Origin of the sequence: Serratia sp. PL17 (genome assembly GCF_017832355.1) — a bacterium.
GTDB lineage: Bacteria > Pseudomonadota > Gammaproteobacteria > Enterobacterales > Enterobacteriaceae > Serratia.
Genome location: NZ_JAFIBY010000006.1, coordinates 1 through 57,671 on the forward strand (window position 1 = coordinate 1; position 57,671 = coordinate 57,671).

General features: G+C 54.3%; 55 protein-coding genes (1 of these 55 running past the window's edge). 13 read left to right on the forward strand and 42 right to left on the reverse strand.

Annotation, left to right across the window (positions count from 1 at the left end; translation table 11 throughout):
- The 5 genes from hemG to JOE25_RS18425 form a co-directional block, all read right to left on the reverse strand.
- Positions 1–526 (reverse strand): menaquinone-dependent protoporphyrinogen IX dehydrogenase (gene hemG, locus JOE25_RS18405; RefSeq protein ID WP_209637657.1); only part of this gene is annotated, 526 nt, incomplete at its 3' end.
- 22 nt (positions 527–548) lie between these two features.
- Entirely contained in the window at positions 549–2,000 is a 1,452-nt protein-coding gene (gene trkH, locus JOE25_RS18410; protein WP_012004734.1) for a Trk system potassium transporter TrkH, read from the reverse strand.
- Between the two features lie 34 nt (positions 2,001–2,034).
- Positions 2,035–2,649 (reverse strand): IMPACT family protein, encoded by a 615-nt coding sequence (locus JOE25_RS18415; RefSeq protein ID WP_209637660.1) that lies wholly within the window; start codon positions 2,647–2,649, stop codon positions 2,035–2,037.
- Complete coding sequence (pepQ, locus tag JOE25_RS18420) at positions 2,649–3,980, reverse strand: Xaa-Pro dipeptidase (RefSeq protein ID WP_209637662.1); 1,332 nt, start codon at positions 3,978–3,980, stop codon at positions 2,649–2,651. The genes JOE25_RS18415 and pepQ overlap by 1 nt, the downstream gene beginning before the upstream one ends.
- Before the next feature lie 117 nt (positions 3,981–4,097).
- Positions 4,098–5,294 carry an MFS transporter gene (locus JOE25_RS18425; protein ID WP_209637664.1) on the reverse strand — a complete coding sequence of 399 codons (1,197 nt, stop codon included), beginning with the start codon at positions 5,292–5,294 and terminating at the stop codon, positions 4,098–4,100.
- A 233-nt stretch (positions 5,295–5,527) separates the two neighbouring features.
- Here JOE25_RS18425 and fadB point away from each other — a divergent pair, with 233 nt between their 5' ends.
- Both fadB and fadA read left to right on the forward strand, forming a co-directional pair.
- A complete protein-coding gene (gene fadB, locus JOE25_RS18430; RefSeq protein ID WP_209637666.1) occupies positions 5,528–7,717 on the forward strand; it encodes a fatty acid oxidation complex subunit alpha FadB in 2,190 nt (729 codons plus the stop codon).
- 10 nt (positions 7,718–7,727) lie between these two features.
- A complete protein-coding gene (gene fadA, locus JOE25_RS18435) occupies positions 7,728–8,891 on the forward strand; it encodes an acetyl-CoA C-acyltransferase FadA (protein ID WP_209637668.1) in 1,164 nt (387 codons plus the stop codon).
- A 171-nt stretch (positions 8,892–9,062) separates the two neighbouring features.
- Here fadA and fre read toward each other — a convergent pair whose 3' ends face one another.
- From fre to pepE, 3 genes are all read right to left on the reverse strand, one after another.
- On the reverse strand, positions 9,063–9,764 hold the full coding sequence (gene fre, locus JOE25_RS18440) for an NAD(P)H-flavin reductase (protein WP_209637670.1): 702 nt from the start codon (positions 9,762–9,764) through the stop codon (positions 9,063–9,065).
- Between the two features lie 50 nt (positions 9,765–9,814).
- Positions 9,815–11,335, reverse strand: coding sequence for a 4-hydroxy-3-polyprenylbenzoate decarboxylase (gene ubiD, locus JOE25_RS18445; RefSeq protein WP_209637672.1), 1,521 nt, complete (start codon positions 11,333–11,335; stop codon positions 9,815–9,817).
- A gap of 64 nt (positions 11,336–11,399) precedes the next feature.
- On the reverse strand, positions 11,400–12,125 hold the full coding sequence (pepE, locus tag JOE25_RS18450; protein ID WP_209637674.1) for a dipeptidase PepE: 726 nt from the start codon (positions 12,123–12,125) through the stop codon (positions 11,400–11,402).
- A 244-nt stretch (positions 12,126–12,369) separates the two neighbouring features.
- Between pepE and rfaH the strand changes: the two genes are divergently transcribed.
- Complete coding sequence (rfaH, locus tag JOE25_RS18455) at positions 12,370–12,858, forward strand: transcription/translation regulatory transformer protein RfaH (protein WP_209637676.1); 489 nt, start codon at positions 12,370–12,372, stop codon at positions 12,856–12,858.
- Between the two features lie 46 nt (positions 12,859–12,904).
- Here rfaH and hemB read toward each other — a convergent pair whose 3' ends face one another.
- From hemB to udp, 12 genes are all read right to left on the reverse strand, one after another.
- Positions 12,905–13,927, reverse strand: coding sequence for a porphobilinogen synthase (gene hemB, locus JOE25_RS18460; protein ID WP_209637678.1), 1,023 nt, complete (start codon positions 13,925–13,927; stop codon positions 12,905–12,907).
- A gap of 14 nt (positions 13,928–13,941) precedes the next feature.
- Positions 13,942–14,724, reverse strand: coding sequence for a 3'-5' ssDNA/RNA exonuclease TatD (tatD, locus tag JOE25_RS18465; protein ID WP_209637680.1), 783 nt, complete (start codon positions 14,722–14,724; stop codon positions 13,942–13,944).
- Positions 14,725–14,775: 51 nt separating this feature from the next.
- Complete coding sequence (gene tatC, locus JOE25_RS18470; protein ID WP_209637682.1) at positions 14,776–15,546, reverse strand: Sec-independent protein translocase subunit TatC; 771 nt, start codon at positions 15,544–15,546, stop codon at positions 14,776–14,778.
- Between the two features lie 3 nt (positions 15,547–15,549).
- Positions 15,550–16,110: a Sec-independent protein translocase protein TatB gene (tatB, locus tag JOE25_RS18475; RefSeq protein WP_209637684.1), complete on the reverse strand. Its 561-nt coding sequence runs from the start codon at positions 16,108–16,110 to the stop codon at positions 15,550–15,552.
- Positions 16,111–16,113: 3 nt separating this feature from the next.
- Positions 16,114–16,377 carry a Sec-independent protein translocase subunit TatA gene (tatA, locus tag JOE25_RS18480; protein WP_020824842.1) on the reverse strand — a complete coding sequence of 88 codons (264 nt, stop codon included), beginning with the start codon at positions 16,375–16,377 and terminating at the stop codon, positions 16,114–16,116.
- 80 nt (positions 16,378–16,457) lie between these two features.
- On the reverse strand, positions 16,458–18,089 hold the full coding sequence (gene ubiB, locus JOE25_RS18485) for a ubiquinone biosynthesis regulatory protein kinase UbiB (protein ID WP_037423531.1): 1,632 nt from the start codon (positions 18,087–18,089) through the stop codon (positions 16,458–16,460).
- Entirely contained in the window at positions 18,086–18,694 is a 609-nt protein-coding gene (locus tag JOE25_RS18490; protein ID WP_209638124.1) for an SCP2 domain-containing protein, read from the reverse strand. The genes ubiB and JOE25_RS18490 overlap by 4 nt, the downstream gene beginning before the upstream one ends.
- 13 nt (positions 18,695–18,707) lie before the next feature.
- Positions 18,708–19,463 (reverse strand): bifunctional demethylmenaquinone methyltransferase/2-methoxy-6-polyprenyl-1,4-benzoquinol methylase UbiE, encoded by a 756-nt coding sequence (ubiE, locus tag JOE25_RS18495; protein WP_209637686.1) that lies wholly within the window; start codon positions 19,461–19,463, stop codon positions 18,708–18,710.
- Positions 19,464–19,542: 79 nt separating this feature from the next.
- Positions 19,543–21,090: a DNA recombination protein RmuC gene (gene rmuC / locus JOE25_RS18500; RefSeq protein WP_209637688.1), complete on the reverse strand. Its 1,548-nt coding sequence runs from the start codon at positions 21,088–21,090 to the stop codon at positions 19,543–19,545.
- A 140-nt stretch (positions 21,091–21,230) separates the two neighbouring features.
- A complete protein-coding gene (locus JOE25_RS18505) occupies positions 21,231–21,761 on the reverse strand; it encodes a DedA family protein (RefSeq protein ID WP_209637691.1) in 531 nt (176 codons plus the stop codon).
- Positions 21,762–21,847: 86 nt separating this feature from the next.
- Positions 21,848–22,630 carry a tyrosine-protein phosphatase gene (locus tag JOE25_RS18510; protein ID WP_209637693.1) on the reverse strand — a complete coding sequence of 261 codons (783 nt, stop codon included), beginning with the start codon at positions 22,628–22,630 and terminating at the stop codon, positions 21,848–21,850.
- Positions 22,631–22,948: 318 nt separating this feature from the next.
- Positions 22,949–23,710, reverse strand: a complete 762-nt coding sequence (udp, locus tag JOE25_RS18515) for a uridine phosphorylase (protein WP_209637694.1) — start codon at positions 23,708–23,710, stop codon at positions 22,949–22,951.
- Positions 23,711–24,218: 508 nt separating this feature from the next.
- On the opposite strand from udp, the gene JOE25_RS18520 reads away from it, so the two are divergent.
- On the forward strand, positions 24,219–25,055 hold the full coding sequence (locus tag JOE25_RS18520) for a dienelactone hydrolase family protein (protein ID WP_209637696.1): 837 nt from the start codon (positions 24,219–24,221) through the stop codon (positions 25,053–25,055).
- Between the two features lie 94 nt (positions 25,056–25,149).
- Here JOE25_RS18520 and metE read toward each other — a convergent pair whose 3' ends face one another.
- Positions 25,150–27,441, reverse strand: a complete 2,292-nt coding sequence (metE, locus tag JOE25_RS18525) for a 5-methyltetrahydropteroyltriglutamate--homocysteine S-methyltransferase (RefSeq protein ID WP_209637698.1) — start codon at positions 27,439–27,441, stop codon at positions 25,150–25,152.
- A gap of 90 nt (positions 27,442–27,531) precedes the next feature.
- On the opposite strand from metE, the gene metR reads away from it, so the two are divergent.
- A complete protein-coding gene (gene metR / locus JOE25_RS18530; RefSeq protein WP_209637700.1) occupies positions 27,532–28,482 on the forward strand; it encodes an HTH-type transcriptional regulator MetR in 951 nt (316 codons plus the stop codon).
- Positions 28,483–28,515: 33 nt separating this feature from the next.
- On the opposite strand, the gene JOE25_RS18535 is transcribed toward metR, so the two are convergent.
- Complete coding sequence (locus JOE25_RS18535; RefSeq protein ID WP_209637702.1) at positions 28,516–29,379, reverse strand: carboxylate/amino acid/amine transporter; 864 nt, start codon at positions 29,377–29,379, stop codon at positions 28,516–28,518.
- 155 nt (positions 29,380–29,534) lie between these two features.
- On the opposite strand from JOE25_RS18535, the gene JOE25_RS18540 reads away from it, so the two are divergent.
- Positions 29,535–29,864: a hypothetical protein gene (locus tag JOE25_RS18540; RefSeq protein ID WP_209637703.1), complete on the forward strand. Its 330-nt coding sequence runs from the start codon at positions 29,535–29,537 to the stop codon at positions 29,862–29,864.
- Here the strand turns inward: JOE25_RS18540 and ugpQ are convergent.
- The 11 genes from ugpQ to JOE25_RS18595 all read right to left on the reverse strand — a co-directional run bounded on the left by ugpQ (position 29,861) and on the right by JOE25_RS18595 (position 41,613).
- A complete protein-coding gene (gene ugpQ, locus JOE25_RS18545) occupies positions 29,861–30,607 on the reverse strand; it encodes a glycerophosphodiester phosphodiesterase (RefSeq protein WP_209637705.1) in 747 nt (248 codons plus the stop codon). The genes JOE25_RS18540 and ugpQ overlap by 4 nt on opposite strands.
- Positions 30,604–31,680, reverse strand: coding sequence for a sn-glycerol-3-phosphate import ATP-binding protein UgpC (locus tag JOE25_RS18550; protein ID WP_209637707.1), 1,077 nt, complete (start codon positions 31,678–31,680; stop codon positions 30,604–30,606). Before JOE25_RS18550 ends, ugpQ begins: the two co-directional genes overlap by 4 nt.
- Before the next feature lie 16 nt (positions 31,681–31,696).
- The gene (gene ugpE / locus JOE25_RS18555) at positions 31,697–32,542 is read right to left on the reverse strand and encodes a sn-glycerol-3-phosphate ABC transporter permease UgpE (protein WP_209637709.1); all 846 of its coding nucleotides are present in this window, start codon (positions 32,540–32,542) and stop codon (positions 31,697–31,699) included.
- Positions 32,539–33,426, reverse strand: a complete 888-nt coding sequence (gene ugpA, locus JOE25_RS18560) for a sn-glycerol-3-phosphate ABC transporter permease UgpA (protein ID WP_209637710.1) — start codon at positions 33,424–33,426, stop codon at positions 32,539–32,541. Before ugpA ends, ugpE begins: the two co-directional genes overlap by 4 nt.
- A 162-nt stretch (positions 33,427–33,588) precedes the next feature.
- A complete protein-coding gene (gene ugpB, locus JOE25_RS18565; protein WP_209637712.1) occupies positions 33,589–34,908 on the reverse strand; it encodes a sn-glycerol-3-phosphate ABC transporter substrate-binding protein UgpB in 1,320 nt (439 codons plus the stop codon).
- A gap of 315 nt (positions 34,909–35,223) precedes the next feature.
- Complete coding sequence (locus JOE25_RS18570; RefSeq protein ID WP_209637714.1) at positions 35,224–36,411, reverse strand: PLP-dependent aminotransferase family protein; 1,188 nt, start codon at positions 36,409–36,411, stop codon at positions 35,224–35,226.
- Between the two features lie 102 nt (positions 36,412–36,513).
- Complete coding sequence (gene livF, locus JOE25_RS18575) at positions 36,514–37,215, reverse strand: high-affinity branched-chain amino acid ABC transporter ATP-binding protein LivF (RefSeq protein WP_209637716.1); 702 nt, start codon at positions 37,213–37,215, stop codon at positions 36,514–36,516.
- The gene (gene livG / locus JOE25_RS18580) at positions 37,215–37,985 is read right to left on the reverse strand and encodes a high-affinity branched-chain amino acid ABC transporter ATP-binding protein LivG (RefSeq protein WP_209637718.1); all 771 of its coding nucleotides are present in this window, start codon (positions 37,983–37,985) and stop codon (positions 37,215–37,217) included. The genes livF and livG overlap by 1 nt, the downstream gene beginning before the upstream one ends.
- Positions 37,982–39,265 (reverse strand): high-affinity branched-chain amino acid ABC transporter permease LivM, encoded by a 1,284-nt coding sequence (locus tag JOE25_RS18585; protein WP_209637720.1) that lies wholly within the window; start codon positions 39,263–39,265, stop codon positions 37,982–37,984. Before JOE25_RS18585 ends, livG begins: the two co-directional genes overlap by 4 nt.
- Positions 39,262–40,188: a high-affinity branched-chain amino acid ABC transporter permease LivH gene (livH, locus tag JOE25_RS18590; protein ID WP_209637722.1), complete on the reverse strand. Its 927-nt coding sequence runs from the start codon at positions 40,186–40,188 to the stop codon at positions 39,262–39,264. Before livH ends, JOE25_RS18585 begins: the two co-directional genes overlap by 4 nt.
- Before the next feature lie 309 nt (positions 40,189–40,497).
- Positions 40,498–41,613, reverse strand: coding sequence for a branched-chain amino acid ABC transporter substrate-binding protein (locus JOE25_RS18595; RefSeq protein WP_209637724.1), 1,116 nt, complete (start codon positions 41,611–41,613; stop codon positions 40,498–40,500).
- Positions 41,614–42,019: 406 nt separating this feature from the next.
- Between JOE25_RS18595 and panM the strand changes: the two genes are divergently transcribed.
- From panM to JOE25_RS18610, 3 genes are read left to right on the forward strand one after another with little or no spacing between them, the layout of a single operon-like run.
- Positions 42,020–42,412, forward strand: a complete 393-nt coding sequence (gene panM / locus JOE25_RS18600; protein ID WP_209637732.1) for an aspartate 1-decarboxylase autocleavage activator PanM — start codon at positions 42,020–42,022, stop codon at positions 42,410–42,412.
- On the forward strand, positions 42,409–43,626 hold the full coding sequence (locus JOE25_RS18605; RefSeq protein ID WP_209637734.1) for a DUF3142 domain-containing protein: 1,218 nt from the start codon (positions 42,409–42,411) through the stop codon (positions 43,624–43,626). Before panM ends, JOE25_RS18605 begins: the two co-directional genes overlap by 4 nt.
- Positions 43,613–45,694: a hypothetical protein gene (locus JOE25_RS18610; RefSeq protein WP_209637736.1), complete on the forward strand. Its 2,082-nt coding sequence runs from the start codon at positions 43,613–43,615 to the stop codon at positions 45,692–45,694. Before JOE25_RS18605 ends, JOE25_RS18610 begins: the two co-directional genes overlap by 14 nt.
- 59 nt (positions 45,695–45,753) lie before the next feature.
- Here the strand turns inward: JOE25_RS18610 and rpoH are convergent, their stop codons facing one another.
- The 4 genes from rpoH to ftsY form a co-directional block, all read right to left on the reverse strand.
- On the reverse strand, positions 45,754–46,611 hold the full coding sequence (gene rpoH, locus JOE25_RS18615; protein ID WP_020824815.1) for an RNA polymerase sigma factor RpoH: 858 nt from the start codon (positions 46,609–46,611) through the stop codon (positions 45,754–45,756).
- Positions 46,612–46,926: 315 nt separating this feature from the next.
- Positions 46,927–47,880, reverse strand: a complete 954-nt coding sequence (ftsX, locus tag JOE25_RS18620) for a permease-like cell division protein FtsX (RefSeq protein ID WP_209637738.1) — start codon at positions 47,878–47,880, stop codon at positions 46,927–46,929.
- Positions 47,870–48,541, reverse strand: a complete 672-nt coding sequence (ftsE, locus tag JOE25_RS18625; protein WP_020824813.1) for a cell division ATP-binding protein FtsE — start codon at positions 48,539–48,541, stop codon at positions 47,870–47,872. Before ftsE ends, ftsX begins: the two co-directional genes overlap by 11 nt.
- A gap of 5 nt (positions 48,542–48,546) precedes the next feature.
- Positions 48,547–50,202: a signal recognition particle-docking protein FtsY gene (gene ftsY, locus JOE25_RS18630; RefSeq protein WP_209637740.1), complete on the reverse strand. Its 1,656-nt coding sequence runs from the start codon at positions 50,200–50,202 to the stop codon at positions 48,547–48,549.
- A 222-nt stretch (positions 50,203–50,424) separates the two neighbouring features.
- On the opposite strand from ftsY, the gene rsmD reads away from it, so the two are divergent.
- Both rsmD and JOE25_RS18640 read left to right on the forward strand, forming a co-directional pair.
- Positions 50,425–51,045, forward strand: coding sequence for a 16S rRNA (guanine(966)-N(2))-methyltransferase (gene rsmD, locus JOE25_RS18635; RefSeq protein ID WP_209637743.1), 621 nt, complete (start codon positions 50,425–50,427; stop codon positions 51,043–51,045).
- Positions 51,035–51,307 carry a DUF1145 family protein gene (locus JOE25_RS18640; protein WP_006317223.1) on the forward strand — a complete coding sequence of 91 codons (273 nt, stop codon included), beginning with the start codon at positions 51,035–51,037 and terminating at the stop codon, positions 51,305–51,307. The genes rsmD and JOE25_RS18640 overlap by 11 nt, the downstream gene beginning before the upstream one ends.
- Here JOE25_RS18640 and JOE25_RS18645 read toward each other — a convergent pair whose 3' ends face one another.
- The 3 genes from JOE25_RS18645 to JOE25_RS18655 all read right to left on the reverse strand — a co-directional run bounded on the left by JOE25_RS18645 (position 51,308) and on the right by JOE25_RS18655 (position 53,674).
- A complete protein-coding gene (locus tag JOE25_RS18645) occupies positions 51,308–51,673 on the reverse strand; it encodes a DUF2500 domain-containing protein (protein WP_209637745.1) in 366 nt (121 codons plus the stop codon). It lies immediately after the preceding gene.
- A 98-nt stretch (positions 51,674–51,771) separates the two neighbouring features.
- Positions 51,772–53,037: an MFS transporter gene (locus JOE25_RS18650; protein ID WP_209637747.1), complete on the reverse strand. Its 1,266-nt coding sequence runs from the start codon at positions 53,035–53,037 to the stop codon at positions 51,772–51,774.
- Positions 53,027–53,674: a hypothetical protein gene (locus tag JOE25_RS18655; protein ID WP_209637749.1), complete on the reverse strand. Its 648-nt coding sequence runs from the start codon at positions 53,672–53,674 to the stop codon at positions 53,027–53,029. Before JOE25_RS18655 ends, JOE25_RS18650 begins: the two co-directional genes overlap by 11 nt.
- 472 nt (positions 53,675–54,146) lie before the next feature.
- Between JOE25_RS18655 and JOE25_RS18660 the strand changes: the two genes are divergently transcribed.
- Positions 54,147–54,773: a lysoplasmalogenase gene (locus JOE25_RS18660; protein WP_209637751.1), complete on the forward strand. Its 627-nt coding sequence runs from the start codon at positions 54,147–54,149 to the stop codon at positions 54,771–54,773.
- A gap of 35 nt (positions 54,774–54,808) precedes the next feature.
- Here JOE25_RS18660 and JOE25_RS18665 read toward each other — a convergent pair whose 3' ends face one another.
- Together JOE25_RS18665 and JOE25_RS18670 are read right to left on the reverse strand one after the other, a co-directional pair.
- Positions 54,809–55,186, reverse strand: a complete 378-nt coding sequence (locus JOE25_RS18665) for an AprI/Inh family metalloprotease inhibitor (protein WP_209637753.1) — start codon at positions 55,184–55,186, stop codon at positions 54,809–54,811.
- A 55-nt stretch (positions 55,187–55,241) separates the two neighbouring features.
- Positions 55,242–56,705 (reverse strand): serralysin family metalloprotease, encoded by a 1,464-nt coding sequence (locus JOE25_RS18670; protein WP_209637755.1) that lies wholly within the window; start codon positions 56,703–56,705, stop codon positions 55,242–55,244.
- Positions 56,706–57,375: 670 nt separating this feature from the next.
- Here JOE25_RS18670 and JOE25_RS18675 point away from each other — a divergent pair.
- A protein-coding gene (locus tag JOE25_RS18675; RefSeq protein WP_209637757.1) for a zinc/cadmium/mercury/lead-transporting ATPase crosses the window boundary here: on the forward strand, positions 57,376–57,671 show its start. Its footprint extends 2,020 nt past the window's final position; only the first 296 of its 2,316 coding nucleotides appear in the window; its start codon is at positions 57,376–57,378; the stop codon falls past the right edge of the window.

The following is a 57,671-nucleotide window of genomic DNA, read 5'->3' on the forward strand; positions in this document are numbered from 1 at the left end:
CATACTGAATTTGCCCAAACTCCTGAGCAAAACGGTCCACCATTTGCCAATCGGTATACTCAACTTCTTTACTGGTATCTGTTTCGCCGCCTGTCATACGCATAATAAGTTGGATCATGACGCGATCGAACCAGCGATAACGCGGATAGCGTAGTGCACCGGCAAACACGACACACTGTTTTGGCTGCCAGGGTGAGGACAACAGAAACTTGCGGGTATAAGCATTGGTCTGAGGCGAACGCTTGTCCGCCTTGCGCGCTGTCAGGTTGACACTAAAGAATGCACTTGGCATCTGGTTCAGCTGCTCGGCATGTTGCTTAACAAACTTAGCCAACGTCGGATGGAAATGGCCATAGCGTATTGAGGCACCAATCAACACCTGCTGATACTGGTTAAGGTCAACATCATCCGCTTGTTGCAAGTCAATCACGTCGCAGCGCAAGGTGTCCTGCAATTTGTTTGCTATATAAGAAGCGATAGAGCGTGTTTGCCCATCGCGGCTGGAATAAAGAATCAGTGCCTTCACGGCGTTACTCCTTCTATCAGGATCATTCGCGCCAGAACGTCGGCGTAAACAGAACCAGTAGTGTAAAGACTTCAAGGCGCCCGAACAGCATTGTCAGAACCAGGATCCACTTCGCCGGCGCAGGCATAGTCGTAAAGTTATCCGCCACCACCCCCAACCCCGGCCCCAGATTGTTCAACGTCGCGGTTACTGCAGCAAAAGCAGAGAAATCATCAACGCCGGTAGCAATGATGGCCAGCATGCTGACGATAAAGACCAACGCATAAGCCGAGAAGAAACCCCATACCGCTTCAAGGATACGTTCCGGCAACGCCCGGTTACCCAACTTGATGGTGTAAACAGCATTGGGATGCACCAACCTTTTGAGCTCACGTGAACCTTGTAGATACAGTAACAAAATACGGATCACTTTCAGCCCGCCACCTGTTGAACCGGCACAGCCACCAATAAATGCAGAGCACAGCAACAACATCGGCAGGAATAACGGCCATTTGGCAATGCTGTCCGTGGTGAAACCCGCCGTTGTCGCCATCGACACGACCTGGAAGAACGCCTGGTTGACCGTTTCCATACCGGTTTTGTATACACCATGCCCCCATAGCACCGCGGTACACACCACCACCAGCGTCAGTTGCACAGCAATAAACATACGGAACTCAGGATCGCGCCAATAGACTTTCAGGCTGCGACCACTCAGTAAGGCAAAGTGCAAACCGTAGTTACAACCAGAGATAAGCAGGAAAATAGCAATAATGGTGTTAATGGTAGGACTGGCGTAATAACCGATACTGGCATCATGGGTAGAAAACCCCCCAATGGCGATAGTAGAGAAGCTGTGGCCGATGGCGTCGAATACCGACATGCCCGCCCCCCACAACGCCAATGCGCAGGCGATAGTCAGTAACACGTAGATCAGCCACAGAGTTTTAGCTGTTTCTGCAATACGCGGACGCATCTTGTTGTCTTTCAGCGGGCCGGGCATTTCTGCACGGTATAACTGCATGCCGCCGACGCCAAGGATTGGCAGTATCGCGACTGCCAACACGATGATCCCCATCCCACCCATCCACTGCAGCATCTGGCGGTAGAACAAAATGGCTTTTGGCAGTGAGTCCAGCCCCACCAGCGTGGTGGCACCTGTCGTTGTTAAGCCGGAGAAGGATTCAAAGAAAGCATCGGTCAACGACAGGTTAGGCCGTTCCGAGAATAAAAATGGTAATGCCCCCACGCTGCCCAGCACGGTCCAGAATAGCACCACGATCAAAAAGCCTTCGCGTGGCTTCAACTCATGCTTTTGTTTGCGATTGGGCCACCACAGCATCAACCCAATGGTCACCGCCACAAAGAAGGTCTGGCTGAATGCCCGCCCTGCCCCATCGCGGTAAATCAATGCCACCAGACCAGGAATAAACATCGTCCCGGAAAACAGGATGACCAACAGACCAACGATACGGGTTATAGCGCGAAAATGCATTTCAGCACGATCCTTAGCAATTCAGTTGGGGGAATTATTGCGAAATGGGGGTTAATTGCAAATTACCGCGACTGAGATCACGTAATTTATTCCCAAACGCTTCAACCACGGTTACCGGTAAGGTCAAATGCAGCAGGACGGAAGCACCATACTCCCCCTGCACAATCCGCCCTTCTAATTGCTGCAACAAATTCTCTACCAATGCCAACTGCGCATAGTCGCATTGCAAAGTATATTCGGCCTGCGGGATCTTGTAACTGACGGCTAACTGCTTTAATGCTTGCTGCACACCACTGCCGTAGGCGCGTACCAATCCCCCCGTACCTAACTTAATACCGCCATAGTAACGTACTACCACTGCGGTGATTTCCCCTATACCACTGCCCATCAACTGCGCAAGAATCGGTTTACCCGCAGTACCGGAAGGTTCCCCGTCGTCGGAAAACCCTAACTGTTGTGAGTCAGTCGGAGGCCCGGCGACAAATGCCCAACAATGATGACGGGCTGTCGGATGTTCATCACGAACCTGCTGGATAAACGCCTTGGCCTCATCAACCCCGCCAGTCGGTGCCAGCAGGGTGATAAAACGACTCTTCTTTATTTCTTCGCTGACGCTAACGGGGCCTGCAGGGATCGGATAAGGCTGCATCAGGCCAGGTTCAGATCACGTGTCATGTTCTCGATACGCTTTTCGTGGATCACGATATTGTCTTCAATACGGATACCACCATAAGGTTTCAGAGCATCGATGCGATCCCAGGCAAAGTGCTGGCTGAATTCGCCGCTACGCCATGGCGCTAACAGTGACTCAATAAAATACATGCCCGGTTCAATGGTCAATACCATGCCCGGTTGCAATACACGGGTGCAACGCAGGTACGGATATTTGGATGGTGCAGCCAAGTGAGTGCCCTGTTCATCCTGCATGAAACCCGCAGAGTCATGTACCTGCAGACCCAGTGGATGGCCCAAACCATGTGGCAAGAACGGCGTAGTCAGCCCCTGCTCTACCATGGCCTCTTCACTTATGCCACTCACCAGCTTGTGACTCTTGAGTAATTTGGCGATGCGTTGATGCATCTGAACATGGTAATCGGTGTAGCGTACGCCCGCTTTGATGGTATCCATCAACGCCAGTTGTTCGTGGTTGAGATCTTTTACCAGCTGAGCGAAGTCACTGCCGCTCTGGCCTGCGTAAGTTCGCGTCAGATCAGCGGCGTAGCCGTTATATTCCGCACCGGCGTCAATCAGGAAACTCAGCACGTCGGCCGGAGGCTGGTGATCCAGCGTGGTGTAATGCAGCACCGACGCATGTTCATTCAACGCGACAATGTTGTCATAAGGTACATCGGTGTCACGATGCCCAGTTGCCGTGAGGTAAGCCAGGTTGATATCAAACTCGCTCATACCCGAAAGGAAAGCTTCATGGGCAGCGCGGTGCCCCATCACTGCGGTTTTCTGCGCCTCACGCATGCAGGCCAGTTCATAACCGGTTTTGATTGAACGATGGAAGTCGAGGTAGTTCAACACGGCTTTCGGGTTGATGTTTTCCGCAGAGATGCCGAGATCGCGAGCACGCTGTTGTGCATAGCCAATATAACCCACACGTTCACGCTGGGCAGGCAGTTGCTGCCCGATGTCATCGGCATTGGCCAGCGGCATCAACTCAACGGATTTGGTCCAGAAACTCTCAGGCAATGGCTCAACACTGTGCCAATAATCGACCGGCGAATAGAACCACAGCTTCGGTTTGTTAACGCCGTCTACCCACAGCCAGCAGTTTGGAACTGAGGTAACCGGCACCCAGGCTTTAAAATGCGCATTCACTTTGAACGGGTAACTGCGGTCATCCTGGAAAATCCGTTGCAGTTCTCCAGAGTGGATCAGCAGCGCGTCCAGTTTATTGCGCGTTAACACTTCACGTGCCCGTTTTTGCAGCTCTGCCAGGTGGTCGTTATACAAAGAAGCCAATGTTTCCATCACAATACCCTTTTACATACCATTAGAACGGAATGCCTCATCTTAGCACACCGTTCCAACGCACCAACCTCATCACTTCGGGCATGCGGGGCGGTTCGCAAATCGTTGTAAACGTCGTTACATCCGTAGCTTAACAATTAGCCAGGCGATCAGACCAAGCAACGCGATCGCCATAGTCCACAGGCCGTGATGTTCGAGAAAAACCGCGCCGGCAGCAGCAATACCCGCCAGACACTGCTGTAGAAAACCACACAACGCCATGGCATAGGCACCCTGTTCTTTGGCATCGCTGACGGCCATCGCCATGCTATTAGGAAACAGCACCGCCTGGCCAAAAATCGTCATGCAATATAGCGCGATGAAGATCGTCATACCGGAAAGCCCAATCAGCACATCGCTCCACCACAGCAGCATAATCGCGGCAGTCGTTACGGCGACGATGCGCGTCCCCACCTGCATCAGCCGTTTACCGCCAAAGCGTGCTACCGTCCGGTTTACTGCCATTGCTCCGGTAAAGTAAGCCACGCCGACCACCAACCCCAACGCGCCAAAAGCGGTAACGTTCAGACCAAACCCCTGCTGCATGATGAACGGGCTCACCTCCTGCAACGTTACCGTGGTAGCAAACCCCAATCCGCCGACAATGGCTGGCCACAAGAACCCTGGGCGACGCAGAATGTGCCAATAGGTTGCCACCATAACCGGACGCTGGCCCCCAGAACGACCCACCTCCAGCGGTAACGTCACCATCAGCAACAGGATCGCCAGCCCGGTCAGCCCCATCAAGATAAAGCCCATTTGCCAGTGTGAATACTCGCTTAGCAACCCGCCAATAAACTGCCCGCCACCCAACGCGGCGATAAAGGCTATCAACAGTACCGAGAGGCGCCTTGCCAACTCATCACCACTCCAGTTATCACGAACGATAATGCGCGCAATGATCGCAGCACCACCGGCGGCAACCCCCTGCAGCGCCCGCAGCACCAATAACTGAGTGCCGTTACTGCAAAACGCCAGCAGTACGCTGCAACTGATAAATATCCCCAAAGACAATGTCAGCGGTAAACGTCGGCCAAAGCGATCGGCCGCAGCGCCCCAGAACAATACCGGCAGGGCAGCACCAAGCACGAATATGGATATCGAAAGCTCGGTGGCGCGGCGCGTCATCGCCAGTTCCTGCATCACCGTCGGTAATGAAGGCAAATACACCGTCGTCGCCATTTGCGCCATAAACACCAGCAGACAGGCCAGCGTCAAGGTTCTGGCAGGAATACTCCAGAAACCACTGTGTTTTACACATACCGCTTTACTCATTTCTCACCTCTGCTTGGATAACACCCTGCACCGGCAAGTCTATGAGGGCTTTTACACTCCGACAAATCACCATAATGCATAAAATATAATTTATTTTTAAATCATCAACCTACCTCAGAGTCATGTGATCCGCCCTGCAAATATGCAATCTCTCATTTGCATATTGTTAACATAAAAACCACACTCCTCATCATCTGGTCATACCAGATCAAACGCTGATTCAGGAGATAGACATGCTCTACCAAGGCGAAACATTACAACTGCACTGGCTCGACAACGGCATCGCCGAGTTGGTGTTCAATGCCCCAGGTTCTGTAAACAAGCTTGATACTCGCACCGTTGCCAGCCTGGGCGAAGCGCTCGCGGTGCTGGAAAAGCAGACTGAGCTGAAAGGCCTGCTGCTGCGTTCCACAAAAGCCGCATTTATTGTCGGCGCCGATATCACCGAATTCCTTTCGCTGTTTGCTGCCCCGGCTGAAAAGCTGCAGGAATGGTTGGTCTTTGCCAATAGCATCTTTAACCGGTTGGAAGATTTGCCGGTACCGACCCTTTCGGCCATTAACGGCTATGCGCTCGGCGGCGGCTGCGAATGCATTCTGGCTACGGACTTCCGCATCGCTTCACCGGATGCACGCATCGGCCTGCCAGAAACCAAACTGGGTATTATGCCGGGCTTCGGCGGCTCTGTTCGTCTGCCGCGCCTGTTGGGTAACGACAGCGCACTGGAAATCATCGCCGCGGGTAAAGATGTCAGTGCCAAAGACGCACTGAAGGTCGGCCTGGTGGATGCGGTGGTCGCACCGGAAAAGTTGGTCGACGCTGCCCTTAAAATGTTGCAGCAGGCGATTGACGGCAAACTGGACTGGCGCGCCTATCGTCAGCCTAAGCTTGAGCCGCTGAAACTCAGCCCAATCGAAGCTGCCATGAGCTTTACTACCGCCAAAGGCATGGTGATGCAAACTGCCGGTAAACATTATCCGGCCCCGATGACTGCGGTCAAAACCATTGAGGCTGCGGCCAAGCTGGGCCGCGATGAAGCGCTGAAACTGGAGACCGCCAGCTTTGTGCCATTGGCGCGTTCCAAAGAGGCTCGTGCGCTCGTCGGTATTTTCCTTAATGATCAGTTTGTAAAAAGTCAGGCGAAGAAGCTCGCGAAGAACGTTGAAGCACCGAAGCAAGCTGCAGTGTTGGGTGCCGGTATCATGGGTGGCGGTATCGCCTACCAGTCCGCGCTGAAAGGCGTACCGGTGATCATGAAAGACATCAGCGACAAATCCCTGACGCTCGGCATGAATGAAGCCGCCAAGCTGCTTAACAAGCAGTTGGAACGTGGCAAGCTGGACGGCATGAAGATGGCTCAGGTGCTGTCGACCATTCAACCGACGCTGGATTATGCGGGTATAGAACGTGCGCAGGTGATCGTCGAAGCCGTTGTCGAGAATCCGAAGGTTAAGGCTGCGGTACTGTCCGAAGTGGAAGGCCTGATCGGCGAAGATGCCGTCCTGGCGTCTAATACGTCGACCATTCCAATTAACCACTTAGCAAAATCCTTGAAGCGCCCGCAAAACTTCTGCGGTATGCACTTCTTTAACCCGGTACATCGCATGCCACTGGTAGAAATCATCCGTGGCGAGCAGACCAGTGACAGCACCATCGCTGCCGTAGTGGCTTACGCCAGCCGCATGGGCAAAACGCCAATTGTGGTTAACGACTGCCCAGGGTTCTTCGTCAACCGCGTGTTATTCCCGTATTTTGCCGGTTTCAGCATGCTGCTGCGCGACGGTGCGGACTTCCGTCAAATCGACAAAGTGATGGAAAAACAGTTTGGGTGGCCGATGGGCCCAGCTTATCTGCTCGACGTCGTCGGTATCGATACGGCACACCACGCTCAAGCGGTCATGGCCACAGGCTTCCCAGAGCGCATGAGTAAAGATTACCGCGACGCCATTGATGTAATGTTCGATAACCAGCGTTTCGGTCAGAAAAACCAGTTGGGCTTCTATCGCTACAGCCAGGACAACAAAGGCAAGCCGCGTAAAGACAACGATGAGCAAACTGATGCGTTGCTGGCGACCGTCAGCCAACCGCGCCAGACCATCAGCGACGAAGAAATTATCGCTCGGATGATGATCCCAATGATCAATGAAGTCGTGCGCTGCCTGGAAGAAAACATCATCGCCAGCCCGGCCGAGGCCGACATGGCATTGGTCTACGGTATCGGTTTCCCTCCATTCCACGGCGGGGCGTTCCGTTATCTGGATACGCTGGGCACCAGCAATTATGTAGAACTGGCGCAACGTTATGCACATCTTGGCGCCCTGTATCAGGTGCCTGCCGGCCTGCGCGCCAAAGCTGAACGCAATGAAAGCTACTACCCGGTGGCAGCGCCGCTGTCTGATGTCTCCACTGGCCAACCGGCATGAGGTCATAAAGATGGAAAACGTAGTTATTGTTGATGCCGTACGCACGCCGATGGGCCGCTCTAAGGGCGGCGCCTTCCGCCAGGTACGTGCCGAAGATCTTTCCGCCCACCTGATGCGCGCGGTACTGAGCCGTAATCCGTCACTGGATGCGGCCGAAATTGACGACATTTATTGGGGTTGTGTACAGCAGACCCTGGAGCAAGGTTTTAACATCGCCCGTAACGCCTCATTGCTGGCCGAGATCCCGCATACTGTACCTGCGGTTACCGTTAACCGGCTGTGTGGTTCTTCCATGCAAGCGCTGCACGATGCAGCACGCGCCATTATGGTGGGCGACGCACATGTCAGTTTGATTGGCGGCGTAGAGCATATGGGCCACGTACCCATGAACCACGGTGTGGATTTCCACCCAGGTTTGAGCCGCAGCGTGGCAAAAGCTGCCGGGATGATGGGCCTGACCGCCGAGATGCTGGCCAAGATACACAATATCAGCCGCCAGATGCAGGATGAGTTCGCCGCACGCTCGCACCAACGCGCGCATGCCGCCACCTTAGCCGGCTATTTCAAGAATGAAATCATCCCAACTACCGGGCATGATGCCGACGGTGTACTGACCCGTTATGACTTCGACGAAGTGATTCGTCCAGAAACGACCGTCGCCAGCCTTGCTGCATTGCGCCCGGCTTTCGATCCCGTCAACGGTACAGTGACTGCCGGTACCTCTTCGGCGTTGTCCGACGGTGCGTCCGCCATGCTGTTGATGAGCGAATCACGTGCCAAAGCGCTCGGTCTGAAAGCCCGTGCCCGTATACGTTCGATGGCCGTCGTCGGCTGCGACCCATCCATCATGGGTTATGGGCCAGTGCCTGCCAGCAAACTGGCGCTGAAACGCGCTGGACTGACCGTGCAGGACATTGATTTGTTCGAACTGAATGAAGCCTTTGCCGCCCAGTCGCTGCCTTGCATCAAGGATCTGGGGTTATTGGACAGCATCGACGACAAGATTAACCTGAACGGCGGTGCCATTGCTTTGGGCCACCCGTTGGGCTGCTCAGGCTCACGCATCTCGACCACCCTGCTGAACAACATGGAACGCCGTGACGTGCAATTTGGTCTGGCGACCATGTGTATTGGTTTGGGCCAGGGGATCGCTACCGTCTTTGAACGCGTTTAGCTGTGTCTACTTGGGATGACTGCGTCACTTTTTAAACCGCAGCATCCCACCACGTTTAGTTGCCGTACTTCCCGCCTGTCAGGGGCGGGTTTTTTTATGCCTGTTATTCACCGGGCCCCAAATAAAAACGGGGCGGCCACCGGCCACCCCGCTTTCCGCCTATCCCGCAGATCAGATAAACGAGAAAGCATCCCCGAACATGTGCGCTTCCAACGCACCACGTTCGGCACAGAAACGCTCGCGAGCGATTTTTGCCATTTCGAAACGCCCGGCAATATAAATATCGTGCTCCGCCAGAGTACCGAAATCCTGCAATACCGCGCTGAGCACTGTGCCACTACGGCCACGCCAGTCTTCTTCCGGTTGCTCAACTACCGGGATCACTTTCAGATTCGGGTGTTGCACCGACAGTGCTTCCAGCTCACTCAAATCATACAGGTGCTTGAGCTCACGTCCGCCCCAATAGATAGAGATATCGCGGTTCGGCTGTTGCTCCAACGCGGCCAACAAAATCGAGCGAGCATAGGAGAAGCCTGTACCACCAGCAATCAACACCAGCGGACGGCTGCCTTCCTGACGCAACCACGCGTCACCGTGTGGCATATCAACGGTAATCGCCTGTTCTTTCAGAATGCGATCCATCACCGCCATGGCGTACAGATTCAGTTCCGAAGCGCCGATGTGCAGCTCAATATAGTCCTGCTCTGTCGGGGTCGATGCCAGTGAGAACGGACGCTTGTCACGCTCATCCATCACCACCATCAAATACTGCCCTGCCTTGAAAGAAAACGGCGCCTCTGGCACCAAACGTACCCGATAAACCGTATCGGTAATGGCCTCTACGGAGGTCACTTTACAGCTCAATATTGTCATGCGTTCCCTCTGTCGGGTCATCAATGCAAAACTGAGAACAAAGCCTGTCGCTATAGCGTCGGTTCTCTGTCACTGAAAATTGCAAGCTCATCCCAGATGTCATCGATACGCGCACGCACCTTTTCATCCATCTGAATCGGACGGCCCCATTCGCGCTGGGTTTCACCCGGCCATTTATTCGTGGCATCCAGCCCCATCTTCGATCCCAAACCGGAAACCGGCGAGGCGAAGTCCAAATAGTCGATCGGCGTATTTTCCACCATAACGGTATCCCTTGCCGGATCCATTCTGGTGGTAATTGCCCAGATCACATCATTCCAGTCGCGTGCATTGACGTCATCGTCACAGACGATAACGAACTTGGTGTACATAAACTGCCGCAGGAATGACCAGACCCCCATCATTACGCGTTTGGCATGACCGGCATACTGTTTCTTGATAGTCACCACCGCCAGGCGGTAAGAACAGCCTTCAGGCGGCAGATAGAAATCGACAATTTCCGGGAATTGCTTTTGCAATATAGGCACAAATACTTCGTTCAACGCCACGCCTAACACCGCTGGCTCATCCGGTGGACGTCCCGTGTAGGTCGAGTGATAAATAGCGTCGCGGCGTTGAGTGATGTGGGTGACGGTGAAGACTGGGAAGTGATCTATCTCGTTGTAGTAACCGGTATGATCGCCATAGGGACCTTCCGGTGCCATTTCACCCGGCTCAATATAACCTTCCAACACGATTTCCGCACTGGCAGGTACTTCCAGGTCGCAAGAGATACACTTGACCACTTCGGTCTTATTGCCGCGCAGCAACCCGGCAAAGGCATATTCAGACAGGGTATCCGGCACTGGCGTCACTGCACCGAGAATAGTGGCGGGGTCCGCACCTAACGCAACGGCAACCGGGAAACGCTCCCCGGGATGTGCCTGGCACCATTCAAGATAATCCAGCGCGCCGCCGCGATGCGACAACCAGCGCATGATGACTTTATTCTTGCTCAGTACCTGTTGGCGATAGATACCCAGGTTTTGCCGTTCTTTCTGCGGCCCGCGGGTAACGGTCAATCCCCATGTGATGAGCGGCGCAGCATCTTCCGGCCAGCAGTGCATCACCGGGATACGGCTGAGATCGACATCATCGCCCTGCCATACCTGTTCCTGGCAAGGTGCTGAACCCAATACCTTGGTCGGCATGTTCAACACTTGCTTGAACTTCGGCAGCTTATCAAACAGATCGCGAAAGCCCTTTGGTGGCTCTGGCTCTTTCAGGAACGCCAGCAATTTGCCGACTTCGCGCAACGAGCTGACATCCTCCTGCCCCATACCCATCGCAACGCGATTGGCGGTGCCGAACAGATTGCACAACACCGGCATGTCGTACCCCTTGGGGTTTTCGAATAGCAGCGCCGGGCCGCCCGCACGTAAAGTACGATCGGCAATTTCTGTCATTTCCAGATAGGGATCAATCGGCTGGCTGATGCGTTTTAGTTCCCCTCTCTTTTCCAGCAACGAGAGGAAATCGCGTAAGTCACGGTATTTCATGCTGATCATTATAACGGCCAGTGAGGAGGGCATTATAAGCCCTCTTCACGGTTGTTGCTGCACTTTTGTTAAACACCGGTAAAGACATCGCCGGTTCTCAGTGACACGTGAACGGCACCAACGGTTGTAACGCCTGCGTATCATGATGCTCCTGGGTCTCCACGCCGTGGCGGAACACCTTGAAACCTTGATTTCTGGCACTGAAGTAACGTAAATCATTCCCCTCAATGTGCAGCAGACTGCCTTCACGCAACGCCACGACAGACTCACTTGGATTGACCGCGCAAAACTCCGCCAGGCGCTCATCACGCGTTTCGCCCATGTGGCCCCTGATATGGGCATCAATGTAGTGCGGGTTGATCTGCACCGGGAACAGGTTCAATGCCGGCAGCACGACGCTGTTGCGCACCGGCATGTCATTGGTGGTACGAATGCTCGGCGTAGCAACGTTGCAACCGGCACTCCAGCCCACATAGGGTATGCTACGTTCACGCACAGCCCGTTGGATAGGGATGATCAAACCCTTCTCGTGCAACATCTGGTTTAACATCCAGGTATTGCCGCCGCTGACCAAAATGCACTCCGCCTGTTCAACCGCGGCAGCGGGAGACTCGGCATGGTGAATGCTGGTCACTTTGATACCCAACGTTTGCGACAGCTCCTGTGCACGCTGATCGTAATCACTGCGGATCATGGCATAAGGGATAAATACGGCAGACGTGATACCGCGACGTGCGATCATCGCCAAAAGGTGGTTCTTGGCATAGCCCAGCAGCTCATCCTCACCGGACAGCTTGCCGTTACTCAACAGAAACAACTCCATTTCTCCCCCTCAATCAAAAACGATGAATAGCGTCACATCTGGCAATCTCAGGCCAAGGCATACTGCGACGGTAACAAATTTTTAGCCCTCTGTTATACCCGAGCCGTGCGAATAAGTGTGTGACTCTTCGCTAATTGCTAATGATTCATGTAGATAGCGGCAGTTACATGCTGAAACTTGCACCACTATGTATCCGTAATGGCTTTTGATATGCTTACCGGCTGGCAGAAAGGCATGTGAAATTATGGAATCTTGGTACTTACTGTATTGTAAACGCGGCCAACTTTTACGGGCGCAGGAACATCTGGAGCGGCAGGAAGTGAAGTGCCTGAGCCCAATCATTACGTTGGAAAAGATCGTACGCGGCAAACGCATTGCGGTCAGCGAACCCCTGTTCCCCAACTACCTGTTTGTGGAATTCAATCCGGAATGCATCCATACCACGACCATCAGCGCAACACGTGGTGTCAGCCACTTCGTGCGCTTTGGCTCAATGCCGGCCACCATCCCGAAGAAGGTCATCGAAGAGCTGCAGACGCATACCTGCGAAACCTACTTTGATCCGGAAACACCGCAACCGGGCGATAGCGTGTTGATCGTCGACGGCATGTTTGAAGGGCTCAAAGCCATTTACACTGAGCCTGACGGCGAGGCACGTTCAATGTTGCTACTGAACCTGATAAACAAACAGGTTACCCAGAGTATCGATAACCGGCAGTTTCAAAAGTTGTAATGCAAAAAGGCGCCCAGGGCGCCTTTGTTTTTTGCTTACTGCTGTCTTAGCGTTGCATCGCGTCGTCATGCATCCACTGAGCGACTCGCTTGGCAAAGTAGGTCAGCACACCGTCAGCCCCAGCGCGTTTAAAGCACATCAGCGATTCCATCACCGCTGGCTGTTCCTGCAACCAACCATTCTGAATCGCTGCCATGTGCATCGCATATTCACCAGACACCTGATAGGCAAAAGTCGGCACACCAAAGGTATCCTTCACTCGGCGCACAACGTCCAGATAAGGCATACCCGGCTTAACCATGACCATATCCGCGCCTTCCTGCAGGTCTTGCGCAATTTCCTGTAACGCTTCGTCGCTGTTGGCAGGGTCCATCTGGTAGGTTTTCTTGTTGCCGCCTTTCAGATTGCCGCTTGAGCCCAGTGCATCGCGGAATGGGCCATAGTAGCAAGAGGCATATTTTGCAGAGTAAGCCATGATCTGAGTATTAATCAGGCCCTGATGCTCCAACCGATCGCGAATCGCACCAATACGGCCATCCATCATGTCGCTTGGCGCCACGATTTCTGCCCCGGCTTCCGCATGAGACAATGCCTGACGGACCAGAATTTCTTTGGTGATATCGTTGATGACATAACCCTGCTCATCAATGATGCCGTCCTGACCGTGAGTGGTGTAAGGATCAAGCGCTACGTCGGTCAAAATACCCAATTCAGGCACCGCGTCTTTCAACGCGCGTACCGTACGCTGCACCAAACCGTCTGGATTATAGGCTTCTTCCGCATGCAGTGACTTCAGGCCTGGCTCAATAACCGGGAACAGGGAGATCACTGGCACACCCAGCTTGGCGATGGTTTCCGCTTCCTTAATCAGCAGATCGATGCTCATGCGTGATACACCGGGCATGGATGATACGGCTTCCTGACGGTTATTGCCTTCCATGACAAATACCGGGTAGATCAGATCGTTAACCGTCAGTTGATTCTCCGCCACCAGGCGACGGCTGAAATCATGACGGCGCACGCGGCGCATACGACGACCTGGGAAGGTACCCGGAAATGCATAGCTCATAGTTTTCTCCTAACTCATTCCAGCCGGAACAGCCGGCGGGCGTTCTCATCAGTTTTCTGCCCCAGCCATTCGGGGTCTTCGTGTCGCCAGGTGGCCACCTGCCGGACGATATGAGGCAAAAAACAGGGTTCGTTGCGGCGAGATGCAGGTTTCGGATGTAAATCCCGGGGCAACAGATAGGGGGCGTCGGTTTCCAGCAACAGACGCTCAGCCGGGATCTGCGGTAGCAGTGCACGCAATTCCAAGCCACGCCGTTCATCACAGACCCAACCGGTAATACCGATCGACAAGCCTAGCGACAAACAGCCTTCTAATTCTTCAGCAGTACCCGTAAAACAGTGCACCACTGCCGCGGGCAGTTTATCTAACCAGGGTGCCAACAGCGCGGCAAAACGTGCGTGCGCATCGCGGCAATGAAGAAATACCGGCATCGCCAGCTCTGCGGCCAACGCAAGTTGAGCGCTGAATGCCTTTTCTTGTTGCTCTGGCGTGGAAAAGTTACGGTTAAAATCCAAACCACATTCACCCACTGCCGCGACGTGCGGCCGAGAGGCCAATTCATGTATGTGTTCAGCAGCCCGCTCGTCCCAACTGCTGGCATGATGTGGATGCACGCCCGCGGTGGACCAACAATAGCCGGTATGTAACAGGGCCAGCTCACTGGCGGCCTGACTCTCCGGCAGATCCGTACCGGTAATCAGCATCCCTTTCACGCCGGCGACGCGTGCGCGCTCCAGCACGGCTGAGCGGTCTTTGGCAAACTGTGAACTGGTGAGATTGACGCCGATATCAAACATGGTTTTCCCAAAGTAAAAGCCGCCCAGCGGGCGGCTTTAGACAAACAGAAATCAAGGTACAGGGGGCTCATCGCCCTCATCTTCTTCTTCCGGCTGCGGACGACGTTTACCCGTATAGAAACGGGCAAAGAACACACCCACTTCAAACAACAGATACATCGGTATCGCCAGCAGGGTTTGCGAGAACACATCCGGTGGCGTCAACAACATGCCAACCACGAAAGCCCCTACCAACACGTACGGACGTTTCTTTTTCAAATCTTCCGGTGAAGTGACGCCACTCCAACACAGCAGAATAATGGCAACAGGCACCTCAAACGCAACGCCAAACGCCATAAACAGCGCCATGACGAAATCAAGGTAGTTATTGATGTCGGTCGCAATCATCACCCCGGCGGGTGCGGTCTTGGCAAAAAAACCAAACGCCAACGGGAACACGATAAAGTAGGCAAACGCCATGCCGAGATAAAACAGCAGGCTGCTCGACACCAGCAAGGGCATCATCAATCGGCGTTCATGCTTGTATAACGCCGGTGCGATAAATGACCAGACCTGATACAGAATCACGGGTGCAGCGACAAACACCGAAACGATCATGGTCAACTTGATCGGCGTGAAGAACGGTGAGGCCACGTCGGTGGCGATCATGCTCGCGCCGGCAGGTAGCTGCTTGATCAACGGTGCAGACACCAGTTGATAGATGTCATTGGCGAAAAACACCAGCACCAGGAAGATCGCCAGTATGCTGATAATTGAGTTTAACAACCGCTTACGCAGTTCTATCAGATGACTGATAAGGGGTTGGGTATCTTCAACAGCCATGTTTTAACGATCGCCACTAGGTTGGTGAGACGCGGGGGTTTTATCCGCAACAGGTTCTGGGTTTGCCTGAACGGCTGACGCTACCGGTTGTTTAGCGGGCGTGATTGCCGGCTGTTCAACCTGCGGCGTTGCCGTAACCGCCGGCTCCGGTACTGCAGCCGGAGACGACGCAACAGCCGCAGCCTCTGCCGGCGTCACGCCGTCATGAATGGCTTCCGGGTCGGTGACCAGAGGGTTATGAATAGTGTGTGCTGGCTCGGTCTTGCTGTCGCCCTGATAAGAACGTTTCAGCGATTCCGCCGCGTCTTTCAGCTCATCCATTGACGCCTTTAACTCTGGCGACAAATTCTGCATGCCTGCCTTCTCTACCTTTTTCAGGCTGTCCTGCAGTTCCTGCAGTTTCAGTTCCTGAGTAAGTTCGTTCTGCACCGAAGCCGCCAACGAACGCAGCGCGCGGATCCAGCCCGAAACTGTTCTTACCGCTACCGGTAGCCGTTCCGGCCCGAGTACCACCAGGCCAATAACCAGAACCAGCAACAGTTCACTAAACCCAATGTCAAACACGGTTTATACCTGCTCTTTGTTCTTCGACTCTTCCGCTTTCACTTCCGGCTGCTTATCGGTAATAGGCTTGGCCGTGAAGTCAGCGTCATCCAGGCTGCTTTTCTCAGCCGTGTTGGTCGGCGGCGTGTTGTCATCGCCGATCGCCTTTTTGAAACCCTTGATTGATGCACCGAGATCGGACCCCAAGGTACGGAGCTTTTTGGTACCAAACAGCAGCACCACGATCACTGCGATGATCAACAATTGCGTAATACTAATACCGCCCATTGCAATTACCTCTATTTTTACAGGGTTTTTTCAAAATCCGTCGCATTATACGGCAGATTTTACCAGAGTTTCTAACCAATTCAGGCAGTTCGCTTCCAGCCTATCAGCCAGGAAACGATGCCGGCTGCTATCAGCCATGCGGGGAATACAGCAACCTCGCCCAATAGCAAAATCGTACCGCTGACTATCAGTGTAGCGCCAACGCCGAACAAATAACGCGATTGTCCCTGACGAACACGCTGGGCCTGCATCTGATTAGTCAGCTTATCAACACTTTGTTGCAACAGCTTATGCTGTTGCAGACTATCGTAAAATAATTCAGGCAGTTCAGGCAGTTTCTCTGCCCAAAACGGCGCTTTTTCTTTCAGGGCGCGGATCACTGCCGGTATACCGACCTGGTCACGCATCCAGCTTTCCAGGAACGGCTTGGCCGTCGTCCACAAATCCAACTGTGGGTAAAGCTGTCGGCCCAGACCTTCAACATACAGCAAGGTCTTCTGCAATAACACCAGTTGGGGTTGCACTTCCATATTGAATCGACGCGCGGTATTGAACAGGTTCAACAGCACGTTGCCAAACGAAATTTCCTCCAACGGCTTCTCGAAGATCGGCTCACACACGGTACGGATAGCGAACTCAAAATCCTCGACGTTGGTATCGCGCGGTACCCAGCCAGAATCAACATGCAACTCCGCAACCTTGCGGTAATCACGATTGAAGAAGGCAATAAAGTTTTCCGCCAGATAGCGTTTATCGTCCTTGTTCAACGAGCCAACAATACCGCAGTCGATGCCGATATAGCAGGGGTCTTCAGGATGTTCATAGCTGACGAAAATATTACCGGGATGCATGTCTGCATGGAAGAAGCTGTCACGGAAGACCTGGGTAAAGAATACCTGAACCCCACGTTCAGCCAACAGTTTCATGTTGGTGCCCTGCTTTTCCAGCGTCTCAATATCCGAAACAGGGATGCCGTAAATGCGTTCCATGACCAGCACGCTTTCGCGGCAGTAGTCCGAATACACTTCCGGCACGTACAACATAGGACTGCCGTCGAAATTGCGACGCAACTGGATGGCGTTAGCCGCTTCACGCAGCAGATTCAGCTCGTCCAGCAAAGTCTTTTCATACTCGCGCACCACTTCACGCGGACGCAGGCGTCGACCATCCGGCATCAGCTTGGGCACCCAAGCCGCTAAACGATACATCAGGCGCACATCGGCCTTGATGATTGGCCCGATATCCGGCCGAATCACCTTCAGCACCACTTCCTGCCCGGTCGTTTTTAGCCGCGCGGTATGCACCTGGGCTATCGATGCCGAGGCCAGCGCCTGTTGGTCAAAATCATCAAACCAAGTTTCCAGCGGGCCGCCCATCGCCAATTCAATATGCTTACGCGCTAGCGCACCGTCGAAAGGAGCAACCCGGTCCTGCAACAACGTCAGTTGATCGGCGATCTGTGGTGGGAACAGGTCGCGACGAGTAGACATCATCTGGCCAAACTTAATCCATACCGGCCCCAACTCCTGCAAAGCCAGACGCAGACGCTCACCCAAGGGTTTATCTGCATGGCGGTTTGGCATCCAGAAAAGCAGACGGCGGCCAAATCGCAGTGGCCACGTCAAACGCATCTTGGGGATCAGTTCATCCAGGCCATAGCTGAGAAAAACGCGGACGATCAAATACAGGCGGCGTAGTTCGCCAGGGGTCATCGTTTACCCTCCAACTTGTCCATACGGGCAATCAGCGCATCGGCGTTGCGAACGGTGGCATCAACCTCTTCATTGAACCACACAACTTCCAATGGGCCCGGTGCCACACGCCACTCTTCCGTCAGTGTTTCAGCCACATAATGCTGCTGACGCTGTAAGCCTGCTTTCAGCAGGTTCGCGCCCTTGCCCAGAACCTGCGTGACACCCTGCGCGGCAATATCGCCAATGTAAGGTGCCAGCCATTCCGCCGGATCCCACTCTGCCAGATCAAGCAACCCAACCAGTTGTTGCACGACCTGAATGTCGCCTTCGACAATCAAGTCGCCGCTGCGCATCAATGGCGAAAGCTGTTGGCGATCCCGCAATTTAAGCAGCACCGAAATACGGCTGCGCACCGTGCAGTCGGCAGTGTCATCAGACTGACCAAGCACATCCACACGCTGTTCACTGAAGATCAACACCAGCGGAGAGGCAAGTTCCTGCAGCTCAATACGTAAAACCTTGCCGGCCAGCCGCTGACGAGCCGCCTTCATGCTGCGATCGCGGAACAGCAGGCTGTTGAGGGATGTTTCCAGTACGCCGGTCAACAACGGGGTTAACAGCATCGGCATATCCATATCAGAACTTGAAGCCACGGTGCAGGGCCACAATACCGCCGGTCAGGTTAAAATAGGTCACGTTGTCAAAACCGGCGGCCCCCATCATGCCCTTCAGCGTTTCCTGATCGGGATGCATGCGGATCGACTCGGCGAGATAGCGGTAGCTTTCCGGATCCTTGACCACCAGCTCGCCGATTTTCGGCAGCACGTGGAACGAGTAGGCGTCATAGGCTTTGCTCAGTGGTGCCAGCAAGGGTTTGGAGAACTCCAACACCAACAGACGGCCACCTGGCTTGAGCACACGGAACATCGAGCGCAGCGCTTTGTCTTTGTCGGTGACGTTGCGCAGGCCAAAGGAAATGGTGATGCAGTCAAAATAGTTATCAGGGAACGGCAACGCTTCGGCATTGGCCTGTACGTAGCTGATGTTGCCGACAATGCCGCGATCGCGCAGTTTCTCGCGCCCCATCTTCAGCATGGAATCGTTAATGTCCGCCAGCACCACCTGCCCCTGTTCACCGACCATGCGAGAGAACTTGGCGGCCAGGTCACCGGTGCCACCGGCCAGATCCAACACCCGCTGCCCACGGCGCACGCCGCTGCAATCAATGGTAAAACGCTTCCAGATACGGTGGATGCCAAACGACATCAGGTCGTTCATCACGTCATACTTTGCGGCTACCGAATGAAAAACGTCTGCCACCATGGCCTGCTTTTCGTCTCGAGCTACGGTGCGAAAACCGAAATCGGTGGTTTCCTGCGGTTGATCTGCCATTGTCCTGCCTGCTATTCAGTCAATTTAGTGTGGTGGAGTGTACCAGAACCCCACGGAATACCCCACCTCGCAGCGGTTGTCATCCCTGCGATGCGGAGCGTGGCTCCTCGACGGCGTCGTCGCCTTCCGCCTCCGGCAGCGCGTCAACGTTATCGTCGTCCGCCGCCTCAAATTCTTCATCATGCTGCGCACTGGCCTGCTGAGCCAGCAGCGGATTGATCGGCCTTTTCACCTCAACCCCCAGTGCGCGGAACCCCTCGGTCTGCCCGATAAGATTACCACGGCCTTCGCTCAGTTTGTTCATCGCCAGACGATAACTCCCCTGGGCCTTGTCCAGGCTCTGTCCCAGCGACGACATATCATCAACGAACAGCCGCATTTTGTCATACAGCCGTGCCGCCCGGTCAGCAATGCGTTGTGCATTCTGGCTCTGATGCTCATAGCGCCAAAGATTGGTGATGGTGCGTAATGCCACCAATAGCGTGGTTGGGCTGACCAGCATGATGTTGTGTTTTAGTGCATCGCTAATCAGCTCCGGCTCACGGTCGATAGCCAACAGGAAGGCCGGCTCCACTGGAATAAACATCAGCACGTAGTCCAGCGAACGCAGGCCAGGCAATTGCTGGTAATCCTTGCGTCCAAGCAGGCGGATATGGCCGCGCAACGAAGCAATATGTTCATTCAACGCCGCCTCACGCTCTGCTTCATCTTCACTATTGAAGTAACGTTCGTAGGCCACCAACGACATTTTTGCATCGATCACCACGTCCTTGCCCTGAGGCAAACGCACGATCACATCGGGTTGCATGCGGCTCTGGTGATCCACCCGCACGTTAACCTGGGTTTCATACTCATGTCCCTCACGCAGGCCAGAGGCTTCGAGCACCCGGCTCAGTACCACCTCACCCCAGTTACCCTGAGTTTTATTATCCCCTTTCAAAGCCTTGGTGAGGTTGATGGCTTCGCGCGCCATCTGCGCATTGAGCTGCTGCAGATTACGTATTTCGTGGGTCAAAGTATGGCGTTCGCGTGCTTCCTGGCCGAAACTGTCCTGCACCTGACGGCGGAAACCGTCCAGTTGCTCACGCAGCGGCAGCAACAGGCGATCCAAGCTTTGCTTATTCTGTTCGTCCACCTTGCGCCCGCTATGTTCAAAAATGCGGTTGGCCAAATTTTCGAATTGGGTGGTGAGGCGTTGTTCGCTGTTAATCAATAGACGCTGTTTTTCCTCCGCCGCCATACGGGTTTCTTCCAGACGGATTGTCACCTCACGCAACTCGGCTTCCTGAGCGCTGTTCACCTCACGTTGGGCTCGCAGTTCCTGGTTCAACTGCTCACATTCTGTACGCCAGTGATTAAGCTGCTGAAGCTTTTCATGCCCGGCCGCCAACTGACTGTGCAGATTACGTAATTCCAGCTCAGTCTGGCGCATGTGTTGCTCATTACGCTGCAGTACTTCCTGTCGGGATGCGGTTTCCTGCTGCGCCTGTTGCAGCGATTGTTCCAGCAGTCGTAGCTCGGTTTCATGCTGTGCCTGTGTCTGTTGCACACGCAAGCTGGCAATAAGCCACCCCAATAGCAGACCGATAGCTACCCCACCTATACCGTAAATTAAACTGGTATCCACCCTGCCTCCTGTTACACCTGACTGTTCCGGCTTTTTATACGCCTATTGCCCGTCACGTTAAGGGGAGGCTGTATGGATGTCCAGCTTGATTGTGTCTCGATGGCGTAATATTGCGAAACGCTGCGCAACTCAGCTAAAGATTAGCTAAACCACTGGCTTAACCATTTAATGCCAAACGCACCCGGCGCGAGGATACCGAACGCCCAGATCATCGCCGACGTGACATTGGCCACCTGGAAATAACGCTGGGGCATGCCGCAAATGCCACCAACCAGCGGTACCACGGCACGCAATGGGCCGAAAAAGCGACCGATGAAAATACCCAGGACACCCCAACGTTCAAAAAACGCATGGCCCCGCGTCAATAATTGCGGATTGCGCGATAGCGGCCACATGTGCGCAACGCGATCCTGATAGTGGTAGCCAATCCAGTAAGAAAGCCAATCGCCGAAGAATGCACCGGCAGCCGCAGCAGCCCAAATCGGCCAAAATGCGATGCCGCTTTCGCCAATCAGCGCCCCCAAGGCGAGCAAAATCACCGTAGCCGGTAACAACAGCGACAAGAAAGCCAGCGATTCGCCAAATGCCAAGAAGAAGATAATCGGGATGGCCCAGTTTTCGTGCTGGCGCACGGTTTCGCTGACCCAGTGGATAATGTCATTGAGGCTCAATACAGGCTCCTGATATGGGATTTATCCCCCAAGAATACTGAATGCCAGCCGGGGCAGATTAAACCCCGGTTAAACATCAGCACGGTTTACTCGAGGTAAAACGCCTGCAGCGCTTCACGCTGTTCCTGGCCCAAGCCGTATTCCGCTTCAAGCCAACGATCGGTAGAGCCATGTTGCTCACGAATACAACTCAGTGCAGTCATCAGGAACTCTTCACGGGCGCTGAGCACGTAAGCAAACTGTTTCAACGCAGAATCATTCAGGCGAATCGACAGTTGATCCAGCATGTGTTCACGGAACGTTGCCAGCGTGGTTTCAGTTAACAGGTAATCTTCCACAACCGTCGCTTCATCAGCTCCCAGTGCAAATAACACCAACGCCGATCCTATCCCCGTGCGATCCTTGCCGACCGCACAATGCTGGACGATCGCCCCGTGATCCGCCTTGCTCAGCAGTTGTGCCAACTGTTTATACGCCGCATTGCCGAACGGTAATCGGCGGTACAGTTCCAGCATAAACATTTGGGCATCGAAACCGGCGAGCGTTTCACTGTTTAGCTTTTCCAAATTGGCGTTGACTTCATTGCTCAGCGGGTTGGCCGGGAAATGATGATAATCGGCACCGCGCCACAGAACATCAGGCTTGGCCTGCACTTCATCGGCATCACGGTAATCCAGCACCGAACGAACAGGCACGCCGGCCAAGAAAGTGCAGTCATTTTCCGTCAGGCGCTCTAGCGAGCCGGAACGAAACAACAGGCCACGTTTGATACGGCGACCATCGGTGACGCTATTGCCCCCAAGATCACGAAAATTAATGCCGCCATCAAGCGGTGCCAATGAAGGATGAAGCAGGATCTGAGCGGTCATAGACGTCCTCGTTGTTACTGTCTGAAAAAACGCAACCTCTGATAGCATCGGTAGAACCGGGCTCAACGGATTAAAGAGGTGGCCAGGTCGGGCACCCTCAGGCGCTTACTCAGGTAAGTCACTGGGGTGACAAATCTGCCGGGAGCAGACTTGAACGCTGCTCGCAGCGGCCCCGTAAGGGGTTTGACCCAAGAACGGGCCACATAACTGACGGCAGCCAACAACGCTGCAACGTGAAAGACGATGGGTTATAACCGTAACAGATTACGACTGAATGACAAAACGGGCCGCGGGACGGCCCGTTGAATTGCAGAGGAATTACAGCAGGCGGCGTGCCGCATCAACCACGATCTGCACCGCTTTGCTTTCGGTGTTTTTCATGGTTTCCGCGTTCGGGATTTCTTGCTGGGTGCGGTTAACGATCACACCGGCAACCATACCCGCACGCAGGCCTTGGCTTGCACACATGGTCAGCAGCGTGGCCGATTCCATTTCATAGTTCATTACACCCATCGACTGCCACTCTTCCATCGAGCCTTTGAAACGGCTAACAACCCGGCCGGAGTAGGTATCGTAACGTTCCTGACCTGGATAGAAGGTATCGGAAGACGCGGTAACGCCAATGTGCGTGGTCGCACCCGCAGCTTTAGCCGCTTCGACCAATGCCGTGGTACAGGTGAAATCGGCCACGGCCGGGAATTCCATCGGTGCAAAGTGCAAGCTTGCGCCATCAAGGCGAACTGCCGCAGTGGTCACCAGCACGTCACCGACATTGATGTTTGACTGGATCGCGCCCGTGGTGCCGATACGCAAGAAGGTCCGGATACCCAACTGCGCCAGCTCTTCAACGGCGATAGACGTAGACGGGCCACCGATACCGGTGGAGCAGACGATAACGGCCTTACCGTCCAGCTCTGCACGCCATGAGGTAAATTCACGATGGGAAGCCAGATGCACCGGATTTTCCATCAGCTTGGCAATTTTCTCTACGCGCTGTGGATCGCCAGGAACGATGGCAAGCTGGGCCCCTTGTAAATCGTTTTTAGTGAGGCCGAGATGAAAAACGTCAGATTGAGACATGCGAGACTCCTCATAGATCATGTTTATTGGGAGGAACAAAAAAGTACTCTACTGAAAATCGCCACTCAATTTAGTGACGACCATCACTTTGAATAAAGAAACAAAATGCAATCTACATAATTTTCGTGACTATGGTCACAAAAATAAGCCAAAAGGCCGATATATGCACCTCAGTTGCCACAAGTCTAGCTGACAAACTGTACGGCCGTTTCCCGCGGTGCGTCTCCGATCGCAAAGGCCTGTTCTCTAGCCCACTATTTACGCGACCTCAGAAAATACGCCCCGTTTATCGGCAACTTAGCCATATAAACGGCAGCTAACGCACCTTATGGCACTCCTACGTGTCAACATGCGTAATAGCATGATAAAAAGACAACAAAAATGCAGTAAAGCCAGATAATTAACCGTTTTTTACAGACTTGACCGAAAATGCTCAACTCGATGCCAATAACGCGTAATCTTTCCTATAGTTAATCTCAGCGCTTTTCTCTATTGCACGGAGACCGCAATGAAAACCGATCATGTGATGACATTAAAACAGGCTCAGGGGGGATTCACCCCTGCCGTAACACCGTTGGCTGCCTCAACCATTCTTACCGATGAACAAGGCATTCATGCAGGGGAAACCACCATTCCTTCGCAGGGCGACAATCTGCCGGCCTATATCGCCAAACCGGCAGATCACAGTGGCCCATTCCCGGTTGTGCTGGTGGTACAGGAAATTTTTGGCGTCCATGAACATATCCAGGACGTGTGCCGTCGTTTGGCAAAGCAAGGCTATCTGGCGATTGCACCTGAGCTGTATTTCCGTCAGGGGGATGCCAAAGATTACACCGACATCGGTGAACTGTTTCAAAAGCTGGTGAACAAAGTGCCAGATCGCCAGGTATTGGCGGATTTGGATCATGCAGCACATTGGGCGACCCGTCACGGCGGGGACGCAGGCAAGTTGGCCATTACCGGTTTTTGCTGGGGCGGGCGTATTACCTGGCTGTATGCGGCCCATAACCCGCAGTTAAAGGCTGCCGTCGCTTGGTATGGCAAACTGGTGGGTGAAAAAACGCTTAACTCGCCAAAGTTTCCGGTCGATATCGCCACGCAGCTCTCCGCCCCCGTGCTTGGGTTGTACGGCGGTCAGGACAGCAGTATCCCACTGGATACCGTAGAGAGCATGCGCCAGGCGATCCGTGCGGCTAACGCCAGCGCAGAAATCGTGGTTTACCCTGAAGCCGGCCACGCCTTCAATGCCGACTACCGTCCAAGTTATGACGCCGAAGCGGCAGAAGATGGCTGGCAGCGCATGCTGGCATGGTTTGCTCAGCATGGCGTACCTGGCATTAAATAACGCCCAGTCCCTCAGCAACGGCTGAGGGCATAAGAAAGGGCGCCGAGGCGCCCTGAATCATCACATCAAACCCTCACTCCATTTTTTGCGACGATTAATCCTGCAGCTCACGCAAGCGCTGTGCAGCCAACACCATGTTGGCCAATGATTGGCGGGTTTCCGGCCAACCGCGGGTTTTCAGGCCGCAGTCTGGGTTAACCCACAGGCGCTCTGCCGGGATGTTCTGCGCGGCCTTACGCAACAACGCTTCGATCCATTCCACGCTTGGCACGTTTGGCGAGTGAATGTCATACACGCCCGGGCCGATTTCGTTTGGATACTCAAACTCTTTGAAGGCTTCCAACAGGTCCATATCGGAACGCGAGGTTTCGATGGTGATCACGTCAGCATCCAACGCGGCAATCGAATCCATGATGTCGTTAAACTCGCAGTAACACATGTGGGTGTGGATCTGCGTGTCATCTTGCGCCACAGCGGCATTCAGTTTAAACGCATCTACCGCCCAGTTCAGGTAAGCTGCCCAGTCAGATTGACGCAGCGGCAGACCTTCACGCAGTGCAGGTTCATCAATCTGGATGATACCGATACCGGCCTTTTCCAGATCTTCCACTTCATCACGCAGCGCCAGAGCGATCTGTTTGGCAATCACTTCACGGGTCACGTCCTCACGCGGGAATGACCAGCAAAGAATGGTCACCGGACCGGTCAACATGCCTTTTACCGGCTTGTCTGTCAGCGACTGGGCATACTTCGCCCACTCAACGGTGATGGCTTGCGGTCGGCTGATATCTCCGATGATGACTGGCGGCTTCACGCAACGGGAACCGTAGCTTTGCACCCAGCCGTTTTGCGTGAAGACGAAGCCGTCGAGGTTCTCGCCGAAATATTCCACCATGTCATTACGCTCGGCTTCGCCGTGTACCAACACATCCAGACCCAGACGTTCTTGTTCAACGATCGCCTGTTTGATGTGTTCGCTGATGCTGGTGCGGTAGTTGCTACCGTCCAGGCGCCCCTGCTTGAAGTCCAGACGCAGGCCACGAATTTCGGTAGTTTGTGGGAATGAACCAATAGTGGTTGTCGGCCAGGCCGGCAGATTGAAACGCTCACGCTGTGCCTGAGCACGTTCGGCGTAAGGGCGCTGGCGTTCGCTGTCCTGTGCGGTAATCGCAGCCAGACGCTGGCCTACCTGCGCATTGTGCACGCGGCTGGACTGACGGCGAGCACGGATTGGCGCGCTGTAGGCGTCCAGCTCAGCCTGTTTGGCGGCGCCAGGCGCATTCAGTGCCGCGCTCAACAGAGCCACTTCGGCACATTTTTGCAGGGCGAAGGCAAACCAGCTTTTCACTTCTTCATCCAGGCGGGTTTCCACGCTGAGATCGATTGGGCTGTGCAGCAGTGAACAAGAGGTACCAATCCACAACGGGCGGCTGCCAACCAAGGGGTGCAGGCGTTCGAACCAGGTGCTCAAATCGGCGCGCCAAACGTTGCGCCCATTAATGACGCCCAGAGATAATAGCCACTCTTTTGGCAGAACCTGGTTTAAGGCGGCGATATCATCGTGCCCGGCAACCAGATCAATATGCAGCCCCTGTACCGGCAGTTCACGGACGGTATCCAGGTTGTGGCCAATGCTGTCGAAGTAGGTCGTCAGCAACAGTTTGACCTGGCCCTGCAGCGCGTCATAAGCCGGTTTGAAGGCATTTAGCCATTCTGGTGGCAGTTCAAGCACCAGCGCAGGTTCGTCGATCTGCACCCATTCAACGCCGCGTTTTGCCAGTTCCGCCAACACCTGCTGATAAACCGGCAGGATCTCTTTCAGCAGCGACAGGCGGTCAAACTGCTCGCCCTTCACTTTGCCCAACCACAGGTAGGTTACCGGGCCCAGCAGCACCGGTTTAATTTTGTGGCCCAAGGCCAAGGCTTCGTCAACTTCATCCAGTAATTGAGTCCAACCCAATTTGAACTGCTGGCCTTTATGGAACTCAGGCACCATGTAGTGGTAGTTGGTATTAAACCATTTGGTCATTTCCGCCGCTGCTGCCGGTTCCCCGGTCGGCGCGCGACCACGGCCAAGACGGAACAAGGTATCGAGATCGATGGAACCGTCTTGATTCTGATGACGCGCCGGTACGTTACCCAGCAGTAAACTGGTGGTTAATACATGGTCGTACCAAGCGAAATCGCCGACCGGCACCAAATCCACCCCGGCCTGCTGTTGCTGTTGCCAATGACGAGCACGCAGCTCGCGGCCAACTGCCAGCAGTTCTTCCTGCGTTGAGCTGCCTGCCCAGTAGCTTTCCTGTGCTTTTTTCAGTTCACGTCGTAGCCCAACGCGAGGAAAACCCAGTGTGTGATTTAAAATTGCCATCGTCATATTCCCCATTTAGCCGTCCAGATGTTTACACATCCATAATCCGCAGGTACTGTATTCACCACAAGCGCAATTTATTCACTGTCACTGTGAAGGACTCTCATGATCGAACTGAAACACTTACGGACGCTGCAGGCTCTGCGCAATACCGGTTCGCTAGCGGCCGCCGCGGCCCAACTCCATCAGACACAGTCTGCACTGTCACATCAGTTCAGCGATCTGGAGCAACGTCTGGGCTTCAAACTGTTCGTTCGCAAGAGCCAACCGCTGCGCTTTACCGCGCAGGGAGAGATCCTGTTGCAGCTGGCAGAACAGGTGCTGCCGCAAATTCAGCAGGCGTTGCAGGCGTGTCACGAACCTCATCAGACAACGTTGCGTATCGCCATCGAGTGCCACAGTTGTATTCAGTGGCTGACGCCAGCGTTGGATAATTTCCGTCAGAGCTGGCCGCAGGTCGTGATGGACTTCAAGTCTGGCGTCACCTTTGATCCTCAACCCGCCTTGCAACAGGGTGAACTGGATCTGGTACTGACCTCCGATATTCTGCCGCGCAGCGGTCTGCACTATTCGCCGATGTTTGATTTCGAAGTGCGACTGGTGTTGGCACCGGATCATCCGCTGGCCAGCAAGTTGCACATTACGCCTGAGGATTTGAGCGACGAAACGTTGATGATTTATCCGGTACAGCGCCAACGGTTGGATATCTGGCGCCATTTCCTGCAACCGGCAGGCATTAACCCGGCATTGAAAAACGTGGATAACACCCTGTTGCTTATCCAGATGGTGTCAGCACGGATGGGGATTGCAGCGTTGCCGCACTGGGTGGTGGAAAGCTTTGAGCGCCAGGGATTGGTTGTGACCAAAACCCTGGGCGACGGTCTGTGGAGCCGCTTGTATGCCGCCGTGCGCGACGGGGAGCAACGGCAGGCAGTAACGGAAGCCTTTATCCGTTCGGCACGCCAGCACGCCTGTAATCATCTGCCTTTCGTGCGTGATGCCGAACGCCCAGGCGCCGGTGTCACCAGCGTTAAACCGCTGGCTTCACAACCTTGACGATAAGGGCTTCCTGCGCTTGAGGAGCCCTGTCTATTTACTGATTATTTTGGGCGCCACCCAACGGCGATGTACCCACAGGGAAGCAACAATCACTGCCCCACCGATAATAAAACTTGGCCAGTGTGGCTGTTGCTGCCAGATGGCCAGATTTACCAGCAACCCAGCAGGCACATGCATGTTATTCATGATACCCAGGGTTCCTGCATCCACCTGCGTTGCGCCGTAGTTCCACATGAAATAACCCAGCCCGGAGGCCACCACGCCCAGCCACACCAGAATGCCCCATTGCAGATTGGTCGTCGGTAACTGATTTGGGTTGCCCCACAAGCACCAGGCTACCACCGCCACCACTAACGCCCCCAGGTAGAACCAGGAAAACGCGGTATGCTGTGGCAACGGGTGCACTTCCATCAAGCGCTTGTAACCCACCATGCCGATGGCAAAGCTGATATTCGCCGCCTGCACCAGCAGTAATCCCCACCAGAAATGTTCACTCAGTTGATGGTAGCGGATGATCGCCGCCCCCAATACCGCCAGCAATGCACTGAGCACATAGCTCCAGCGCAAGCGTTGACCGCTGATCAGATCGTAAATCAGCGTGACATACAGCGGCGTCAGTACGGTAAACAGCAAGAATTCTGGCACAGTTAAATACATGTACGCACGGAAGCTGAACAGGTACATGATGCCAAGCTGACAGGCCCCCACCAGCATGTACATCAGAATTACTTTCGGTTTTATATTGCGCCAACGCAGGAAAGGCAGGAACACCAGTGCCGCAAGGCCAATGCGCATCAGCACCGAGAACCAGCTGTCGACATGGCCCGCCAGATATTCGCCAATGAGGCTGAAAGAGAACGCCCACAGGATGGTAGTAATTACCAGAAGCAGCACGATGGGTTCACCCTAGAAAGTCGGAAAGGGCGATTGTAACGGAAGGCGGGACAGGTCGCGACGAAAAGGCAGTTTACATCTGCGCAAAATACAAACTATCAGCAAGTTTTCACCAATAGGTTAGGCTTAATGAAAACGAAGTCGAGGTAAATGCCATGAAAAGCTATCACATGCTGTACAACCTGTTATTAGTGTCAGGATTGGCCACTGCGGCCAACGGTGTCACCGATCTCAGCTCGCAGCAGCAGTTTCTCAACCAACGTAATCAACACGTACAACAACAGCGTATGCTGAATAACCAGCAGTTGGATCAGCGCCGTTTGCAGCAACAGCGGCAATTTGACAACAACCAACAACAATTGCTGCGAAATTCGCCGAACGGTGGCCAACTGCTGCCAAATGGTAACCAACCGCGCAACCCGTTCGATCGCACCACACCTTCGGTACCCCAGGCGCCGCTGCCGACGCCTGTCAACAGAGGTTAACCGTTTGGAAAATCAGGCCCGATTAAATCGATCCGGTCAGTACAAATGCAATCAACGCCCCAGTTCAACAGCAGGCGCGCACGCGCCGGCTGGTTAACGGTATAAACCAGAATGCGCAAGCCTGCGGCTTTCAGTGCCGCAACGCGTTCGGCAGTCAGCTCTTTATGGTTGATGTGTAATGACACACAACCCAACCGTTGTGTCAGCGCTTGCCAGTTGTCATCCCACTCATCCAGCAACAAACCACGCGGCAATTCCGGTACGGTGCGTTGTGCCGCCTCAAGCGCTTCAACCGAGAACGAAGAGAGCAAAGGATCGGTCTGCCCCTGCCACAGCAGGCGTGCCGCCAGCGCCACCACCCGACCTGTTTCGTCGTCACTGCCAGTAGTGGGTTTGATTTCAATGTTCGCCATCATGCCATGCTGCAAACAGCGTTCAGCCACCTCAGACAACAAAGGCAAACGTTCGCCCTTGTAGGCGGAGTTATACCAGTTGCCGGCATCGAGTTGAACCAGCTTGTCCCAAGGTAACTCACCCGCCACACCCCAGCCGTTGCTGGTGCGATCCAGGGTATCGTCATGCAAGAGAAAAATTTGCCCGTCCTGCGCCAGCTTCGCGTCGAACTCAATCATTTTGTGGCCGTGACGCGCGCCAACGTCGATCGCCGCGAGGGTATTTTCCGGCGCCAGAGAACCGCCGCCGCGATGGGCGACAATATGTGGATAAGGCCAGGCTGTGGTCATTGTTCCATCCGTAATCCGCTATCGGTATCAAAAAAGTGCAGCGCCTGTGCAGGCAGATGCAAATATAGCGTGCTGCCCGCTGCCGGCATAGCCTCATGCGAAAGCCGGGCGATCACACCGTGCCCGCCCCACTGCCCATGAGCCAAATTGTCCGCCCCCAACAGCTCCAGCGTTTGCATCGTCAAGGGCACGCCACCCTGTTCATCAGGGGCCAGTTGAATATGCTCCGGGCGGATGCCGAGCGTCAACTGGCGTCCCCCCCACTGTGCTTTTGCCTGCGGTAATTTCAGCATCATGCCATCCGCCAACCGCAGCTGGCTGCCGTCAGCGCTCAACGTTCCGGGCAACAGGTTCATGGCCGGTGACCCAATAAAACTGGCGACAAACAACGATGCCGGGCGCTGATAAACCTCGCTCGGTGTACCAATTTGCTCCGCCACGCCTTTGTTCATCACAATCACCCGCTGCGCCAGCGTCATCGCTTCCACCTGATCGTGCGTCACGTACAGGCTGGTGGTTTTCAGTCGGCGATGCAATTGCTGCAATTCCAGACGCATCTGCACGCGCAGTTTGGCATCCAGGTTAGACAATGGCTCATCAAACAGAAACACCGCGGGCTCACGCACGATAGCGCGCCCCATGGCCACCCGTTGACGCTGGCCACCGGAAAGCTCACGCGGTTTGCGTTGCAACAGCGGCTCCAGCTCCAAAATACGTGCCGCGTCTTCGACCCGTTGTTGGATATGCTGTTTGCCAAAACCGCGAATTTTCAGGCCATAGGCCATGTTGTCATACACGCTCATGTGTGGATACAGCGCGTAGTTTTGGAACACCATCGCGATGCCGCGATCTTTGGGCTCCATATCCGTCACGCGCTGGCTGTCGATGTAAATATCGCCGCTGGTGGTACGTTCCAACCCGGCGACCATGCGCAATAGCGTCGATTTACCGCAGCCGGACGGACCGACCATCACGATAAATTCACCGTCCGCCACGTCGAGATCGATCTGCTTAATCACCGGCGTTTTTCCGTCGTAGGATTTGGTGACTGCCTGTAGTTTTAAACCTGCCATGTGAACATTTCTCTCATTACTTCTCGCTGTCGACGAGACCGCGCACAAACCAGCGCTGCATCAGAAGAACCACCGCCAACGGTGGGATTAAAGTCAGAATCATCGCCGCCATAACCTGATTCCACTGGGTCGGGGCACCAGAGGTGGAGATCATGCTTTTGATGCCCGCCACCGCAGTACCCATTGAGGCATCGCTGGTGATCAGGATCGGCCACAGGTACTGGTTCCAGCCGTAGATAAAGGTAATGACAAACAACGCCGCCAGGTTGGTCTTCGACAGAGGCAGTACGATGTCCCAAAAGAAGCGCATCGGCCCAGCGCCATCAATACGCGCGGCTTCCAGCAGCTCGTCCGGTAGCGTCATAAAGAATTGTCGCAGCAGGAAGGTGGCCGTCGCAGATGCCATCAGCGGCAGCGTCAGGCCGGTGTAGCTGTCCAATAGGTTGAGGTTGGAGATCACCTCTACCGTTGGGAAAATGCGCACTTCCACCGGCAGCATCAGGGTGAGGAATATCAGCCAGAAAAACAGGCTGCGTAGCGGGAAACGGAAATACACGATGGCGTAGGCCGACAGCACCGACACCACAATTTTGCCGAAGGTGATGGCCAACGCCATGATCACGCTATTGAGCAACAGCAGCGAAAACGGCACCTTAAGGTTGCCCACACCGCCCTGCCAAATGTTGCTGATGTTTTCCCACAGATGCCCCCCCGGGATAAGGGTCATCGGCACTTGAAACACCTCTTTATCGTCCAACGTAGCGGCGACAAAGGCCACGTACAGCGGGAACAACACCACCAGCACGCCGATAATCAGCATTACGTGGCTGAAGATATCCAGCCCGCGTCGGTTCTCAATCATTGGTAACGCACCTTACGTTCGACAAAACGGAACTGGATCACCGTCAGACCAATCACCAACAGCATCAGGATCACCGACTGCGCCGCTGAGCTGGACAGATCCAGGCCCGCAAAGCCTTCGCGGTAGATCTTGTAGATCAACGTGGTCGTGGACTGTACAGGCCCGCCGCCAGTCGCGGCATCGATCACCGGGAAGGTATCGAAGAAGGCATACACCAGGTTCACGACCAGCAGGAAAAAGCTCACCGGCGTGATCAACGGCAATACCAGGTTGAAGAAACGACGTACCGGGCCAGCACCGTCAATGGCTGCCGCTTCGACCAGAGAGCGCGGAATGGACTGTAACGCCGCCAGGAAAAACAGAAAGTTATAGCTGATTTGCTGCCATACCGACGCCAGCACTACCAAGAACATCGCTTGTCCGCTGTTCTGCGCATGGTTCCAGTTGTAGCCCACCCCATTGAGGAAGTGGGTAATCAACCCCAGACCCGGGTTAAACAGGAAGATCCACAGCACCGCCGCCACCGCAGGGGCCACGGCATAAGGCAAAATCATCAGCGTCCGGTAAATCCGGCTACCGCGCAGCACATAATCCACCAACGCGGCGAAGAACAACGACACCACCAGCCCGATACCTGCGACCAGGAAACTGAAAATCAGCGTGGTATAAAACGAATCGAGGTAGTACGGGTCGTGGAACAACTGAGTAAAGTTATCCAGCCCGACAAACTGGCTGGACAGACCAAACGGATCGAGGCTTTGCACTGAATACCACAGCGCCTCACCGGCAGGCCACAGGAAGAAGATTGCGGTAATCAACAGCTGCGGCAGCACCAATACATAGGGCAACCAGCTACAGCCGAAACCGGGACGATGTGAGCTCATAATCAGGGACTCATGAAGACAAAAGACGGGCGACTCGGCCCATGGCGTCGCGAGCAAAGCCAGTCTGGGTACGGACAGCGCACGGCTTCCGGAGCGGACACAACGTCCACGAGGAAAGCGAGCACTGCCCAATCCCAGAATGGCGAAACGCAGTAGCCGTTATTACTTAGTCTGAGACTCGAAACGGCGCAGCAGGACATCACCACGCTGCACAGCGGCATCCAGCGCCTGTTGTGGCGTTTTCTTGCCGGTCCACACGCTTTCCAGCTCTTCATCCACGACGGTACGGATCTGCGGCATGTTACCCAGACGCAGGCCCTTGGTGAACGGCAATGGCGGCTTGTTCAGCATCTGACGCGTTGCTACATCAGCCCCAGGGTTCTTCTCATAGAAGCCCTGTTGCTTGGTCAGGTCGTACGCTGCGGTTGTGATCGGCAGATAACCGGTTTTCTGATGCCATTCGGCAGCGATTTCCGGTTGGGCCAGATACTGCAGGAATTCAGCGACACCCTTGTAAGTAGCGGCATCTTTGCCGTTCATCACCCACAAACTCGCGCCACCAATGATGGCGTTCTGTGGTGCATTTTTGGCATCAGCGTCATAAGGCATCATGCCTACACCGTAGTTAAATTTGGCGTAGTGCTTAATATCTGCCAGCGAACCGGAGGAGGCGGTAGTAATGGCGCAATCACCGCTGTAGAACTTCTCGGTAGATTCGTCTTTACGGCCAAAGTAGGTGAAATCACCCTTCTTGTTCATGTCTTCCAGCAGTTGGATATGCTTGACCTGAAGCGGTTTGTTGAACGTCAACTGAGCGCTGGTGCCACCGAACCCGTTATTTTCCGTGGCGAACGGCACACCGTGCCAGGCACTGAAGTTCTCGAGTTGGATCCAACCCTGCCAGCCACTCGCGTAGCCGCACTTCATACCGGCTTCACGCAGTTTAGCGGTATCCGCAGCCAGCTCTTGCCACGTTTTTGGTGGCTGGTCCGGGTTCAGGCCAGCCTTTTTGAAGGCATCTTTGTTGTAATACAGTACCGGGGTAGAGCTGTTGAACGGCTGAGACAGCAGGTGACCGCTCTTGTTGTCGGTGTAATAACCTGCCACCGTCGGCACGAACACCGACTCATCAAAATTGATACCGGCATCTTTAAACACTTCATACACTGGCTTGATCGCCTTACTGGCCATCATGGTTGCCGTGCCCACCTCATACACCTGCAAAATCGCCGGCGCTTTACCAGAGCGATAGGCTGCGATACCCGCCGCCAGGTTCTGTTCGTAGTTACCTTTATAAACCGGAACAATTTTGACGTCGGGATGCGATTGGTTAAAGCGGTCCGCCAGGGAGTCCACTTCTTTACCCAGTTCGCCTTCCATCGAATGCCAGAACGGGATTTCGGTCGCCGCCAGTGCATGAGTGCTGACCGCCAGGGTCAACGCGACGCACAGCGTAGTTTTGCGAATAGCGTAGGTGAGCATGCCTAACTCCTGAAAAAAGCTGGTGTATCCCCTGCATCTTTCCAGTTGCCGCTGCGTTGGCTTCCCTTCATCACTCCTGTCACTTACCTCTGTAAGCTCCAGAGAATTATGGCGGTTGCCGCCTTGCTGCAACGTGAAATCTATTGGGGCAATAAGCGCGTGAGCGAAAAGAATCAGTTTTTTGTTCGGAAGCTAACATGCCATGTTCGAATGACAGAAAAATAACCGTGAGATGACAGTAATGTGACGAGAGGGTGAAGTGCAGGTTGCGGTTTGATGTCAGCGGCAGGGAATACTCCCCCGCCGCCGCGGGAATTACAGTGAGCGACGCAGGCGGGCTACAGCTTCTTGCATCTGCTGTTCAGTGGCCGTGGCAAACGACAGGCGGAAAGTCGAACGGTCCGGGTTGTCAGAGAAGAAGTATTCTCCTGGCACAAATACCACGCCCTGTTGCAGAGTGGTTTTCAGCCATTCGGTGGCGTTGAACGGCTGACGGAAACGCGCCCACAGGAACATTCCGCCTTTCGGCATATCGAAGCTGATATGCTCGCCCAACTCTTTCCCCACCAGGCCAGCCAGGATCTCACCTTTTTGCTTGTACGCCGCACGGATCTTTTCGATCTGCGCCGGTAAACGATCCAGTCCCAGATAACATTCTACAATGCTCTGCGACAACGCACTGGCATGCAGATCTGCCGCCTGCTTGATGATTGCCACTTTATGCAGCAAGAACGGCGGCAAAATCGCCCAACCCAAACGCAAGCCCGGTGCCAGGATCTTGGAGAAGGTCGAGGTGTAGATAATATTATCGGTATGGCCCAGCAGCTGTTGGGAAACCTGGTGCAAGGTGGCGTTACGCTCGTCGGTGAAACGCAGCTCACCGTACGGGTCATCCTCAATAATCAGGAAGTTGTGCTCGGCCGCCAGCTTCACTAACAGCTCGCGGCGCGGTGCACTCAGCGTAATGCCGCTTGGGTTGCCGAAATTAGGCACAACGTACACACCTTTAATGCGCTGTGTCTTGAGCAGTTCTGCCAGTTCTTCAACCACCATGCCATCACTGTCTGATGACACCGACATGATGTTGGCCTCTGCCAGTTCCAGCGTCTGCAATGCCGCCAGATACGTCGGGCGCTCCACCACAAACACGTCGCCTGGGTTAACGATGGCACGCATCACCAGATCCAGCGCCTGCTGGGAACCCGCAGTCACCATCACTTCGTCGGCGGTAGCAGAAACACCGCGCTGGGCGCACAGCGCACAGATACGCTCGCGCAGCACTGGGCTACCTTCGGTCAAGCCATACTGGAAGGCACTCTTCGGTTGTTCAGTGATTGCCTGATGGGTTGCGATACTCAACCCTTCGAAATCAAACAGGGCATCAGAGGGGATGCCGCCCGCCAGCGAAATGACATTTTCCATCTTACTGTGCTTGAGCAATTCACGAATTGCCGAGCTTTTTACTTTTACGATGCGCTGCGCGAGTAACCCTTCTGTGTTCATTTCTTCTTCTCGTAATCGTTAAAAACTTTGTAGGGGCGCTGTATATTGCGCCCGAATCACTCGGGACGAATATATTCGTCCCCTACGGCTTTGACGGGTATTTCAACCGCCCAGATACGCCGACCTCACTGCTTCGTTTGCTAACAATGCGGCTCCCGTATCTTCCAACACCACGCGCCCGTTTTCCAGTACATAACCACGATCGGCCAATTTCAGCGCCTGATTGGCGTTTTGCTCCACCAGGAAGATCGTCATACCCTCTTCGCGCAGTTGCTGAATAATGTCAAAAATCTGCTGAATGATGATCGGCGCCAACCCCAGAGAGGGTTCATCGAGCAACAGTAACTTCGGCTGGCTCATCAGCGCACGACCAATCGCCAACATCTGCTGTTCACCGCCGGACATGGTGCCAGAGCGCTGAGTACGGCGCTCCAACAGGCGCGGGAACAGGCTGAATACCCGTTCAATTCGCTGCTGATACTGATGACGATCGGCAAAGAAACCGCCCATCGCCAGATTCTCTTCCACGGTCATGCGCGAAAACACCCGCCGCCCTTCAGGCACAATCGCCACGGCCTCACGCATGATGCGCGACGTTTGCCACTGGGTAATGTCCTGATCGAGAAAAGTGATACTCCCCTCGCTGGCACGCGGTTCACCGCACAGCGTGCCGAGTAACGTGGTTTTACCGGCACCGTTCGCGCCAATCAGGGTGACAATCTCACCCTGATTGATGTTCAGGCTAACCTGATGCAACGCCTGGATTTTGCCGTAATGGGCGGACACCTGATTAAATGACAACATTAAGCTTCCCCCAAATACGCCCGGATCACGTCCGGGTTGTTACGAATTTCTGCCGGAGTGCCCTGTGCCAGCGGCGTACCCTGGTTTACCACGTAGATGCGATCGGAAATGCCCATCACCAACTTCATATCGTGTTCAATCAGCAACACCGAGACCTTATGCTGATGACGCAGTTCGATAATCAGGTGATCCAGCTCGTCGGTTTCCTTCGGGTTCAGACCCGCCGCCGGCTCATCCAGCATCAGCAACTCCGGCCGTGTAACCATGCAGCGCGCAATCTCCAAGCGACGTTGTTGGCCGTACGCCAGGTTACCTGCAGACCGGTTAGCCATCTCTAACAGGCCAACCCGTTGCAGCCACACCGAGGCACGTTCCAGCGCGTCGGCTTCGGCGCGGCGAAAGGCCGGGGTTTTCAACAGCCCGGCGAAAACGCCGCTTTTCAGATGTTGATGCTGTGCAACTAACAGGTTTTCAATCACGGTCATTTCACGGAACAGCCGCACGTGCTGGAAAGTTCGCACTACGCCCATACGGGCAATCGTCTGGCCAGGTAACCCTTCCAGATGGCGTTCGCGCAGTTTGATGGTGCCGCCGGTCGGGCGGTAGAAACCGGTCAGGCAGTTAAACACCGTGGTTTTACCCGCGCCATTCGGGCCGATGAGCGAAACAATCTCGCCTTCATTGAGCTCCAGCGCCACGTTATTGACCGCCAATAAGCCGCCGAAACGCATCGACAACCCTTCGACCTTCAGTAAAGGTTGCATGCTCATGCTTGCTCCCCCTTACCTGCGTGGATATCCGCCGTCTTCAGTTTTAACTGTGGCCGCTTCATCGGCAGCAGCCCCTGCGGCCGCCAAATCATCATCAACACCATCAGGGCACCCAGCAGCAACATGCTGTATTCGTTAAGATCCCGCATCAATTCGCGCGACACAACCAGCAGAATCGCCGCCAGGATCACAGCAAACTGCGACCCCATGCCGCCCAATACCACGATCGCCAAAACAAAGGCCGACTCGACGAAGGTAAAGGATTCCGGGCTGACAAAGCCCTGACGCGCGGCAAACAGCGTACCGGCAAAACCGGCGAAGGCGGCGCTGATGGTAAAGGCGGTCAGCTTGATTTTGGTCGGGCTGAGGCCCAATGAGCGGCAAGCGATTTCGTCTTCACGCAGGGCTTCCCAGGCGCGCCCAAGCGGCATGCGCAGCAGCCGGTTAATCACAAACAGCGTCAGCACCACCAGCAGCAGTGCCACCAGATACAGGAACACGATGCGATCGCTCGGATCGTATTTCAGGCCAAAGAAGTTGTGGAAGGTATCCCAACCGCCATCACGCACGCTGCGGTTGAACTCCAGCCCAAAGAAGGTCGGTTTCGGGATCTGACTGATGCCGTTAGGCCCGCCGGTGATCTCGGTGTTGTTCAACAACAGGATACGCACGATTTCACCGAAGCCCAGCGTCACAATCGCCAGGTAGTCTCCACGCAAACGCAGCACCGGGAAGCCGAGCAGGAAACCAAAGATAGCGGTAACAATGCCCGCCAGCGGCAGGCTTTCCCAAAAGCCGAGGCCATAGTAATGGTTCAACAGCGCATAGGTGTAGGCGCCTATGGCGTAGAAACCACCGTAGCCCAGCACCAGCAAGCCGGATAGCCCAACCACCACATTCAGCCCCAACCCCAGCATCACGTAGATCAGCGTCAGCGTGGCAATATCCACCGTGCCGCGCGACACCAAAAACGGCCAAGCAACCGCAGCGACAATAATCGCTGCCGCCAGCAGTTTCTGGCGTGCCGTCGTACCGTCAAAGCTCGGTAATACGAATGACGGGCCTGAGATTTTTTTCAGCCCGTGCTGCATCAGCGGGCGCAGCAACTGGAAGAAAAACACGATGACGCAGCCGATACCGATCCACATCCAGCGGACTTCCGCCGCGCCATGCACCACCAGTTTGGTACCCTCGAGGCTCAGCTGCATTCCCATCAGGAATGAAGCCATCACAAACAGCACCAGAGTGGCGATCAACGCATTGAGCAGATTGAGTTTCATACCTTCTCAACCTCCGGACGTCCAAGGATGCCGGTTGGCATGATCAACAACACGACAATCAGCAGCGCAAATGACACCACGTCTTTATATTCAGTGCTCAGGTAAGCCGAAGTCAGCGCTTCCGCCACGCCCAGAACCAACCCCCCAATCATCGCGCCGGGGATGCTGCCGATACCGCCCAGCACTGCCGCGGTGAAGGCTTTCATACCGGCCATAAAGCCGATATAGGGGTTAATCACCCCGTAGAATTGCCCGAGCAGTACACCGGCGACCGCTGCCATTACCGCACCGATAACGAAGGTCAGTGAGATCACCCGGTCGGTGTTGATGCCCAGCAAGCTGGCCATCTTCAAATCCTCGGCGCAGGCACGACAGGCGCGGCCCATACGTGAATAGCGAATAAACATCGTCAGCGCCAGCATCGCCAGGAAGGTCACGCCCCAGATAATCAACTGCATGGTGCTGATAGTGGCCGCGAAACCGTTGCTTTCACCCAGTACCCATTGGCCGGTGACCAGGCTTGGTAACGCCAGATCGCGCGATCCCTGTGTCAGGCTGACGTAGTTTTGCAGGAATATCGACATCCCGATGGCGGAAATCAGTGCGATCAGCCGCTTGGAATTACGCACCGGCTTATAGGCCACTCGTTCGATGCTCCAGCCATAGGCACTGGCAATGACGATCGACACCAGGAAAGCGGCACCAATCAGCAGCCAGCCGACGTCGATACCGAGCATCATCAGGGCGGCGATCACAATAAAGGAGACATAGCTGCCGATCATATACACCTCGCCATGGGCGAAGTTGATCATGCCGATGATGCCGTAGACCATGGTGTAACCGATGGCGATCAATGCATAGGTGCTGCCCAACGTGACGCCGTTGAACATCTGCTGCAGAAAATAGAGAACCTGCTCTGACATACTCTGACCCTTGGCTTCGCTTTTATACCCATCATACTTGAAGCTGCATCTGTGTTGGCTGCACTCACTCACCCGAATCACTTACTTAAGTAAGCTCATCGGGACTCACTCCCTTGCCGCCTTGATGCAACTCCAATTATTTTGGGTAAAGCAAACCTGAAATGACAATCATTAAAAACGCTTATACCCAATGGATTTCGCGTTGCAGCTAGGCGGCAAGCGGGTAAATCCCCAGGAGCTTAGTAAGCTAAGTGACTGGGGTGCGCCCGTGAAACCAACAACGCTACAACGTGAAAGACGACGGGTATATTATTTAATCGGCGTTGATGTGCCGTCGGCATGCCATTCAAACACGCCAAATTCAAAGCCTTTCAGGTCGCCTTTTTCATCCCAGCTCAACGGCCCCATCACGGTATCCACCGGCTTACCGGTTTTCAGATCCTTGACGATATCAGCCGGTTCCTGGCTGCCACTGCGTTCCATTCCGGTGGTCAGAGATTGCAGTGCGGCGTAGGTAGTCCAGACAAACGGACCGGTCGGATCCAACTTCTTGGCTTTCAGCGCATCAACAACAGGTTTGTTGGCTGGCACCTGATCGTAGCGTTTAGGTAAGGTCACCAGCATGCCTTCAGAAGCCGCGCCGGCAATGTTAGACAGTGAAGAGTTACCCACACCTTCTGGCCCCATAAAGCGGGTCGTCAGGCCGGCTTGTTTTGCCTGGCGCAGGATTTGGCCCATTTCTGGGTAGTAGCCACCGAAGTAAACGAAATCGACGTTTTCTTTCTTCAGACGCGCCACCAGAGTGGAGAAGTCTTTATCGCCGGCCGTGATACCTTCAAACATCACCACGTCGGTACCCTGCTTTTTCAGGCTATCACGCACCGAGCGTGCCAGACCTTCACCATACTGTTGCTTGTCGTGAACCACGGCAATGCGCTTAGGCTTGATCTCACTGAGGATGTATTTCGCCGCCGTCGGGCCCTGATCGGAGTCCAGGCCGGTCGTACGCATGATCATCTTGTAACCACGGGTGGTCAGATCGGCGTTGGTGGCCGCCGGGGTAATCATGATCACGCCTTCATCTTCATAAATATCGGAAGCCGGCTGCGTCGAAGACGAGCACAGGTGGCCAATCACATAGCGAATACCGTCGTTGATCACCTTGTTAGCGACCGCGACCGCCTGTTTCGGATCACAGGCATCATCGTATTCCACACCCACCAGCTTATCGCCCTTGATACCGCCCTTGGCATTGATATCGGCAATGGCCTGACGAGCACCGGTGAACTCCATGTCGCCATATTGTGCGACTGGGCCTGACATCGCCCCAACAATGGCCACTTTAATGTCTTTCGCCATTGCCGTATGACCGATAGCCATCGCAATACAACCCGCCAACAGCGCCTTACCTTTTGTTAATTTCATCCGCAAATCCCCATCTGTCGTTGTGAACGTACCTGTTGTGTTTACCCGCACCTGACCCTTATTTACTGCTTTTATTCATAAGTAATAATGATTTAGGTATTTTACAGGCAATATTTTCTAATAAGACTTTATTTTTCATATCATTAAACAGGAATTTTCTTCTGCAAATCAACTTCATTGCTCAGAAACAAGCGGTGTAAACAGGATAAAATTCGGATTAAATCCGCGCCATTTAGCCCGTGGCGTAGCGCATCGTGCTGGTTAACAATCCATTTACTAACTATTTACTCGGAAAATGGTCCGTGCAAAAAACATTTTGCGCAGTAATCGTACAGAAAAACTTACACAACGCTCTGCACAAGATCTATTACACTGTCGGCATCATTTAACTGCGCGGAAATTCTGCATGAAACTGACCATTGAGCGCCTGACCGCGCTGTCCCCGCAAGATCTTATCGACCTCGGCAAAATCTGGCCGCATCAGCAGCCGGAAGAGTGGCAGAGCTGGCTGAACGATGGCAAAGCGCTGTTCGCCGCCCGTTTTAACGAGCGACTGTTAGGCGCAGTGAAAATTGCGATAGAGGGTGAAAAGGCCGAGTTACGGGATCTGCTGGTGCGCGAAGTCACACGCCGCCGTGGGGTTGGCCTCTATCTGGTGCAGGACGCGCAGCGCCAATTGCCGCAGATAACGCACTGGCAGCTTTCAACTGCAGGCCTGACGCCCCGCGAACGCGGTGAGGTGGATAACTTTATGCGCGCCTGCGGTTTCACTCAGCAAGGCGAACTCTGGCAGCAATGAAGCGGGGGCTAATAACGCTATTCGTACTGGCGCTGGCGTTAACCTCATGGTTCGGTGGCCGTCATCAGGCGCTAGGGTTATCACAACCTTGGGATAACGAGGTTTATGTCTGGCAACGGGTCTGGACCCCACAGCATGCCGCCGCATTGGCGCAAAGCCGTGATTTGTTCCCCGTGTTGCGGGTGCTGGGAATGCAGGCCCACCCGCGTGAAGGCTGGCGGGAAATCCCGGTTAACCTCCCGTTACTGAAACAAGATGGCCGCCCGTTGTGGCTGGTGGTCCGTCTGGACGGGCAGTTGGCGCAACTGGATGAGTCTGCCATTCGCCAGCGTCTACTCGAAACAGTGCAGCAGTGGCAACGCGCCGGGCTGCGGGTCATCGGCGTTGAAATAGATCATGACGCCGCAACCGCTCGACTGCCCGCGTATCAACATTTCTTGCAGCAACTGCGTCAGCAATTGCCCCATACCTTAGCGCTAGGCATCACGGCATTACCGACCTGGATCGGCTCAGCCGCGTTGCCCGGTGTATTGCAACAAGTCGACAGTTCGGTACTGCAAGTGCATGCGGTGCTGTCGCCTCAGCAAGGGCTCTTCGTCAGCCCGCTGGCACTGCGTTGGGTAAATCAATACGCGAAAATCACGCCAAAACCTTTCCGGGTGGCATTACCAGCCTACGGTATGGGTCTGATGGGGGTCGATGCTCAGGGTGCCCAGGTTGAAAGCGAAGCGTCATTGCGCGTTGCGGGCACATCGCGTGAGTTAACCGTTGCACCGCAACAGGTGGCTGATTTTCTGCATCAACTGAATTCGCGGACCACGCCGCGCTTGCGTGGGATTATCTGGTTCCGACTGCCCTTGGCTGACGATCGCCGCGCCTGGTCGCTGGCTACGCTGCGGGCGGTAATAGAAAAGCAACCGCTCGACGCCAGCTGGCAGGTAAAATTTAGCCCTCAACCACAGCAAAATGGGCTAAATGATCTGATAATTCACAATAACGGCCCTGTTGACGCCCCATTGCCACATGAAATCATCATCACCGCGGGTGAGTGCCTGGCGGCGGACGCTGCGGGCAACTACCGGCTGGAAAGCGAGCCTCAACGGCAACGCTTTGTGCTCATTCACAGCGACCAGCTTCGCGCCGGACAATCCCGGCCGCTGGGCTGGCTACGATGCCAACAACTGATGCCAGGAGGCACCCTTGTCATACCTTAATGCGCACGCCGGACGGAGTCTCTGCGGACGTTCTCTCTCTCTGGCAGCCCTGATCGGTTCTGCGTTGGCGATGCCGATTAACAGTTATGCTTGCGGGCCGGACTTCCCTAATCGCCTGCTGGTCGATCGCAACGGCACACTGCTGTACATGCCGGAAGGTAACTTCGCTTTTGAAGCAGGCCGTCTGGTCGCCGTGGATAAGCAGCTACCGCTGTGGAAAGCGCCACCGCCGGCCATGCCGCCGAAACCTATGCCACTGTCACCGGAAACCCTCATCATCGATAAAATGCGGGCGGCCAAGACCGTTGAAGAGGCCGATGCCGTCAATACTCAAGGGTTATCTGACGCCGCCCGTCTTTACCAACTGGGCGCAGTGGCTTTTGCCGGTGAAGACCCACGCGCGGGTGAGTATTTCCAGCAGGTACTGGCGCTACCCGCCGCAGACCAGGGCGACTGGGGACTGCGGGCACAATATTCACTCGGCCGATTGCTAATGGGTGATCACGGCACGCCAGAGAATGAAACTGGCGCATCGGCCGTGGCGGTCAAACACCCTGGTAAACCGCAGCTCGAGCAAGCGTTAGCCGCATTCCAGCAGGTGATTGAGCGGGTGAAAAGCGGCACGACTGACCCTGACCAACTGGCGCTAAGCAGCCTTGGCCAGCAAGCACGTATCCACCTGTGGTTGGGTGAGGTCGCTCAAGCGGCTCATCTGTATGCGCAGCAGGCAGCACAAGGCGACCAAGACGGTGGGTTGTCGTTGCAGTACGTCTCCAGCTATCTGGTCAACCCTGACCACTTCGATGTGCTTAAACAGACCATTACCGATCCGTTGATCCAACAGTTGGTGACCATTGAACTGTTTGCCCGCAGCAGTAATTTACAAATGGCAGACACTGACGGCACCGGCAGCCGTTCTACACAGATTGTCAGCCAAATTCTGACGCTGTTGGATGCCTCGGTGAAAAGCGGTTTCAGCGGCAGCGATCGACTGGCGGCACTCGCGTACCGCGCAGGGCAATATCCGATGGCAGCCAGCCTGCTGAAACACGCCGGAGACAGCGGCCTGGCCTGGTGGCTCCGTGCCAAGATGGCGTTGCGGGACGGGGATGTTAAAACCGCTACCGCAGACTACGCCAAAGCAGCAGCCGCTTTCCCATCCAGTGAAAGCTGGGGTGAACAGCGCAATGCGGACTTTACGCCAGAAACCCTCGTACCCGAGTGCCGGGTTGCGGGGGAACAGGCCATCCTGGCCCTGGATCGCGGCGACTATCTGCAAGCCATGGACTTCTTGTATCGCGGCAAAGATATTTACTGGGCGGACGTCGCCGACGTGGCGGAGCGCGTGCTTACCGTCGACGAACTTAAAGGCTTTGTCGATAAGCATGTGCCGGCACCTGCTACACCGCTGAAACCTGTTAATCCGGACGAGTATAACGGCCAAACGCTTACACCGGACGTGCAACTACGCGAACTGCTGGCGCGGCGGCTGATGCGTGCCCAACGCCCTCAAGAGGCAATGGGCTATTTTGACATCCCTAACTACCGTCAGGTTGCCCAACAGTACGCAGATACACTGAAAACAGCCCAGGACAAAACTGCCGATAAACTGGTGCGGGCCAAAGCCTATTATCAAGCCGCAACGCTGCTGCGCACCCAAGGACTGGCGTTTACCGGTTATGAAATGACACCGGATTACGCCATTTATGACGCAGGTTATTCCTATCTGGGCGATGCCTTTGATACCCGAGCGCTGAAGCATAAAAGTTGGATCAGCAGCGCAGAAGCCGCGCGAGCTAAAGCGGCATTGCCGTCGCAAGACAATCGCTTCCTGCACTACCGTTGGCAAGCGGTCGATCTGGCTCAACAGGCGGCTGACTTACTGCCACCGGCGAGCCAAGCCTATGCCGCCGTGCTGTGTAATGCTGCCGGGTGGGTGATCAAACGTGATGCCAAAACGGGTCGAGCGTTGTATCAGCGCTATATCACTACCGGGACCCGGTATAGCTGGGCCAACAAATTTGGTTATGACTGCCCTGCACCGGACTTCTCCACCGTAACGCGATAACGCCAAATTTCAGGCACAAAAAAGCCCGGCTAGCCGGGCTTTTTAACGCTTATGCGGAATTAGGCTTCGATCGCCATTTTCAGTTTCTTCATGGCGTTCTTTTCTAGCTGACGCACACGTTCAGCGGAAACGCCGTACTGATCGGCCAGCTCTTGCAGCGTAGACTTGTTGTCGTCATCCAACCAACGGGCGCGGATGATATGCTGGCTACGCTCGTCCAGACCTTCCAGCGCGTAGGCCAGTTTGTCTGCTGCGTTGCTTTCCCAGTTATCTTCCTCGATACCCTCGGCGAAGTCCGAGCTTTTATCCTGCAGGTACAGCACAGGTGCCATCGATTGACCATCACGGGCTTCATCATCCGGTGTTGGATCGAAAGTCATATCCTGCGCCGCCATGCGGGATTCCATCTCACGCACGTCTTTACTGGTCACACCCAATTCACGGGCCACCAGTTCCACTTCATCCTGATTGAACCAGCCCAAACGCTGCTTGGTTTTACGCAGGTTAAAGAACAGCTTACGCTGAGCCTTAGTCGTGGCAACTTTGACGATACGCCAGTTACGCAGTACGTACTCGTGAATTTCTGCCTTGATCCAGTGCACAGCAAAGGAAACCAAACGCACCCCAACCTCTGGGTTGAAGCGGCGAACAGCTTTCATCAGGCCGATATTACCTTCCTGGATCAAGTCCGCCTGCGGCAAGCCATAACCAGAATAATTCCGGGCAATATGAGCGACAAAGCGCAGGTGAGACAGGATCAGCTGCTTAGCGGCTTCCAGATCGCCCTGATAATGCAGCCGTTCAGCCAGCTCCCGCTCTTCCTCTGCCGTCAGCATAGGATAGGTGTTGGCGGCCCGAATATAGGCTTCCAAACTGCCCTGGGGCACTAAAGCTAAAGTTTGCATTTCTTTGGTCATTCAAACCCTCTCTTGAAAAAACAGGTCATGCAGGTGATTATCACGGCGGGTAAATGATTGATTCTACGGCAGTTGCTATTGCAAAAGCGGTCCACACGCCGGGCACCATAACATTTTGCTGCAGATTTTGACCGCGTTCCGCCCTATTAGTTCACAGTTTTTCGATCACGCTGTGCATGACAATACGTGACGAAGACTTAAGCCGATAGGGAATTTGTGCGCAAAGAAGAGACTGGATGATGCTTAAGTTATTGTCGGTAACTCTTCTCCCGCAACACGCTCAGAGCAGCAGAAGAAGAGTATACCAAAAAAACGTTATTGTGGTGTAAATCGACGTAAATGTTGCACGGTGGCTAACCAGGCGGCGATCCAGCCGATCATCGCAGAGACAATCAGCAGCAACAAGGCTTCATCCCAACCTAAACCGTGTAACGTAAAGGTGGTACCAAAGACCTTGGCCACGCCGGTCACTACCGACTCCAACCGCCACACCATCGCACCGGACAAGAACAGCGACAGCAATGCGCCGAAGAAACCCAGCATCGCACCGCCATTCAGGAACGGCCGCAGAATAAAGCCGTCGGTCGCGCCGATCAGTTTCATCACGTTTATGGTGTCGCGACGGCTGAAGATGCTCAACCGCACGCTGTTGCCGATCACCAGGAAGACCGCCACAATCATCAGCACGCCGATCATCGCGGCCACTTGCCCCACCAGCCCGGTCAGTGCGGCCAGACGGGCAAACCAGCTGTCATCCATCCGCACTTCATCCACACCCTGTACCGCTGCCACGCGATCGCGCAGGGTATTAAGGGTATCTGAACTTTGGAAGCTCATTTTCGGCGTGATAATCGCGACCGCCGGCAATGGGTTCTCTTCCAGCATATCCAGTGCGCCGCCAAAGCCGGACCAGTTGCGGAATTCGCCCCGGGCCTCTTCACGCGACAGGTAATTCACTTTCTCTACGCCGGCTTCCGCCTTGATGGCGTCGAGCACTTTCACCGCCGCGTCGTCATCGAGGGATTTATCCAGATACACCGTCAACTGCGGCGTTGGGTACCACTGGGTCGCCGCGGTGCTGACGTTTTTCCACACGATGTAGCACACACTCGGTAACGTCAGGGAAATGGCGATCACCATTACCGTCAGCAACGTCGCCAACGGCTGACGCAGCATATCCTTGATGGCGTTCATCCACGCGTAGCGCCATTGTTCACGCCAGCCGCCGCGCAGCGCTTTGCTCTTGGCGGTTTTTGCATTATTCGCCATGATGCGCTCCTCCAGCCATGCGGCCCTGACTCAGACGCAGAATACGGTAATTGCGACGAGCAATCAGCCCGGTATCGTGGGTGGCCATCAGTACGGTAACGCCGACACGGTTAAACTCCTCAAACAGACGCAGAATGCCTTCAGACAGCGCATCGTCCAGGTTACCGGTTGGCTCATCCGCCAACAGCACGGCAGGCTTGTTCACCACCGCACGGGCGATGCCCACACGTTGTTGTTCACCACCCGAAAGTTGAATGGGGAAGTTTTTCGCCTTATCCAACAGCCCAACCTTATCCAACGCAGCGGAAACGCGGCGGCGAATGTCTTCGGTGCTGGCACCCGCGATGATCAGTGGCATTGCCACGTTGTCATACACCGTGCGATCCAGCAGCAGATGGTGATCCTGGAAAATCATGCCGATCTGGCGGCGCAGGAACGGCACCTCACGGTTTTTTAACCGACTGATGTCGTGCCCACCAAACCAGATATGGCCGGCGCTTGGCCTTTCGATACCACAAATCAGTTTAAGCAGGGTACTTTTACCCGCGCCGGAATGGCCGGTCAGAAACGCCATCTCTGCCGGGCGCAGATGGAAATCTACCCCCTGCAGTGCCTGCCGTCCGCCCAGATAAGCTTTACTGACCTGTTCAAAGCGAATCATCCGTATTAATCCTCTCGGGCAAAAAGTGCCTCAATAAAATCGTCAGCCTTAAACGGCCGCAAATCTTCGATGCCTTCCCCAACGCCGATGTAACGAATCGGGATAGAGAATTGATCGGCAATGGCGAAGATCACCCCGCCCTTGGCGGTACCGTCCAATTTAGTCAGTGTGATACCGGTTAAGCCCACGGCTTCATTAAATAATTTCGCCTGGCTGACAGCATTCTGTCCGGTGCTGGCATCTAGAGTCAGCATAACCTCATGGGGGGCCTGGTCGTCCAGTTTTTTCATGACGCGGACGATCTTCTTCAGCTCTTCCATCAGGTGCGCTTTGTTCTGCAAACGCCCCGCCGTATCGGCAAGCAGTACGTCGATACCACGGGCTTTGGCGGCCTGCACGGCATCGTAAATCACCGAGGCAGAGTCCGCGCCAGTATGCTGCGCCACAACCGGAATACGGTTACGTTCACCCCACACCTGAAGTTGCTCCACGGCCGCCGCACGGAAGGTATCCCCTGCCGCCAGCATCACCGATTTGCCTTCAGCCTGGAATTGGCGAGCCAGTTTACCGATAGTGGTGGTTTTACCGACGCCGTTCACCCCAACCATCAGAATGACATACGGGTTTTTACCGCCAACATCCAGTGGCTGATCAACTTTAGCCAGAATTTCAGACATTTCCTCCTTCAACTTACCGTACAACGCCTCGGCGTCTTTCAGTTGCTTGCGGCTGGCATGTTGAGTCAGGGATGTAATGATTTTACGCGTGGTTTCCACGCCAACGTCGGCCACCAACAATTGCTCTTCCAATTCTTCAAAGAGATCGTCGTCGATTTTCTTGCCGCGGAACAGGCCGATGAAGCCTGAACCCAAATTTTGCTTGGTTTTTACCAGGCTGCGTTTCAGGCGGGCAAAGAAGCCTTCTTTGGTCGGGCGTTCTTGCTCCTGAGTCACTACAGGTGCCTGCAGCTCAGGTTCTTTTTCTTCTTCAACGTCTTCTGCAACGACCGGGGCGGCGATAATCGGCTCCAAAGCCACCTTAGCCGGTAAAGGCTCTGGCTCCGATGCAGTCACTTCCGGCTTAACCTCAACAACGGGCTCCGGTTCAACCACGTCCGGCGCAATCTCGATAACCGGCTCAGGCTCAACCACGTCCGGCGCAATCTCGATAACCGGTTCAGGCTCGACCACGTCCGGCGCAACCTCGATAACCGGCTCAGGCTCAACCACTTCGGGTTCAGACACAATCACCGGCTCAGGTACAACCACTGCAACCGGTTCTGGCTCAACGTCAGTAATCGGCTCTGCGGTCTCTTCTACTGCTGCCGACTTCTGTTCTAAGGCCACCTGTTCAGTAACGGTAACAATGTCTTCCGCCAACGTGTCTGCCGGTGCAGGGTGCTCGGCAACAACCGGCACGCTTTCTGCTATATGTTCACCGGTCAGGCTACCGTCCCATTCTCCTGGGGTATCTACGGAAGCGGCAGGTTCAGATTCCTGGGCGGGGAGCTGGTCATCCAGCTTGGGGGCAACCGGTTCAGCCGGCGTCTCCACGGCCTGATTATCCGCCGGTTCTACCGACGTCTCAGGTTGCTGTTGCTCTTCTTCCTTCTGGCCAAAGCCCAGCCAGGAGAAAAATCCGCGTTTCTTATCTTTTGCCATGTTATGACTCTACTCCGTACCGAAGGCTTGCTTATACTGATAATTATTCCGCCGAGTCTATCACTTTCCCTCGCGCAGCAACACGCATCCGGTATGCTTTCCGCTGTGAAATCAGGCAACAAAGTTTTACCGTTTCCCCCGGCGCGTCTCACCGGTAGAATAGAGACAACTTTTCGTTAAATCATGCGGCCTCGCGGCCATAGAAAGAAATAAAGCAAACCTATGACAAGAATATCGCCACGGGCATCGGCAAAAAAACCGTCCCAGGCTGCGGCCGGGCAGATCCGTATTATCGGTGGCCAATGGCGCGGACGAAAACTGCCCGTACCGAACAGCCCGGGGCTGCGCCCGACAACCGATCGCGTTCGTGAAACTCTGTTCAACTGGCTGGCACCGGTGATCCAGGGCGCACGCTGCCTGGATTGTTTTGCCGGTAGCGGTGCACTCGGGCTGGAAGCCTTATCGCGCTATGCCGGCAGCGTCACCTTGTTGGAGTTCGAACGCCCAGTGGCACAACAACTGGAGAAAAATCTGGCGCTGCTGCAAGGGAAAGGCGATGTGGTCAACACTAACGCCCTGACCTGGCTGGCACGCAATGCCCAACCCTTTGACGTGGTGTTCCTCGATCCGCCGTTTCGCAAAGGGCTGTTGGCTGAAACTATTGCGCTGCTGGAGCACCAAGGCTGGCTGGCCGATGAGGCCTGGATTTACGTAGAAGCCGAAGCCGAAAGCGCCGCAACTGACGTCCCGGCCAATTGGCAGCTACACCGTGAAAAAGTCGCCGGTCAGGTGGCTTACCGTCTTTATATCCGTTCGCAAGAGAAAACCGACAATGCTGATTAATCTGGGTCGCCTGCTGATGCTGTGCGTGTGGGGCTTTCTGCTCTCCAATCTGTTCCACCCTTTTCCCAAGCCGCTGAAGTACTTCATCGACGTGGCGCTGTTCTTTATGGTGGTGATGCACGGGCTGCAATTAGTTTTGTTGAAGTCCACTCAACCGAAAGATCAACCGATAAGCTACTGGCAGGAAGCCAAGATCTTCATCTTTGGCGTTTTCGAGCTTCTGGCCTGGCAGAAAAAACAGCCCCCCATCAAAAGAAAATAGTTATTGCGGCGCAGGCTGGGCGGTAAAGGAGAGGTAACGCGTTCCTTGCATGCTCAGCATGCCCTGCGTGCCCTTTTCGATCGGATTGTATTGCCACTGTTTCAACCGTAGCCGAATCGCCTCACCGCCATCCAATGGGCTGAACACAACTTCATAGTGCATTGGTTCGTTGACCATGGTTTCACGCTGTGGCGAGCGGGTCTTGGCGACGGGAAATTCGTGCTTATCGCTCACGATGACCTGCAGATTGCGCACCGATGCGCGATCGTTCTCCGCTTCCAGCCGGCGCTGATGAAAATAGCGCTGTGTCGCCAGCACAGCGATCAATGCAATCACAGCAATAAAAAACAGTGGCGGTTTGCTCATCCTAATTTCTATTCCCTGTTGGCTGTATCAGCATAACCATAACAACAACTTTCACGTTGGAGTGCCACCCGTTTTTTGTCATTACCTCACCAGACACATTAAGCGCGCGTGAGTTTCCAGGGTTTAAAGGTTAGCCACAGCAGCAAACCGGGCAATTGCAGCGCGATCAATAAGGCCAACGACCACTGGTAAGCGACCACCGGGTAGCTACCAGCCACCGTAGCCCAATTGCCGATCACCGCGCCCACCAGCCATTGCACGACAAATGCCAACACGAAGACAACCAGATTAAATGAAGCGCTTACCCGGCCAGCTAGCGCAGGTTCGACGGACTTAGCCACAATGGCATAGTTCATGGTCGCTGCCGTACCAAAGAAACTGAATCCCATCGTGATTACATAAGGTGATACGGAAATCCCGCTTAACATCAGCACCTGAAACAGCACAAAAATCGCTACGCCGTAGCCACAGATCATAATCGGCTGCACGGCATATTTACGCAGGTAATCCGTCAACCAGCCAAAACTGAGTGATCCTGCAACCATAGCGACCGTACCTAGCATCAATGCATTGGCCATTTGTGCATTGCTCAGGCCAGCAACATCGTGTAGCCAAGGGCCCATCCAAAGCGCCAAGATCGCCATGTAAGTCGCGTGGGCAAACACCGAATAGAGCCCTAATCGCCAGAAAGTCCATGAGCGATATAAGCGTCCCACTTCGCGACACATATCGCTAAAACGCGTATTTTTCGGGGTAAAGGCACCACGTACCGAAAAATGAATCACCGCACTCACCAATACGGTTAATACAGCCAACAGCAGGAATGCTTCTCTCCAGGTAATCCACGTTAACGCTGCATGCAACGGCGTCGTCGACGCCATGGCTCCCAAACCGCCAACAGAAAGTAGACAGGCGGTACTGAGTGGCAGCCTGTCTACCGGCAGCCAGATTGAGCATGCCTTGATGGCACTCATCAGGGAACCGGCAACCCCCAAACCGATCAAACCACGCCCAATCAGCAACCCCGCCTCGCTATGTGACATTGCAAAAATCACTGAGCCGGCAGCCGCGATCAACAGCATCGGGCTTTGCACCGACCGGGGACCATAGCGATCCAGCATCACACCAAGGGGCAATTGAGCCGCGGCGAACGTGAGGAAATAGACCCCGGTCAACACCCCCAAACTTTCCGCCGGCAGGTGTAACTCATTGGCAAGGTCGTTATAAATCACGGCGTTCACGGTACGGTACAGGTAAGAGATAAAATGGCCCATACCGAAGGGGATAAAAATCGTTAAGAACAGCATGGCGAAGCTTTTTTTCGCTTCCTGTACCGCTACGCTAGAAACCTGTTCATTTGGCATTCTCAGAAGCCTCCTGCTTAATGGGGGAGAATGTGGTACGTATCTCGCAACAGACGCGGCCACGAGCATCATTGAGCCATAGCTCATCAGGTGTCGGCAGCATTTCCGATACGTGAATCACCCGTGCTTTTTTCAGCGCCGTCGTCAGCGTGTCTAAAGAAAGCGGATTATCGAAATCGATAAATAAAGGTTTAGGTTCGCTGTCACACTTGATGAATACCCAACGCGGTAGTGCCTGTTGCTGCTGCCATTCACGCCACTGGATAAACGCCAGAAACTCATCGGAAACTGCTTCAGGCCACCCACCGATGTTAAACGCCCAGGTGCGCCGCTTGTATAGGGTACGGTTCACGCGAATGCGGCGTGGCTCGTGGCGTGGCAACATATCTCCCGCCAGTTGAAACAGCAATTGATGCAGCGCAGTGCTGTTGACACAAAGCAAGTCCTCGTGAAAAGCACCCTCCATGTCCTCTACCGTCAGGCGACCAGCCTTGCAATGTAAGCGGGCACGCCCCACGGGATAACGTTTTTCAGCGGCCACACTCCCCCCGCAGCCAGGCAATAATAACTGAGCATAATGCGGTACCAAGGGCCAATCGATATGCGAACGCTGATAACTCTCGGGCGAGTCGGCCAATACCAGCCGCTCCCGACCCAGTAGCCCATTAACCTCCTGTTCAATCTCCGCCGTAACGGGGCAAAAAGAATGTTAACTAAGCATTAAAAATGTAAACAATGTTTATTAATTTAATAAGTTTTAAGCAATATCCACGTTTGATTTATTTTTTTGTTTTAGTTCCCAACACCTCGGAACCCTTCCGCGAGCAGCGCCATCACTGATATATTCTATTTTCTTATGATTCGGTCGGGTCATCTGAGGTCTTGTTATAAAGCACCACTTTCCAAGGGGACAAATACGCGCAATAGGTGCCATTTTCCTGATGCACCTTCGCTATAGATCATTCCTGATCACGCCAGATGAGTTACCCTTCACTCGCAAGAAAGCATTGTCGATTGCAGCCGTGCTGCCTACACTGCAATCAGGAAGTGACACTGGTGACAATTTAGAGCCGGATGCTGCGGCTCCCATAATGAATAAGGAAGACATAATGAGTTGGCCGTTCCTTGCCGTATTCTTTTCCGGTTGGCTGTTCGTCGATGCCTCCTACCGCGGGCCGCGCTGGCAACGCTGGGTGTTTAAACCGGTTACCCTGCTATTACTGCTGCTTTTGGCCTGGCAAGCGCCAGTACTGGGTGCCGCAGGCTATCTGATTGTCCTGGGTCTGGTGGCAACACTGATCGGCGACGCCCTGTTGTTGTTGCCGCGAGAGCGCGTGCTCTACGCCATCGGGGCTTTTTTCCTGTCTAACTTACTCTATACCCTGAGTTTCGCGAGTCAGATGACCTTCAGTCTGTTTTGGCCGCTGCCGTTGGCATTGCTGGTAATCGGCATGCTGTTATTGGCAACCATCTGGACCCGACTGGAAGAAATGCGCTGGCCTATCGCCACGTTGGTCGCAATGACGCTGCTGATGGTGTGGTTGGCAGGTGAACAATACTTTATGCGCAGCACAGATTTCGGTTTCTCTCTGCTGGCCGGCACCTCTCTCCTGCTGCTTGCCAACATCGTGTGGTTGATTAATCGCTATCGCTTTACCTTCCGTGCAGCGGATGCGCTCGTGGCATTCTGCTACTTTTCCGGCCATTTCCTGATCGTACGTTCGTTGTACCTGTAATGCTCAGGGCGGGTTCGGCTATCGAACCCGCTGTATTATGCCAACGCCTTCAGCGTCAAACCGTCATCTGCACCGAGTTGATTACGATAAATATCCCCGTCTCGCGAGAAGAAGACCAATGTGCTGCCGTCCGCCTGCAGCAAAGCGATACCATCGGGCGCAGGGCGCCAACCTACAACCTCAGCCGTAAGCACCTTTTTCAAACACCCCTGCCGATCCACCAATTGGTAGCCGTTGGTTTCACTCTGCTCGCTGGCTAAAAACGCGATCTGACACTGGTGTTCAGCATCGGCGACTTGCCACTGCCCCGCCAAAGACTGCGCGGTGGGAAGAACTAAACTGCTGGCCATAACGGTCCCCGTAACAATCATGCCCCCCGCCATCGCGGCGGCACAGGCTAAGCTGCCTTTCATATCGACTCCTGCATAACGCCCGGCCAGAGTGCGCCGGGCGCTATTATCTTCACTGTTACACGATAAAGTCAGTGGCAACGTCTACCTGGCCCACGATCTTCACCAGGAAGTCCGGTGCCTGATGGCCACCGATGTTCAATGCCAGATCGCTGACGTTATTTGACGCATTGTAGGACAGTAAAGCTTCGCCCGCTGCGCCGCTGAAATGATCAACAAAGTGGATCTGATCGCTGCTCGATACACCCTGATTGAAGAATGACAGATCGATCTTATCGATACCTTTCTGGAAGTCCTTGATCCAGTCAGACGCACCTGGCGTAGAGTCGCTGACCGCAGAGAAGACAAAAATATCCTTGCCCGCACCGCCCCACAGCTCATCGGCCCCACCACCGCCGAACAGAATGTCGTTGCCCGCGCCGCCTTTCAGCACGTTGTTGGCCGCATTGCCGACGATCACATCATTGCCCGAGCCACCAATCGCATTTTCAATCGTCACGCCGGCGGCGATAGACACGTTACCTTTCAGCCCGCCCACGTCGGAGAAAGACTTTTCGTTCAGGTTAATGCGCTGATTGGCGGTGTAACCGGAGAAATCGAAGGTGTCATTACCACCCGCATCCCAGGCCGCAAAGATCACTTTTTGCGAATTGCTGGTCGTACTGAGGAAATCACGGCCGGTATTGGAGTTGAAGCCATACACCGTGTCACCGGTACGGGTCGACAGGTTAGCGCCATACAGGTGCTGAATGGCTGAAATGTCATCCAGCAACGGTGCCGCAGCGTAGTGACCGCCGTTATCACCGCCGGTATTGGTTTCACTCCAGTAGCTCATCAGACTGAACCCGCGAGTATCCTCGGCATAACTGGCGTTGTTATAGGTTGGATTGCCTTCTCCGGCGTTGTAATCACCCGGATGGCTCAGGCCCAATGCATGGCCAATCTCGTGAGTAAACGTCTGGCGGCCATAATCTTCGCTGGCGGGATGCTTAACGTTGGACTGGTTGACGTTGTACCAAGTCTGACCACCCAGATCCTGCCCTTGGTAGATCGTGTTCGGCAAGAACGCATACGCCTGCGTGCCGTAGTCGTAATGACCAGGGCGATCCTGGCTGTAGTTGCCAAACGTGATATTGGCCTTTTGGCCGGCGGCAACTTCAGTAAAAGTGATATTGGCCACGTCAGACCACGACTGCAGCGACAGTTTGGCCTGCTGCTGCTGTTCCGCGCTGAACTTGCTCAGCCCGGTATCGCCGGCAACGTTGGTGGAAGAGAATTTATAGTCCGGGAAAGAGAAAGTTAATTTAACCGACTGGTCAAAAACTTTATAACCGTTCCAGGTTTGGTTGGTGCGGGTAATAAACAGCCCAGCTTGTTCGGTAGAAAATGAGTCCTTGCCATTAACCTGAATCCCGTTGCCACGTTCGTGGTAATGCAACAGATCGTCTACAGCATTATAGCCGGAGCCGGTCGCCGCGAGAGCCGATTCAGTAACTTCAATTGCCTTTTTAGTAGATTGCATTGGTTCGATTCCACTCATTAGCTGATCGTTATCAATCAGACAGATAGACATAACCTGCCCGCCAGCGACGGAGAACGATCCGGCAACTAGCGGGAAGGGACTTATGCGCCGTTACCGGCAGTGTGTTAGACAGAATTAATGCATATATATCAGCAAATAAGATTACCGCCATAAATGGTAATCGATTCCAATTATAGGCAGGGGTTGGAAACTGAACATAAAATAATCAGCTATATATTCATGTAACGAAGGAGAGTTATGCTGGTTTTTACCGTTATTTACAATGTAAATGAAACTTAAACTTCATAAGTTGGCAACAAACTTCAACAAAAATGCGGCCTGTAGGTTCAAGCGGATCGTGCTGGCATTTAAGTGACATAAAGTTAAATTTAGCTAAAGAGTTATAGATTAATAACTCTTTATTATTAGCCGGCGGGACTTTTTAGTTTGTATAGGAATAACATTTTCTTATTTTGACTAACGGCCGTGTTTCACCAGACCGAAATGTGCTTATTAAGCCAGTCAATACGTTGAAACGTACGTCACTGACGTAAAAACCCCCTCCGTCTCACAGTTAGCAATAATTCTCATCCCCTGCTTGACTCTGGAGTTGGCTCCAGGGTGTAGAGTCTGCCCAATGAACTTCATTAACGGCCCGGAGGGGGACGCTATGACTCACCATGAAAACCATAATCATCAAGAACACCATCATGCGGAAGGCGGTTGTGGGTGCAATCACAGCCACAGTAAAACCCAGCACGGTTGCAGCAGTGAAAAACAGAGTGGCGACAGCCACAGCGGACATACGCACGCACATGATCATGGCGCTGGAAGTTGCAGCACGGAAGATCATGAGGATCCGGATGAGGAAAGTGACAGGCTAGCTGCCGCCCCTCTCTCCGGAAGTCAGCGCTATAGCTGGAAAGTTACAGGTATGGACTGCCCAAGCTGCGCCAAAAAAATTGA

Bases quoted from the DNA above. Each gene is read 5' to 3' on its own strand.
- trkH (WP_012004734.1), bottom strand. From the start codon at position 2,000: ATGCATTTTCGCGCTATAACCCGTATCGTTGGTCTGTTGGTCATCCTG.
- JOE25_RS18415 (WP_209637660.1), bottom strand. From the start codon at position 2,649: ATGCAGCCTTATCCGATCCCTGCAGGCCCCGTTAGCGTCAGCGAAGAA.
- pepQ (WP_209637662.1), bottom strand. From the start codon at position 3,980: ATGGAAACATTGGCTTCTTTGTATAACGACCACCTGGCAGAGCTGCAA.
- JOE25_RS18425 (WP_209637664.1), bottom strand. From the start codon at position 5,294: ATGAGTAAAGCGGTATGTGTAAAACACAGTGGTTTCTGGAGTATTCCT.
- fadB (WP_209637666.1), top strand. From the start codon at position 5,528: ATGCTCTACCAAGGCGAAACATTACAACTGCACTGGCTCGACAACGGC.
- fadA (WP_209637668.1), top strand. From the start codon at position 7,728: ATGGAAAACGTAGTTATTGTTGATGCCGTACGCACGCCGATGGGCCGC.
- fre (WP_209637670.1), bottom strand. From the start codon at position 9,764: ATGACAATATTGAGCTGTAAAGTGACCTCCGTAGAGGCCATTACCGAT.
- ubiD (WP_209637672.1), bottom strand. From the start codon at position 11,335: ATGCCCTCCTCACTGGCCGTTATAATGATCAGCATGAAATACCGTGAC.
- pepE (WP_209637674.1), bottom strand. From the start codon at position 12,125: ATGGAGTTGTTTCTGTTGAGTAACGGCAAGCTGTCCGGTGAGGATGAG.
- rfaH (WP_209637676.1), top strand. From the start codon at position 12,370: ATGGAATCTTGGTACTTACTGTATTGTAAACGCGGCCAACTTTTACGG.
- hemB (WP_209637678.1), bottom strand. From the start codon at position 13,927: ATGAGCTATGCATTTCCGGGTACCTTCCCAGGTCGTCGTATGCGCCGC.
- tatD (WP_209637680.1), bottom strand. From the start codon at position 14,724: ATGTTTGATATCGGCGTCAATCTCACCAGTTCACAGTTTGCCAAAGAC.
- tatC (WP_209637682.1), bottom strand. From the start codon at position 15,546: ATGGCTGTTGAAGATACCCAACCCCTTATCAGTCATCTGATAGAACTG.
- tatA (WP_020824842.1), bottom strand. From the start codon at position 16,377: ATGGGCGGTATTAGTATTACGCAATTGTTGATCATCGCAGTGATCGTG.
- ubiB (WP_037423531.1), bottom strand. From the start codon at position 18,089: ATGACCCCTGGCGAACTACGCCGCCTGTATTTGATCGTCCGCGTTTTT.
- JOE25_RS18490 (WP_209638124.1), bottom strand. From the start codon at position 18,694: ATGCTGTTAACCCCGTTGTTGACCGGCGTACTGGAAACATCCCTCAAC.
- ubiE (WP_209637686.1), bottom strand. From the start codon at position 19,463: ATGGCAGATCAACCGCAGGAAACCACCGATTTCGGTTTTCGCACCGTA.
- JOE25_RS18510 (WP_209637693.1), bottom strand. From the start codon at position 22,630: ATGACCGCTCAGATCCTGCTTCATCCTTCATTGGCACCGCTTGATGGC.
- udp (WP_209637694.1), bottom strand. From the start codon at position 23,710: ATGTCTCAATCTGACGTTTTTCATCTCGGCCTCACTAAAAACGATTTA.
- JOE25_RS18520 (WP_209637696.1), top strand. From the start codon at position 24,219: ATGAAAACCGATCATGTGATGACATTAAAACAGGCTCAGGGGGGATTC.
- metE (WP_209637698.1), bottom strand. From the start codon at position 27,441: ATGGGGAATATGACGATGGCAATTTTAAATCACACACTGGGTTTTCCT.
- metR (WP_209637700.1), top strand. From the start codon at position 27,532: ATGATCGAACTGAAACACTTACGGACGCTGCAGGCTCTGCGCAATACC.
- JOE25_RS18540 (WP_209637703.1), top strand. From the start codon at position 29,535: ATGAAAAGCTATCACATGCTGTACAACCTGTTATTAGTGTCAGGATTG.
- ugpQ (WP_209637705.1), bottom strand. From the start codon at position 30,607: ATGACCACAGCCTGGCCTTATCCACATATTGTCGCCCATCGCGGCGGC.
- JOE25_RS18550 (WP_209637707.1), bottom strand. From the start codon at position 31,680: ATGGCAGGTTTAAAACTACAGGCAGTCACCAAATCCTACGACGGAAAA.
- ugpE (WP_209637709.1), bottom strand. From the start codon at position 32,542: ATGATTGAGAACCGACGCGGGCTGGATATCTTCAGCCACGTAATGCTG.
- ugpA (WP_209637710.1), bottom strand. From the start codon at position 33,426: ATGAGCTCACATCGTCCCGGTTTCGGCTGTAGCTGGTTGCCCTATGTA.
- ugpB (WP_209637712.1), bottom strand. From the start codon at position 34,908: ATGCTCACCTACGCTATTCGCAAAACTACGCTGTGCGTCGCGTTGACC.
- JOE25_RS18570 (WP_209637714.1), bottom strand. From the start codon at position 36,411: ATGAACACAGAAGGGTTACTCGCGCAGCGCATCGTAAAAGTAAAAAGC.
- livF (WP_209637716.1), bottom strand. From the start codon at position 37,215: ATGTTGTCATTTAATCAGGTGTCCGCCCATTACGGCAAAATCCAGGCG.
- livG (WP_209637718.1), bottom strand. From the start codon at position 37,985: ATGAGCATGCAACCTTTACTGAAGGTCGAAGGGTTGTCGATGCGTTTC.
- JOE25_RS18585 (WP_209637720.1), bottom strand. From the start codon at position 39,265: ATGAAACTCAATCTGCTCAATGCGTTGATCGCCACTCTGGTGCTGTTT.
- livH (WP_209637722.1), bottom strand. From the start codon at position 40,188: ATGTCAGAGCAGGTTCTCTATTTTCTGCAGCAGATGTTCAACGGCGTC.
- JOE25_RS18595 (WP_209637724.1), bottom strand. From the start codon at position 41,613: ATGAAATTAACAAAAGGTAAGGCGCTGTTGGCGGGTTGTATTGCGATG.
- panM (WP_209637732.1), top strand. From the start codon at position 42,020: ATGAAACTGACCATTGAGCGCCTGACCGCGCTGTCCCCGCAAGATCTT.
- JOE25_RS18605 (WP_209637734.1), top strand. From the start codon at position 42,409: ATGAAGCGGGGGCTAATAACGCTATTCGTACTGGCGCTGGCGTTAACC.
- rpoH (WP_020824815.1), bottom strand. From the start codon at position 46,611: ATGACCAAAGAAATGCAAACTTTAGCTTTAGTGCCCCAGGGCAGTTTG.
- ftsX (WP_209637738.1), bottom strand. From the start codon at position 47,880: ATGGCGAATAATGCAAAAACCGCCAAGAGCAAAGCGCTGCGCGGCGGC.
- ftsE (WP_020824813.1), bottom strand. From the start codon at position 48,541: ATGATTCGCTTTGAACAGGTCAGTAAAGCTTATCTGGGCGGACGGCAG.
- ftsY (WP_209637740.1), bottom strand. From the start codon at position 50,202: ATGGCAAAAGATAAGAAACGCGGATTTTTCTCCTGGCTGGGCTTTGGC.
- rsmD (WP_209637743.1), top strand. From the start codon at position 50,425: ATGACAAGAATATCGCCACGGGCATCGGCAAAAAAACCGTCCCAGGCT.
- JOE25_RS18640 (WP_006317223.1), top strand. From the start codon at position 51,035: ATGCTGATTAATCTGGGTCGCCTGCTGATGCTGTGCGTGTGGGGCTTT.
- JOE25_RS18645 (WP_209637745.1), bottom strand. From the start codon at position 51,673: ATGAGCAAACCGCCACTGTTTTTTATTGCTGTGATTGCATTGATCGCT.
- JOE25_RS18650 (WP_209637747.1), bottom strand. From the start codon at position 53,037: ATGCCAAATGAACAGGTTTCTAGCGTAGCGGTACAGGAAGCGAAAAAA.
- JOE25_RS18660 (WP_209637751.1), top strand. From the start codon at position 54,147: ATGAGTTGGCCGTTCCTTGCCGTATTCTTTTCCGGTTGGCTGTTCGTC.
- JOE25_RS18665 (WP_209637753.1), bottom strand. From the start codon at position 55,186: ATGAAAGGCAGCTTAGCCTGTGCCGCCGCGATGGCGGGGGGCATGATT.
- JOE25_RS18670 (WP_209637755.1), bottom strand. From the start codon at position 56,705: ATGCAATCTACTAAAAAGGCAATTGAAGTTACTGAATCGGCTCTCGCG.